We start from the raw sequence: 54,084 nt of genomic DNA, 5'->3' as shown, positions 1-54,084 counted from the left end.
CGGGCATGGTGGACACCTGCACGCGGTTCTTGAGCACCAGCGTGGAGTGATTGATGCGCGAGAAGCTCAGGCCGGCCGCTTCGTAGCTCTGGCCGGCGTTCACGCCACTGATGCCGGCGAACGCGGCCCAGGCGGCCTTGAGGTAAGCGATGTTCGGTGGCGATTGCAGCATGTCGTTCCCGCGCGATGGGGCGCGATGCGCACCCGTGATCGAGGCATGTCCGGTGTATCGGCATGCCGGTCGGAAACTTCAGTAGGCGGTTCGTTTCGCTGAACGACGGCCGCCGGGTCAGCGGCGGGTCACGCCAGCGACATTCATGCGTGTTGGAATCGCCGGGCTCGTGAAGCGATGGGGGATCCACAACCCGTGACGCAGAGGCAGCACGTCATGCCAAAGAAGAACGCTCCGCAGGCCCTGGCGGCGATCAACCATATCGTCGTGCTCATGCTGGAGAACCGCTCGTTCGACCACATGCTCGGCTATCTCTATGCCGATAGTGGCAACGTGTCGCCGACAGGACAGCCCTTCGAAGGGCTGACGGGCAAGGAGTCGAATCCGGCGGTCACCGGTGCGGCCCCGGTGTCGGTGTTCGCGATTTCGCCCGCCACCGCCAGCACCTACTACATGCCGGGCGCCGATCCCGGCGAGGGCTACGCGGCCACGAATGCCCAGCTGTTCGGCAGCAGCACGGCACCCACGCCGCCCATAGCCACCAACCAGGGCTTTGTGGGCAATTTCGACAGCACCCTGGTGTGGGAGGCCAAGGAGAAGTGGTCGATCCTGCCGGGCACCGTGGCGGCCGACATCATGGGCATGCACACGCCCCAGACCCTGCCCGTGCTCTCGGCGCTGGCACGCGGCTTTGCCGTGTGCGATCACTGGTTCGGTTCCGTGCCCACCGAAACCCTGCCCAATCGGGCCTTCGTGCACGCAGGGACATCCCTGGGGCATATGGACGACAGCACCAAGTCGTTCGCCGCTGCGACCATTTACGCAGCCCTGGGCAAACAGGGCGTGTCATGGATGATCTACGGTTATACGAGCGATCCGCTCACCCGCATGACTTTTCCGGACCTGGTCAGCGAGCCCGACACCAACTTCGGTCTTTTCGCGGATTTCCAGGCGGCCGCGGCCAATGGCACGCTCGCGTCCTACAGTTTTCTTGAGCCCAGCTGGGGCTCCAGCGGCAACAGCCAGCACCCCAACTATGACGTGGCCCTGGGCGAGCAGTTGATCCATGACGTCTACACGGCACTGCGCAGCAGCCCGGCATGGAACGAGACCCTGCTGATCGTGACCTACGACGAGCATGGTGGCTGTTACGACCACGTGGCGCCGCCCACCGATGCGGTACCGCCCGATGCCAGCGCCGGCGAGTTCGGTTTCGACTTCAAGCGTTTCGGGCCGCGTGTGCCGACGTTGCTGATCTCGCCATGGATTCCCGCCGGGACCGTGCTGCGCGTCCCGGCATCGTCGATGCCGTTCGATCACACCTCGATCCTGCGCACCGCGGAGGCGCGCTGGGGCGTGCCGAACCTGACCGCGCGCGACGCCGTGGCCCCCGACGTGAGCGCGGCGCTCAGCCTCGCGGCACCGCGCACCGACGATCCGCTGTCGGGCGTCTCGCCGCCGCTTTCGCAGGGGACCAATCCCGCCGCCGGCCGACCTTCCCATCTGCAGCAGGTGTACGCCGAGCTGGTGGCTGCGTTGCCGGTACCGGATGCGCATGGCGACACGGCGCACACCATGCCCAGCCTGCACACCGAGGCCGATTACGACCGCTACATCCAGGCCCGCCTGGCGGCGTGGAAGGCGTCCCGTCCGGCCGGCTAGTCATCGCAGCCTCTTGCGGGGCGCTTCGGCGTCCGAGCGTCCGGGCTGCCAAAGCGTGACCTCTGTCCTACGCGATGGCGTCTTGATGCTTGCTATAACTGACGCGACAGCGTTTTGGCGACATGGCTCCGGTGGCACGGAGCCGCGTTCGTGACGGGGTGCCGGCCAACCGGCCGCGCCGGGACTTGGCATGACTATCTGGGGAGAGAAGGGCATGACCCGATTGACGATCCGGCCGCTGCTGGCGGCCTGCCTGTTGGCGACGATGGGCAGCGCTTTGGCAGTGGACGATTCAAGCCACGGCAACGGCATGCTGGGGTTCTCCCAGGATGGTGCGGCGGCGCAGCAAAGCCTGGAGCAGCGCTTCGACGCGTTGCTCGATCCGGCGGACCAGCGCGAATGGCTCAAGCAGATGTCCTCGCTGCCCAACCAGGTGGGTTCGCCGCACGACAAGGCCAACGCCGAATTCATGCTGGCGAAGTTCAAGGAATGGGGGTGGGATGCCCATATCGAGACCTTCAACGTGCTGTATCCCACGCCGAAGAAGGTGGCGCTGGAGCTGAAGGGACCGAAGCCGTACACGGCCAAGCTGAGAGAGCCGGCCGTGGCAGGCGACGCCACTTCGGGCATTCGCGAAAATGCCTTGCCGCCCTACAACGTCTACGGTGGCGACGGTGACGTCACCGCGCCGCTGGTGTACGTCAACTACGGCATGCCGGACGACTACAAGGAACTGGCGCGCCGCGGTATCGACGTCCGCGGCAAGATCGTCATCACCCGTTACGGCGGCGGCTGGCGCGGCCTCAAGCCCAAGCTCGCGCAGGAACACGGCGCCGTGGGCTGCCTGATCTATTCCGATCCGCATGACGACGGCTATGCCCACGGCGACACCTATCCGGAAGGCGGCTGGCGCCCGGAGGACGGGGTGCAGCGTGGTTCGGTGGCCGACATGCAGCAGTATCCCGGCGATCCGCTGACCCCGGGCTATGGTTCGACGGCGAACGCCAAGCGCCTCGCGCTCAAGGACGCCAAGACCATCCTGAAGATTCCGGTGCTGCCGATTTCCTATGCGGACGCCACGCCGCTGCTGAAGTCGCTGACGGGCCCGGTAGCGCCCTCGAACTGGCGCGGCTCGCTGGCGCTGACTTATCACATGGGTCCGAGCAGCGCGCCGGCGCATATCACGGTGCTGTCCGACTGGGGGCAGAAGCCAGTCTATGACGTGATCGCGGTGCTCAAGGGCTCGACCGAGCCCGACCAGTGGATCGTGCGCGGCAATCACCACGATGGCTGGGTGTTCGGTGCATGGGATCCGCTCTCGGGCAATGCGGCGCTGCTGGCCGAGGCGAAGGCCATCGGCGCCCTCTACAAGCAGGGCTGGCGCCCGCAGCGCACGCTGGTTTATGCGAGCTGGGATGGCGAGGAGCCCGGCCTGCTCGGTTCCACCGAATGGGCGGAGACGCACGCCGACGAGCTCAAGCAGAAAGCCGTGCTCTATCTCAACTCGGACACCAATGGCCGTGGCTTCCTGCGTGCCGAGGGCAGCCATTCGCTGCAGCATCTGGTGAACCAGTCCGCCGAGAGCGTCACCGATCCCGAGACGAAGGTGAGCGTGCGTGAGCGCATGCGGGCGCGCCTGCTGGTGGATGCCAGCGGGAAGGACGCCAAGCCCGAGGTGAAGGAAGAGGCGAAGCTGGCAGCCACGGGCGGTGACGTGCCGATCGGGGCGCTGGGCTCGGGTTCCGACTACAGCGCGTTCCTGGAGCACCTGGGCATTGCCTCGCTCGACCTGGGCTTCGGCGGTGAAGACGACAGCGGCGGTGTCTACCACTCGCAGTACGACTCCTTCGACCACTACGTGCGCTTCGGCGATCCTACGTTCGAATACGGCGTGGCGCTGTCCAAGGTCGCGGGTCACGTGATGCTGCGCATGGCCGATGCCAACGTGCTGCCGCTGCGCTTCAGCGATTTCAGCGACACCATGGACCGCTACGTCGACCAGCTGCACAAGCTGGTCGACAACACCCGCAAGGACACCGAGCAGCAGCACAAGCTGCTGGACGGCAAGGCGTTCGCGCTGGCGTCCGATCCGACGCGGCCGGTGGGTTCGCCGGCACGCGATTCGGATGTGCCGGAGATCAGGCTCGCGCCGCTGGACGAGGCAGCGAAGAAACTCAAGGCAAGCGCGCAGGCCTATGACACGGCCTACAACGAGCGCGTCGCGGCCGGGTTGAAGCTCGCACCGTCACAGCAGCAGGAGCTGAACGCCCTGATCGGCCGGATGGAACAGTCGCTCACCGACAGCTCCGGCTTGCCTGAGCGTCCCTGGTTCAAGCACATGATCTACGCGCCGGGCATGTTGACCGGCTACGAAGTGAAGACCGTGCCGGGCGTGCGCGAGGCGCTGGAAGCACGTCGCTGGGACGAGGCGAACCGCTACGCGGTCGCTACCGCAAAGACGCTCGATGGCTATCGCGAGCAACTCGACAAGCTGACCGCGATGCTGAAAAAGTCGTCGTGATTTAGCGCGACGGAAGAAGCCGTCATTCCGGTGCATCCGGGATGGCGGCTTCTTCGTTGGTAGCTTCCGTCAGGTAGCCGAGCTTCCGATGCTTCGGAAGCTGCTTGATTTCCCATTCGGCGCGCGATGCCTGCGAGCGATTGTCATAGGCGCGCGAACCAAGCAGGCGCAGTGGCGGATGTGAGCGCGTGTAGCGCGCCCCACGACCCGACGCATGGGCGGCATAGCGCGCATCGAGATCGTTGGTGATGCCGGCGTAGTACGACCCATCCTGGCATTCGATCAGGTAGAGCCACCAGGTGGGTTGCGCGGTTGAAGCCATGGCTATGCGAGTTGCGAGGCACGGTCGGTAGGCGGCAGTGTGCCGCCTCGATTCCGCGCCGACAATCCGGCTCGCCGCGCTATGCCTGGGCGACAGGCAGCTTGATCCTCGCGACAAACCCGATGATCCAGCCAAACAACAACATGGCGGCCAGATTGGCGATGAAGCTGAATACGCTGAAGTGCGGCGTGCTGTTCAGCGCGGAAAGCGGGACGACCACATAGTTCATCACCGCGAACACGGCCGCGCCGTAGGCAATACCCCATGCCGTCCATGTACGCGGGCTAGTGACGCGCTTGCGCAGCGCAAGCACGAAAATCGCCGCGATGACGATGGACATGCCCCATTGCAGCAGCAGGCCGAGTGCCGCGTTGGCGGGACCTCCGGCGAGCGAGGTCTTGCCGAGCAGGCCACCTGCGACGTACTTGAGGATGACGATGGGGCTGTAGCCGCTGATCAGCGATGCTGCACCGATGTCCACGGTGCCAGCGATGAGGCCGCCCCAGAGGGTGGCGGCGAGGGCGGGATGACGCGTGCTGGGCATGACCGTCTCCATGGGCACTGGCTTCCTGCGGGGCGCAGGAAGTCTCCTGGCGGGGCTACTCTAATGAGTCGCCCGACCCATGGCGATATGACTTTTATCCGGGCCCGCCTATGGTTGAGGGCGCGTCGCGACTTCGGTGGAAGCGCAGGGGAGGGCCTGCCCCGTTATGATCGACCGCATGCTGTTTTCCGATCCCGACACGGGGCCCGCCGAAACCCTGGTGGCCGAATTGCGCGACTATCCCGAGTGGCATCGGGGACGCGAGCGCTATGGCGTGTGGATCCTGCCCGTCGTCCAGCCCGAGCTGCTCGACTATGTGGCCTATGCGCGGGAAAGCCTGGCGGATCTCCTGCATCCGTCGCCGCATCGCCAGCCGCACATGACGGTCTTCGTCTGCGGATTTCATCAGGCACGCAAGCGAGCCGATGACGACTTTTCACGGAACCTGTTGCGAAGACAGCTGCTGCAGTTGAGCGGTCATGCGGGACGGCGGATGACCTTGCCGCTGGCGAGGCTCGACAGTTTCGCCAGTGCGGCCTTCATACCCGTCGATGACAGGGACGGCCGGATCGCCCGCTGGCGAGCCTTGCTGGGAGACATCAGCGACGAAGTGCGGCAGTCGACGTACGTACCGCATATCACCCTGGGCCTGTATCGCCGGAAGGTGGACGCGCATACGATCAGGCAGCGACTCGCTGCACTTGCGATACCACCGGCAAGCCTGGAAGCGAGCGAGCTGCAGTACGTCACTTACGCCGCGCGCGACCAGCTGGGCCCGTTGCGAGTCCACCGGCGGTGGCTCTTGAGCGGGAGCGACATCACCGTCCCTGCATAAAATGAAGCGCGGCACGATGGCGTGCCGCGCTTCGCGTCCATGGGTAGGGCTTTCTTAGTCGGCGGGCTTCGATGCGGACGAAGCACTTGCCGGCGCATGTCCCTTGCGGCCCTTGTCGGTCTTGGCAGGACCACCCGTGTGGCCGCCGGGGTTGCGATACATCTGGTCGGCGATCTGCTTCTGCTCGGGCGACAACACGTCATAGAGATCGCTGAAGGACGAGGCCAGCTTCTTCATGTTATCCGCGTGCGTCTCGGTGATGTCGGCATACGACTTCATAGCGTCCGGTGCCTTCATCGTCGACAGCTTTTGCGCACGATCGCGGAAGGCCTGGTCGGCCTTGCGTGCGTTGTCGCGCATGGTCTGCGCAAAGTCATCCCACTGCTTGGACTGCTGGTCGGTAATCTTCAGCTGTGCATGCAGGTCGGCAATACGGCGTTCGACGGCGTCGGCATGCTTTTGCGAGTGGTCCCGGGTCGCCGGCGGCGTGGATGTCGGCAATGGCGTCGGAGGATTCTGCTGCGCCAGGGCCGGACCGGTGGCCAGCGCGAAGGCAATCAACGCCGGCAATGTCACGCTGCGAACTGACGTTCTCATGGGTAACTCCTTCTTCGATCAAACGCGTTTGCTGCTTAGTGCCCGTCATCCTCGTAATAGACGACACCTGGCGGTGGCGGAGGAGGCGGCGAGGTGTACACCACGGTGGGCGGTGGCTGTGGCGCCGTGGAGTTGACGATGACTGCGCCTGCGGCAACGCCGAGCAGTGCACCGGCCACGATGGCGCCGGTGTCGTCGTGATCGTGGTGGTACTCGTGATAGTCGCGGTCGCCGTGTCCGTGGTGGTCGTGCTCGTAATGCGGCGGTGGCGGCTCGTGATCGTGGCGGTAGTGATCCTGTGCCAGCGCTTGCAACGGCAGTGTCAGCCACACAGCGGCCAGCAAGGGCGGTGCGATCCAATGGCGAAGCTTTGTGATGTGATGGACTTTCATCGACATGCCCTCCGGCAGCGCGATGGTATGGCGCAACCGAAGCGTAGATCGGCAAAAGTGCATGGCCGCCCAACGATGCGACCTGTCGGTTCATCGCTTGGGCGGGCGTTTGCTTATGTCAGCGTAATGTGAGCGTGGTACGGGCGCTTCATGTTTCGCTCAGGCGCGGCCGCCCCTTTGGCGGGGCGGCGCGCAGGTTTCAGTGTGCTGCGATGAAATCGATTCTTTCGAGCCCTTGTCGCTTCGCACTGGCGATGGCGCCAGCAACGATCTGATAAGACGCACCATCTGCAGGGTCGACCAGGAGGCTGGGTGGTAGCGGGCTATGCGCGGCGACCGCCAATTGCGCGTCCAGCATCGCCGGGTTGACCGGGGCGTCGTTCCAGTACATCGAACCATCCGCATGGATGGACAGGTGCACCGTTGGCGGTGTTTCCGTCTGGGTCTTTCCTGGTTGTGGCAGGTCGAGCTTCAGCTTATGGGTGAGCACGGGCGAGGTGATCATCATGATCACCAGCAACACCAGCAGGACATCCACCAGTGGAGTGACGTTGATCTGTGCAAGGGGAACAGCCGAAACACGTGCAGAGAAAGCCATGGTTCTTCCTCCTGACGGCGTGATGTGGCATCGATGTAGGGCGCCGTGCGTGGGGACGCCTCGGCGGCTCCAGCATAGAACTACTTTGCGGACGGGCGGTAGTACCGACGGGCCGCGTGGGAACGGCGGTCCGTTGCGGTAACCTGTGCGGGTTTCCCCGATGTGTCGCTCATGAATTCCCGTCGTTCGTCACCCCATGTGGTACAGCCCGATCTGCTGGGAGGCGGCGCGGTGCCTGCGCAGATCCACCGCCTGTTCTTCGCCCTGATGCCGGAGGCGAGCGTGCGCGCACGCATCGAGTCCGCGGCTGCCGGCGTCGCCGCTTCGCAACATCTACGGGCACGCATGATCCGTCCGGCCCGCTACCACGCAACGCTGCATTTCCTCGGCGATCACCCCATGCTGCGGGAAGACATCGCTCGCGCGGCCATCGATGCTGCAGGCAAGGTGCAGGCCGCGCCGTTCGACCTGGTGCTGGACAGCGCATCCGGTTTTCACGGACGCGAACCGCCGTGCGTGTTGCGTTGCACGCAGATACCCCCGGCGCTGCAGGCGCTGTGGGAGGACCTGCGCGATGCAATGTTCCGCGCCGGCCTGGGTGCCCATCTCTCGCGCAGCTTCACCCCGCACGTCACCTTTGCCTACAGTCGTGGTGCGCTGCCGCAGCCCACGCCAGTGGAACCCATCACCTGGCGGGTGGATGGGTTCAGCTTGCTGCACAGCGTGGTGGGTGGCGGGGACTACGAGGTGCTGGACGCGTGGCGTTTCCCATCCACGTGAGTACGGACGTCTGACAGGCCGTGCCGCGAGGCAGGAAATCTTCGGCCTGATGGCCCCACGGCATCGGTAAAAGGACATACTCACGGCTCCTTCCGACGCTGGTAAGAAGCTCCATGTTCAAACCCTTGCTTGCCTCCCTGTTGACCTTCTCCGCCGCCATGCCGGCCGCTGCCGCCACGCTGGACCAGAACCAGGCCCAGGCGCGCGACATCTTCAGCCACCTCATCGCGTTCAAGACCGAAATCGGGCAGGGGCAGGTGCCGGTGATGGCGAAGTACCTCGCCGACCAGTTCCGCGCGGCAGGTTTCCCGGATTCGGACATCCATATCATTCCTCACGGCGAGACGGTCGCGATGGTGGTGCGCTATCGCGGCGACGGTAGCGGCGGCAAGCCGATCGGGCTGATGGCGCACATGGACGTGGTGACGGCCAAGCCGGAAGACTGGCAGCGCGATCCGTTCAAGCTGATCGAGGAGAACGGTTACTTCTACGGACGCGGCACCGAGGACATCAAGAGCGGCGTGACCGTGCTGGCGGCGAACTTCATCCGCCTGAAGAAGGAAGGTTTCGTGCCCACGCGCGATCTCGTCATCATCTACACCGGTGACGAGGAAACCTCGCAGGACACCATGGAAGACCTGGTCAAGAATCATCGCGACCTGGTCGATGTGGAATACGCGCTCAACACCGACGCCGGTGGCGGCGAGCTGAGCGAGTCGGGCAAGCCGCTGGTCTTCGGCGTGCAGACGGCCGAAAAGGCCTATGCCAGTTTCGAACTGACCACCCACAACCCCGGTGGCCACAGCTCCTTGCCGCGCAAGGACAACGCGATCTACGAACTGGCCGACGCGCTGAAGAAGGTGGAGGCCTACCAGTTCCCCGTGATGTGGAACGACACCACGATCGCCTCGTTCAAGGCGCTGGGCGCCACCACGCAGGGCAAGGTGGGCGAGGCCATGCTGGCCTTTGCCAAGAATCCGCATGACGAAGCCGCAGCCGCGGTACTGGCCGACGAGCCGTCCGAAGTGGGCAAGACGCGTACGACCTGCGTTGCCACCTTGTTGCGCGGCGGCCATGCGGACAATGCCTTGCCGCAATCGGCCACCGCCACCATCAACTGCCGCGTGTTCCCGGGCGTGGCCATCGACACCGTGGGCAAGGCGCTGCAGGACCAGGTGGGGCCGAAGGTCGACGTCAAGCTGGTCGGCAAGGCCATCGCCAGCGACGCCTCGCCGCTTCGGCCCGACGTGATGGCGGCCGTCACCAAGGCCGTGCATTCGATCCGTCCGGGCGTGGCGATCACGCCGATCCAGGAGTCGGGAGCGACCGATGGCCTGTATTTCCGCGCCGTGGGCATTCCCACCTATGGTGTCAACGGCATGTTCATGAAGAACAGCGACGAGTTCGCGCACGGCCTCAACGAGCGCGTGCCGGTCAAGGGTTTCTACGATGACCTGGCCTACTGGCACGTGCTGCTCACCACCGTCGGGGGCAAGCCCACCGCGAAGTGACGCACGGTATGCCGAAATTCCTGGTGCGGTTTGTCCCGTGGGGGCGCAGAATGGCGCCCCCACACCTCACTACGGAGTTCGTCATGCGTCCGACCGTTTTAGCCGTGCTGGTTGCCCTCGCTTTACCTGTCGCCTCCGCGGTGGCCGCGCCGCCGGCGAAGTCGAATGTTCCCGCCTACGTCACCGCGGCCATCAACGATCCCGCTCGCAAGAACGATGTCGGCGATGACGATCGCCGCAGGCTCGCCGACCTGATGACCTTCACCGAGTTGAAGCCGGGGCAGTCGGTGGTGGACCTGATTCCGGGCAGCGGTTACTTCACGCGCGTGTTCAGCGGCATCGTCGGGCCCAGCGGCAAGGTCTTCGCGGTGTGGCCGAATGAATACGGCATGGAGGCGAAGTCCGACGTGCAGGCGTCCAAGGCGCTCGTGGCCGATCCGCACTACGCCAATGTCGGCGTGCTGATGGTGGCCGCCAAGGAGTTCAAGACGCCGCAGCCGGTGGACGTCGTGTTCACTTCGCAGAACTATCACGACTACCCCGACAAGTTCATGGGCAACGTCGATCCGACCGTGTTCGACAAGCAGGTGTTCGACTCGCTGAAGCCGGGCGGCCTGTTCGTGGTGATCGACCACGTGGCCGAAGCGGGCTCGGGCATGCGTGACACCGACACGCTGCATCGCATCGATCCGGCCATCGTGAAGAAGCAGGTCGAATCGGTCGGCTTCAAGTTCGACGGCGAGAGCGATGTGCTGCGCAATCCGGCCGATCCGCATAACATCAAGGTCTTCGACAAGTCGATCCGTGGTCACACCGACCAGTTCGTCTACCGTTTCCGCAAGCCTGGCTAAAGCTTTGACTGATCCACAACGTTCGAACGCGAAGGAGGGCGCTACGGCGCCCTCCAACGATCCGCCTCCCACGCGCCCGCAACGTCCCGACGACGAAGACTGCTGCGGCCAGGGCTGCGTGCCCTGCATCTTCGACCTCTACGACGAGGCGATGGGCCGCTACCGCGAAGAATTGGCCGCGTGGAAGGAACGCCATCCCGGCGAGTCTCCTGAGTAACCCAACGCGCAAGCCATCTCCCCTCTGTAGGAGCGCACCCAGTGCGCGATCGCCGCATCGATACTGCGGGCGTGAAACAACCTCTGTCGGAGCGCACCCTGTGCGCGACTGTCCCGCGATGATGTACCTCGACGCTTGGTTTTCGCCTTTGTTCGCTACAAGCCAGCGCTCACTGCCCGCGTCGCGCACAGGGTGCGCTCCCACAGTGATGAGCCTCTGTGTTTTACGGCGCAGGCGCCGGCATGAACTTGAACGACGGCGTCTCCACGAACTGCCCTGACACTTCCCCCGAATACACCTGACCGTTGGCCATCGTGAGCTTTTTCACCGGAGCACCCGGCTTGAGGTCGAGCTTGTGCAGGTCGACCCAGAACGTATTGGGCCGTGTCGCTGAATCGAAGTAGTAGACGAGATTCTTCTGGTCCGCCACGGTATGCCAGATCGTCGATGAGAGATTCGGTTGATCGGGCGTACTTATGCCGAGTGGCACGCTCACGGCGCGCTGCACACTCATCACTTCGGCCACCGCCTGATAGGCGTACGACTGGTTGGGCACGCCCGCGATGTAATTCGTGTCGAGTTGTTTCGGTACGGCGTCGAGCAGGAATGACGCGCGTGCGAAGCGATCAGCGGCGCGGTTGGTGCCGGGCAGGAATTTGAGCCCGCCAATGCTCTCCCAGTATTCGTACAGCGCCAGCTGCTTGTCGTAGATCGGCGAGTTGGTCATCACCTTGTACTGGTGGCCGTGGTGGATGACGAGCTTGCCGTTGATGTACTCGAAGATGGCCGAATCGCCGCTCGCATCGGAGATCGACATATGGATGGTGAGCGGCTTGCCGTTGGGCAAGGGCGGGGCAATGATCTGGAATGGCTCCTTCGCCAGCGCCTTCACCGTCTCGTCCACGCTGGCGAAGTTGTCCAGGATGTACTGGCCCCACAGGCTGATGGCCATGTGTGGGCGCTTGCGGTCAGGCGCGCCGTAGTCGGTTTCGGCCAGGTACAGCGCGTTCATTACCAGGCCTTTCTCGTTGATGCCGTCGACGCTGCCGATGTCGTAGCCGGCGGTGATCACACTGCCGTAGCGCGACGTCCAGGCCGGCGAGTTTGTCCCCGCATTGCCGTCGCGCTTGATGCCCGCGGGGAAGATCCAGAGATTCGAGCCCATGTCCTCGGACCAGTCCATGTTGCGGCCGGTGATCACCGTGTTGTCGGCGCCGACATAGAGGGTGCGGGTGCAGGAGAGGACGGGAAAGGCGAGGACCGTCGTGGCAAGTCCTGCGGCGAAGGCCAGGAGATGACGGCGCATGCGTTGCCCCTGCGAGGAAAGTGGCAGCAAGAAAGCATGGCGGCGATGAAGGCACTGTGTTGCGTGGCGACTTGCTTCCGCGGCAGGGTGGCATCAACGGTGCGGTTAGCTACGTCGCATGAATGCCGCGGTTGCGCACTGGGTGCGCTCCTGCAGAGGGCGCTTTACACTGCGGGCCTCGTTCGACCGGATGTTCCGATGCACTCCCGTTTGCTCGTCCTGCTCGGCGGCCTGTTGCTGCTGGCCTCGGGTGCCACGTTTGCCCAGGCGCCCCACACTGTCCTGCTCGAGGACCTCACCTGGACCGAGATCCGCGACCAGGTCCAGGCAGGCAAAACCACCATCATCATTCCCATCGGCGGCACCGAGCAGAGCGGCCCTGGCATCGCCGTGGGCAAGCACAACGCGCGCGCCGCTTTCCTCTCGAAGAAGATCGCCGAGCGTCTTGGCAACGCCCTGGTGGCTCCGGTGGTGGCCTACGTGCCTGAAGGCGGCGTGGCGCCGCCGAGTTCGCACATGCGCTTCCCCGGCACCATCACCGTGCCGGATGCCGTATTCGAGCAGATGCTCGAGTCGGCGGCGCAGAGCTTTGCCGTGCATGGCTTCCGCAACGTGGTGTTCCTGGGTGACCACGGCGGCTACCAGAAGGACCTCGACCGCGTGGCCGCCAAGCTCAACAAGGCATGGGCCGGCAAGGCCAGGGCGATCGTGCCGCCGGAGTACTACGCCAGCTCGTCCGAGGGTTATGCCCAGCAGCTGCGCCAGCGCGGCTACCGCGACGACGAGATCGGCACGCATGCCGGCCTCGCCGATACCTCGCTGCAGCTGGCGGTGGCGCCGCAGATGGTGCGGTTGGACCAGCTCCAGCACGGCCCCAGGCTTGGGCAGGCCGACGGCGTGTACGGCGGCGACCCGCGCCGTTCCTCGGCCGATCTCGGTCAATTAGGCATCGATGCTATCGTGTTACACACCGTTGACGCCCTTAAGAAAGATACTCAAGGGCACTGACGCCGCCCCTCAGGGCGATTCCTCCCAACCCCACTCATAAGCTGTCCGCACATGGCCATCGCCCACTCCCTGCGTTCCCTTCGCCTGTCCCGGGTTCTCCCGTTCGCGCTCGCTGCTGCGTGCGTGGGCGGCAACGCCCTGGCGGCTTCGTCCGTCACCACGGTTGCCGGCATGCCGCCGGTGGTCAACCCCGCCAACATGTACAGCGAGTCGGGCCTCGGCCACGTGAGCCCTGAGGTCGCCAAGGACCTTCCGCGCATCTACGTGCCCAACCTGCGCTCCAACGACGTCTACGTGATCGATCCGGCCACCTACAAGGTGGTGGACAAGTTCAAGGTGGGCGAGGGTCCGCAGCACGTCGTGCCGTCGTGGGACATGCGCACGCTGTGGGCGACCAACAACGCCGAGCGCAAGAACGATGGCAGCCTCACCCCGATCGATCCGCGCACCGGCAAGCCGGGCAAGGCGGTCGCGGTGGACGATCCGTACAACATGTACTTCACGCCGGACGGCAAGGAAGCGATCGTGGTGGCCGAGGCGCATGCGCGCCTGGATTTCCGCGATGCGCACACCATGGCGCTGCACTCGAGCCTGTCGGCACCGGAGTGCAAGGGCATCAACCACGCCGAGTTCTCCATTGATGGCCGCTATGCCATCTTTACCTGCGAGTTCACCGGCAAGCTCACCAAGATCGACATGGTGAACCGCAAGGTGATTGGCTACCTCGACCTGTCCAAGAAGGGCATGCCGCAGGACATCCGCGCCTCCGCTGACGGCAAGACCTTCTACGTGGCCGACATGATGGCCGACGGCGTCTACCTGATCGACGGCGATGCCTTCAAGCAGGTCGGCTTCATCAAGACCGGCGTGGGCACGCATGGCCTGTACCCGAGCCGCGACGGCAGCAAGCTCTACGTTGCCAACCGTGGCTCCAACAAGATCCACGGGCCCAAGCACGGTAAGGGCAGCGTCTCGGTGATCGACTTCAAGACGCAGAAGGTGGTGGCGAACTGGCCGATCCCCGGCGGCGGCAGCCCGGATATGGGCAACGTCAGCGCGGACGGCAAGACGCTGTGGCTGTCGGGTCGCTTCGACGACGTGGTGTATGCGATCGACACCACCAGCGGCGCGGTGCGCTTCATCAAGGTTGGCCAGGAGCCGCACGGCCTGACCGTGTGGCCGCAGCCGGGTCGCTACTCGCTGGGCCACACCGGCATCGTGCGCTGAGTTTTTCCCCGGCGCGGTGAAACGCAAACGCCTGCCCCGAAAAGGGCAGGCGTTTTTCTTTCTGCCGCTAGCGATGTTGTCATCTGCCTGTTATCGCCTTTTCCCGATGCAATTGTTAAATTGTGACCTGGTGCACATTTTCGACATGGATCAGGGGACGGTACATGAGGGGAAAGGAGTGGGTCGGACGATGGATGTGTCGTGTTTTCAAGCACAAATGGGAGCGTCCGGCGCCTGGCCGCCGCGAATGCGGACGCTGCGGTCGCATCGAACAGCGCTCCTGGCGCCTTAACTGAGGCGGCGGCTGGCAATCGCAGCCATCGTCCCCACATGAAGGGCTTCCACGCCGAGGAGGCCGCATGATTCCCTTTTCCGTACTCGATCTGGCGCCAGTGACCGAAGGTAGCGACGCCACGCAGGCGTTCGCCAACACCCTGGACCTGGCGCGTCGTGCCGAGCGATGGGGCTATACGAGGTACTGGCTGGCCGAGCATCACAACATGCCCGGCATTGCCAGCGCGGCGACCGCGGTGCTGATCGGCCATGTGGCCGGCGGCACCTCGACCATCCGCGTCGGCGCCGGCGGCATCATGCTGCCGAACCATGCACCCCTTCAGGTGGCCGAACAGTTCGGCACGCTGGCGTCGCTCTACCCGGGTCGCATCGACCTCGGGCTGGGGCGGGCGCCCGGCACCGATCATCCGACGGCCCGCGCATTGCGTCGCTACTTCGACAGTGCAGAAGCGTTTCCGCAGGACGTGGCGGAACTGCTGGCGTATTTCGAACCGGCCACACCGGAGCAACCGGTGCGGGCGGTTCCTGGCGCTGGCATCGAGGTGCCGGTGTGGCTGCTTGGGTCCAGCCTGTTCAGTGCGCGGCTGGCGGCGGCGATGGGTCTGCCGTTCGCGTTTGCCTCGCACTTCGCGCCGGATGCGATGGACGAGGCGCTGGCGCTGTATCGCCGCGATTTCCGGCCCTCGGCACGCCTGCAGGCACCGTACGCGATGCTCGGCATCAACGTGGTGGCGGCCGGCAGCGATGCCGAAGCGCGACGCCTGTTCACCACGCAGCAGCAGAGCTTCATCAATCTTCGTCGTGGCCGGCCCGGGCTGATTCCCCCGCCGATCGACGACATCGAAACCTACTGGACGCCCACCGAGAAGTTCGGCGTGGAGCGTGCGCTGGCGTGTGCCGTGGTGGGTGATGCGACCACCGTGAAGGAAGGGCTCGAAGCCTTCGTGGCGCGCCATCGTCCCGACGAGTTGATGATTACCGCCAACGTGTTCGAGCACGAGGCGCGTTGTCATTCCTTCGAAGTGGCGGCGAAGCTGATGCAGGGGCTGGAAGCCCTGTAGGAGCGCACCCAGTGCGCGATCGCAGCGTTATGTCGTCACCGCTTCGTAGGCTTTTCGCGCACTGGGTGCGCTCCTACAGGTGAAAGCGTAGCGCGCATCAGAGCTCGGCAAAGTTGCGCTGCAGATCCTGCCGGCAACGCGCGAGCAGCTGGGCAGGGAACTGGGTGATGCTGTCGTCGGTGTAGTCGGCTTCGCCATCCATCAGGCCCTGCTCGGCGAGTTGCTGGCACATCGCCAGGCGTTGTGCGGCGTGCAGTACGCGACTCATGGGCTGCGCCATCGCCTCTGGCGTTGCTTCGGCATGCTCCATCAGGGCATCGAGGACCACGGACGGCAGATCCCAATGCCGGGAGGCGTGCACGCTGAGGCGGGCGGCGATGCGGGCGCAACCGGCGATGAAGGAAGGCGAGCAGGCGGGCAGGGGTTGGCCCAGTTCCTTTTCCAGTAGGCGCGCAATCGCGCCCAGGCCGGTGTAGCCGACCAGGCCGGCGAGCTGTGCCTCGAACGGATCGCACTGTCCCTTGCTGAGGAACACCGCCGCATGCGCGCAGCGTTCCGCGTGGTCCCACAAGCGCTGGCCAACCACCTGGCCATTGGTACCGGCGCTCGCCATCAGGATCGGTTTCATCACGTAGACCGACACCACATGGCGCAGGCCTACCTGGCCGAGCAACACCACCGCGTGCTGCAGGCTGCCCACCGGGTGTGCCGTGCGGTAAGCCACGCTGCCGGTAACGCGCATGACTTCGCCGACCAGCACCGGGTCGCGGCGTATCAGGTTGGCCAGCTGGGCACCGTTGAGGTTGTCGCTCTTCATTGCGCGCATCAATTGCGGCAGCACCGTGGGCATGCGCGGCAGGCTGCGCACATCGAAACGGTCGTTATCGCAAAGCTCACCCAGGCGTTGCAGCACGGACTGCTCGCGGGCCGGGTTGGCGACGCCGCCCGGATTCACGGGCAGGTTCAGGATGAACCGATGGAAGCGGTCCTCGATTTCTCCGCCGGTGACCGTGCCGTGGGCGGAGGATTCGTCAAGGAGCGGCGATGCATCGCGGTTGGGCGCAGCCGGGCGCGCCGCCGATGCTGCAGGCGTGCGCGCACGTGCAAAAAACCGCCACCAGTAACCCATCATCGTCCCTCGCACTCCCACGCCTCGCGCCCCCGCTCCGCTTCTGTATCGGCACGAAAACGGAAACATGTAGCGTGGATGGAAGATCCTGCGACGGGCTACTCAGCCGGGGTGGTTTTCCCGCGGGCGACGGATCCAGTCGACGGCACCCTGGCCGGCGAGGCGGCCACTGGCGAAGCTGGCGGTAAGCAGGTAACCGCCGGTGGGCGCCTCCCAGTCCAGCATCTCGCCGGCGCAGAACACGCCGGGCAGGGCGGTGAGCATCAACTGCTCGTCGAGCGCTTCCAGGCGCACGCCGCCGCCGCTGCTGATGGCTTCCTCGATCGGTCGAGCGTGCTTCAGCGTCAGCGGAAGGCGCTTGATGGTCCGGGCCAGGGTTTCGGCGTCATGGAACTGGTCGCGATCCAGCACTTCGTGCAGCAGCGCGGCCTTCACCCCGGCGAGGCCGGTCTGGCGGCGCAGGTGCTCGCTCATCGAACGGCTGCCGCGTGGCTTGGCCAGGTCGTTGCGCAGGCGCTCCAGCGTGCGGTCGGGAGAAAGATCCAGCGCGATGCCGGTCGATCCGTTCGCCGCCAAGGCGTCACGCAGCATTCCGGAGAACGCGTAGATCAGGCTGCCTTCGATGCCGGTGGCGGTGATGACGCATTCGCCCTGGCGCGCGTGCCCGTTGTCTTGCGCGTCGTGAAAATGGATCGCCACCGGTTTCAGCGGCGCACCCGCGAAACGGCTGGCGAGATGCTCGCTCCAGCCAATATCGAAGCCGCAGTTGGACGGCACCAGGGGCGAAACGCCCACGCCTCTCGCGGCGAGCCACGGCTGCCACGCGCCATCGGACCCGAGCTGCGGCCAGCTGCCGCCGCCCAGGGCCAGCACCACGGCATCCGCGCGGATCGCGCGTTCGCCCTCCGGCGTATGCATGCGCAGCGAGCCATCCTCGTGCCAACCCAGCCAGCGATGGTGGACGTGGAAGCGAACGCCACTGTCACGCAGGCGATGCACCCAGCCGCGCAGCAGCGGCGCCGCCTTCAGGTCGCTGGGAAACACGCGGCCGGAGGTACCGACAAAGGTTTCCACGCCCAGTCCACGCGCCCACTCTCGCAGCGCGTCGGCGTCGAACGTGTCCAGCCATCGGCCGACTTCCTTCGCCCGTGCACCGTAGCGCTGCACGAAATCAGGCTTGGGCTCGCCATGGGTCAGGTTCATGCCGCCCTTGCCGGCGATGAGGAACTTGCGCCCGACGGATCCCTTCGCCTCATAGACATCCACGTCCAGCCCGGCCGCCCGCGCGGTCTCGGCCGCCATCAGTCCGGCGGGGCCGCCACCGATGATGGCGATACTGGCTTGGGCGCGTGGAGCAGAAGGCATGGCAGGCGTCAGTTCGGCAGCGCGGCCGTCATGCGCGACTGCGGTTCGACCGACACGCTGGTGGTCTCGCTCATGATCTGCAGCTGGCCGTCCTGGATCAGGCACTGCAGGCGCATGCCGCGTTCGGACATGGCGGCCAGCTGGTCCACCGTTTCAGCCGGGATGTCCAGCACGGTGAGGTTGCGGTTGCGTCCGAGCGAGCCGGCGATCTTGTCCCACCAGATGTCGGCGCCGCGGCCGCTGTAGTTGATCACCACCACTTGCTGGGCCCGGCCGCAGGCCTTGCGGATGCGCGCCTCGTCGGGCTGGCCCAGCTCGATCCACTGCTCGATCTCGCCGGTGTATGCCTTGCGCCACAGGGCAGGCTCGTCGTCGTCGCTCAGGCCCTTGCCGAACTCCAGGCGCTCGTCCGCGTACAGGGCGAAGGCCAGCAGACGCACCATCAGGCGCTCGGCCGTTTCGGAAGGATGGCGCGCTACGGTCAGTGCATGGGTGGCGTAGTAATGCCGGTCCATGTCGCTGACCTGCAGCTCGGCCTTGTAGATGGTGGCGTTGAGGGCCATGGGGGTGCCTGCGGAAGGTAACCACCCATTGTACTTGGCCGGCGCCATCCGTCGCCCAGGGTCGCTACGGGGCGGAGTCAGGTGCGGGGCAGCAGATCCAGCAGGGGTTTGACCAGGTCCATCGGCAGCGGGAAGACGATGGTGGAGGCCTTGCCGCTGTTGGACATGTCCGACATCGTCTGCATATAGCGCAGTTGCAGGGCCTGCGGCTGCTGGGCGAGCAGGGCCGCGGCATCGCGCAGCTTCTCCGCAGCCTGCAATTCGCCTTCGGCGTGGATCACCTTGGCACGGCGCTCGCGTTCGGCCTCGGCCTGGCGGGCGATCGCGCGCACCATCGTCTCGTTGAGGTCCACGTCCTTGATCTCCACGTTGCTGACCTTGATGCCCCAGGGGTCGGTGGCTTCGTCGAGGATCTGCTGCAGGCTATGGTTGATCGAGTCGCGCTGCGAAAGGATGTCGTCCAGATCGTGCTGGCCCAGCACCGAGCGCAATCGCGTCTGCGCGAGCTGGCTGGTGGCCTGGAAGAAATCGGACACCTGCAGTATCGCCTTGTCCGGTTCCACCACGCGGAAGTACACCACGGCATTGACGCGCACCGAGACGTTGTCGCGCGAGATGACGTCCTGCGGTGGCACGTCCATCACGGTCACGCGCAGGTCCACGCGCATCATCCGTTGCACCACCGGAATCAGGATGACCAGTCCCGGACCTTTCGTGCCGGTATAGCGACCGAGTGTCAGCACGACGCCGCGCTGGTATTCCGGCAGCACCTTGATCGACAGGAACAGCAGCGCCACCACCCACACCACGATCACGCCGATGAAACCGAACATACGTAACTCCTCCATGGTATCCACCTAGGCTTGGACCACCCTCAGCAGCAGGCCGTCGCGACCGATGACCCGCACGCGCGCACCCGCCGGCAAGGCGGATTCGCAGCGCACGCGCCACTGCTCGCCGCCGACGCGTGCCCAGGCTTCGCCACCGGCATTCACCGCCTGCATCAGTTCGCCGGTGACCTGCTGCATCTGCGTGTCGCCATGGAACAGCCGCGTTCGCCGCGAGCGCCTGACCAATCGCAGCAACAGCACCAGCAGCACCGTGGCCGAGAAGGCGATGCCCCCGATCACGCCGAGGTTGACCGCGTAACCCGGCACGCCGGTACTGAACAGCATGATCGAGCCGAGCACGAAGGCGATCACGCCACCGATGCCGATCGCGCCCACCGAGGGGGCAAGCGCCTCGGCCACGATCAGCCCGACGCCCAGCACCATCAAGGCGAGGCCTGCATAGTTCACCGGCAGCAGCTGCAGCGCATACAGGCCGACCAGCAGGCAGATCGCGCCGGCAATGCCCGGCAGCAGTACGCCCGGATGGAACGCCTCGAGCACCAGTCCATACATGCCGGCCAGCAGCAACAGATAGGCGATGGTGGGATGGGTCACGATGTCGAGCAGGTGGGTGCGCCAGTTGGGTGCGTAGTCGCGGATGGGCAGCCCGGCGCTGTGCAGCACGATCTCGTTGCCGGCCACGCGCACGTGCCGTCCGTCGGCACGCGCAAGCAGGGCAGGGACATCGCCCACGACCAGGTCGATCACATGTTTCTGCATCGCTTCGTCGGCGGTAAGCGTGGCTGCACCGCGAACGGCCTCCTCCGCCCAGTCCGCATTGCGCCCGTTGAGCTGCGCGAGCGAGCGGATCGACGCGATGGCGTCATTGAGGACCTTGTTGGTTTCCGCATCCGGTGACGGTTTGGCCGCCGTGCCCGATGAGGCCGGCTCGTTGCCGAGGGGGAGCGGACTGGCACCGCCCAGGGGCACGGGTGTCGCCGCGCCCAGGTGCGTGGCCGGCGCCATCGCCGCGATCTGGCAGGCATAAAGAATGTAGGTTCCGGCAGAGGCCGCTCGCGCGCCACCCGGCGCTACGTAACCCAGTACGGGCTGACGGGCCGCGAGAATGCTGGCGATGATCTGGCGCATCGAATCGGACAAGCCGCCCGGCGTGTCCATCTGCAGCACGATCACCGATGCGCCGTCGCGATCCGCACGCTGCAGGCTGTCGTCGACGTACTCGGCGGCCGCAGGGCCAATCGGACCGGTGAGTTCGATGCGCGCGGCAAACGCCCCCGCACGCATCGGCGCATCGGCAGCCTGTCCGGCCGCCGCCATGATGGCCAGCGCCAGCATCCAACGGGTCGACGACGTCGTAAGCCATCGCGTCACGCAGCGCCTCCTCAAAGGTGGCGACTTCAGAGTGCGCCCGAGGATGTTTCGCCGGTGTGAGATGGATTGAAAGGTGCCGGGTCCCCGCTTGCCATGGAGGCGGCAGGAGAGCGGCGAAGGGGGTCAGCTGAAAACCGGTCGACCCTGCGTGTCGAGCAGGCCGTGTTCCACCAGCCATTGGCGGGCGTTGTCGGCGTCCTGTTCGAACCACGCCCGGGTCGAGCCGAGCCGGAACGAATAGCCCCAGGCATCCATGTCGGTCATCAGGCGCAGGCGTCCCACGCCGGGCAGTTCGTCGGCGAGCACGATCTGCAGGTAACAGGTGGCGTCTTCCTCGGCGATCGAATCGGTGGCGTCGGTATGCACGAAGGCGCGACGCTCGGCGGGCAGCACGATCAGGTGCCCGGCTTCGTGCAACAGCGAATGGACCGGCGTGTCGCCACGCGCGTACACCGTGGTACCGATGATGCCGGCTTCGTCGTCACCCCAGAAGCTGCCGGGAATGGCCGTGCCGGATTCAACGCGCAGCAGCTGCAGGCCGTAACGGGCCAGCAGCATGGCGGGCACGTCGAAGCCGATGGCATCGAGGCGCATCACGCTGGCTTCGTCAGGCAACGGGGTGGATTCGGAAAGCATGGACAATCGTTCCGCCCTTGGGCGGTGATGAAGCAGGCGAACCGAGGCACGGGACTGGCCCGTGCCTCGATGGCATCAGCCGGCGGGCTTGGCCTGCACGTGTTCTGGCAGCGCCACGGAAAGCTCGAGGATCTCGTGTCCGCTGTCGCGCTCGACGTTGATGTTGATGGCTTCGAGGTCGACGTGGACGTATTTCTTGATCACTTCGAGCAGCTCGTTGCGCAGCAACGGCAGGTAGTCGGGTGCGCCACGGGTGGAGCGCTCCTGAGCCACGATGATGCGAAGACGCTCCTTGGCGACGGCAGCGGTGGGCTCCGGCTTGCGCTTCAGGAAATCAAGAATACCCATCGCGATCAGCCTCCGAATACGCGCTGGAAGAAGCCCTTCTTGGGCGCGTCGAGGAAGCGCATGGCACGTTCCTCACCGAGGATGCGAGCGACGGTGTCGCTGTAGGCCTGGCCGGCAAAAGAGTTCTCGTCGAGGATGACGGGCACGCCGGCGTTGGACGCGGCGAGCACGTTTTCCGACTCCGGGATCACGCCGACGACATTGATGCCGAGGATGTCCTCGACGTCCTTGACGCTGAGCATCTCGCCCACGGCCACGCGGGCCGGGTTGTAGCGCGTCAGCAGCAGGTGCTGACGGATCGCGCCATCACCACGTTCGGCGCGGCGCGTCTTGCTGGAGAGCAGGCCCAGGATGCGGTCGGAGTCGCGCACCGAGGACACTTCCGGGTTCACCACCACCACGGCGTGGTCGGCGAAGTACATCGCCAGGTGCGCACCCTTTTCGATGCCGGCCGGCGAATCGCACACGACGTAGTCGAAGCCTTCCTTGCCCAGCTCCTCGAGCACCTTTTCCACGCCTTCCTGGGTGAGGGCGTCCTTGTCGCGCGTCTGGCTGGCGGCCAGCACGTACAGGTTTTCGTAGCGCTTGTCCTTGATGAGGGACTGCTTGAGCGTGGCCTCGCCGTGGACGACATTGACGAAGTCGTACACCACGCGGCGTTCGCAGCCCATGATCAGGTCGAGGTTACGCAGGCCGACGTCAAAATCGATCACCGCGACTTTCTTGCCGGCCATGGCAAGGCCCGTGGCAAGCGAGGCACTGGTGGTGGTCTTGCCTACGCCACCTTTGCCCGAAGTGACAACGATAATCTCAGCAGTCAAGGCTCATCTCCGCAAAATGCTTTGTTGTAGTAATTAGGGGCTGTCGTCAAAGCTTGGCGATCAGCAATTTTTCCCCTTCGAGCCAGCATCGCACAGACTGGCCTTCCAGGTCCTTCGGAATTTGTTCAAACACGCGGTAGTGGCCGGCGATGGCCACCAGCTCCGCGCGGAAGTCGGAAATATAGATGCGCGCCTTCTCATCGCCCTGTGCGCCAGCCATCGCACGGCCGCGCAGGCCGCCGTAGATGTGGATGTTGCCGTCGGCGATCACTTCGGCGCCATTGGCCACGGCACCGGTCACCACCAGGTCGCGGTCGCGCGCATACACCTGCTGGCCCGAGCGCACGGTGCCGTCGTATTGCTGGGCACCGAGACCGGCCACCGGCTCGGCTTCGCTGCGGACCGGTTCGGCCCGGCGCGGCGGCTCGGCAACGGGTGCCGGGGCGGGCGCTGCCGGCGGTGCCGGCGGGGCGATGCTGCCGCCGTCGGCCGGCTCGTAAGCCGCCCGGAATTTGGCGATCAGCGGCAGCCCCATGCGGACCGCCAGGGCTTCCACTTCGCTGGTGCCATAGGCCAGGCCTACCGGGATCATGCCGGCGCTGCGCACGGCCTCCAGCAGGGCGTCGACCGTGCCGTCGTCGGGCAGGTTCAGCAGGTGGCTGAGGTCCAGCACCACGGCGGCGCGGGCAAACAGTTGCGGCGCGGAGCGCACGCGGCGTTCGAGTTCATCGCAGAGGGCGGCGGCATCGGCACGGCGCACGCGCACGTTGGCGATGCCGACCTGGCCAAAGCGCAGGTCACAGGCTTCTTGAGTATCCATTCGTGCATTCATGGGCGCCGCTCTCCAGCGAGGCGGCGCCGGGTCGTATCAGGGTGGAAGGGACGCTCGCGCTCGGCGAGCCAGGGCACGTCGGGCAGGCCGTCGTGGTCCAGGTAGGTTTCGCGCACGAAGGCGTAACTGGGCAGGTCCTTGGCCAGCAGGCTGACCTGCGGACCTTCCTCGCCCATGCGCTGCTGGCCCACTTCCTGGAAGCCGTAGGTGCCATGGAACAGCACCACCACGTCGTCGCGCGGCTCCAGGAACACCTCGCAGGTGAGCAGGGGCACGCGCACCTCGGCATAGCTGGTCACGTCGCAATAGAAGATGCGACCCAGGCCATGACGGCGGTAGGCGTTGGCGATGACGATGCGGTCGATGTAGGCGAACTGCGGGTAGCGTTCCGAAAACCAGTGGTAGTTCGGGCTGTCGTAGTCGCTGCCATCGCGCAGGGCGATCAGGAAGCCGGCCAGGTGGCCGTCGATCTCGGCCACGCGGAAATAATCCGCGTGGTCATAGAAGAAGCGCAGTTGAGTCGCGTCAAGGGCGAGGATGGTGCGGCCGGCGGCGTTGTTGAGCGCCAGTACGGCATCCAGGTCGTGCTCTCGCACGTCGCGGATGGCAAGGGCCATTCGTTGCTCCGCTGTGTGTGGTTCGAGGACAAGACCGTTTGCATCGGCCCCGCGTATCGGCCGGCATTATGACATGCGTACGGCGGCCGCACATAACACGGCGCACCATGTAAAACCTTCGTAAAGCGCAAGCGGCCGTGCCTTTCGGCAGGGGTAGGGGAGTGACTTCTCACGCATTGCACCACGCCTCGGGCCAGCCGATGATGCGCCTATGGCATGGTCCAACATCAATCATATCCGGCTGCTGCGGTACGCCGGCCTCACCACGTACCTGTGCGTCGCGCTGCCGCTTTTGCCGGGCAGCTGGAGCCTGGCCCAGGTCAGCTCCTGGTGGAGCAACCCGAACATCACGGGCTGGGTCCTTTCCTACCTGATCTTCGGCCTGACCTATCTGTTGCTGACGCGCCGATCGAGCATGACGCGCCAGGTCGGCTACCCCTCGCTGCCGCAGCTGCTGGGCCTGGTGGTGCTGACCGGCTCGGCGGTCGCCATGGGCTGGTTCAGCCAGAGCGGCCTGTCGGCCATGTTGATGCTGGTGATCGCGGTGGTGCTGCCGTGGCAGTTGCCCGTGGGCGCCGGGCTGGTGTGGATGCTGCTGCAGAATCTGATGCTGATCCCGATCATCGCTAGCTACATGGGCTGGACCATCGTGACGGCGTTCCTGCAGGTCTGCATGTACATGGGCATATCGGCGCTGGTGTTCTTCACCTCGATGATCGCGAGCCTGCAGGCGGAGGAGCGCGAGATCCAGCGCCGCCTCAACTCCGAACTGCGCGCCACCCGTGCGCTGCTGGCCGAGTCCACCCGTATTGCCGAACGCATGCGCATCGCGCGCGACCTGCATGACCTGGTCGGCCACCACCTCACCGCGCTCAGCCTCAACCTTGAGGTGGCCAGCCACCTGGTCAACCCGCAGGCCGCCGAGCACGTGCAGAAGGCGCAGGTGACCGCCAAGCACCTGCTGTCGGACGTGCGCGAAGTGGTGAGCGAGCTGCGCCAGGACGATGCCATCGACCTGACGCAGGCGCTGCGCAGCCTGATCGAAGGCGTGCCCGGCTTGCGCGTGCATGTCGAAACGCCGCCGCGCTTCAGCGTGGAAGACCCGCGCCGCGCCCAGGTCTTGCTGCGCTGTGCGCAGGAAATCATCACCAATGCCGCCAAGCACGCAGCGGCACGCAACCTGTGGCTGCGCTTCGATTACGTCAACGCGAACCTGCTCGAACTGTCCGCCCGCGACGATGGCCGTGGCGCGGTGAATTTCCGGCCGGGCAACGGCTTGTCGGGCATGCGCGAGCGCCTGAATGAATTCGAGGGCAGCGTGACGGTGGACCCGGCACTGGCCCAGGGCTTTGCCCTGACGGTGCGCCTGCCGCTGGGCGAGGCCCCGGAGCTGGCGCATACGCCGTCACGGTTTGAGCCGCCCGCGTTGGGCATGGTTTAGGGCGGACAACTTCCCGTCTCGCCATGTGGTCGTGTCAATATTGTGCTGTTTGGATAGCAGCATCGTTTCCCGTAGGCCGCGGGCATCGCACGCAGGCCACAACCGCTCCGAGGATTCGCGATGATTTCCGTCTGTCTTGTCGATGACCAGAACCTGGTTCGCCAGGGTGTTCGCTCGCTGCTGGATCTGGCGGAGGACATCCGCGTGGTGGCCGAATGCGCCGATGGCGCACAGGCAGTACAGGACATTCCCCGAATCAAGCCCGATGTCGTGCTGCTCGACCTTCGCATGCCGAACATGAGCGGCCTGGAAGTGCTGCAGGCGCTGTCCGCGCGCAACGAGCTGCCGCCCACCATCATCCTGACCACTTTCGATGACGACCAGCTCGTGCTGCAGGGCCTCAAGGCCGGCGCCCGCGGCTACCTGCTCAAGGACGTGTCGCTCGAGCAACTGGTGGAAGCCGTGCGCACGGTGGCCGCCGGCGGTTCGCTGGTGGCACCCATGGTCACCCAGCGCCTGCTGGCCGGCGTCGGCCGCATGCAGAACCAGTTCACCAGCCTGGAACAGCCGGACCCGCTGACCGAGCGCGAGACCGAAATCCTGCGCCTGCTGTCCGGCGGTTACAGCAACAAGGAGATCGCCAACTCCTTGAAGGTGGCCGAGGGAACCGTGAAGAACCACGTTTCCAACATCCTTTCCAAGCTGGGCGTGCGCGACCGCACCCGCGCGGTTTTGAAGGCGCTGGAACTGGGCATCGTCTGACCGCGCGCCCGTCGAGGGCGAGGGTTTCATGGCAGGGGCTGGGCACCGCGCCCTACAAGCCCCTGGCACTGCTGAAATCTCACGCCTCTGCGAAATGACGGCTGCGCAGGCGCTTCGACCGTTGTATCCGTCAGGTCTTACGCTACGCCGCCAGACCTTGTCCCACGGCCATTCGCAGGCGTCTGGAAGGCCATCTCACTGCCGGATGGCGTTCCTGCGCGCGAGCAAGTAGTATCGGTGGCTTCGGCGCTGGCCGACCCCCTGTCACGATGCGATTCTTCGGGAATTTCCCGTGGCTGGCCGGTCTCCAGCGGCCCGACTGCCCTAATGCCGTATACAGAGAGACGTGCGGAGAACCCCGGAATGATGCGTGTTCTTGAATTTATTGTTGCCCTGATCATCGTTGCCGTCGTGGCGGTGGTCGTGGGTGTGGTCATGCCTGGCAGCGGCCATGTGGAAAGGTCGTTGGTCATCGGCAAGGACATGCGTCAGGTTTATGACGTGTTGAGCAACTTCCGTCGCTTCCCGGAATACACGGTGCAGCGCGAGTACGACCGCAACATCAAGTTTGACTTCTCCGGCAAGGCCTATGGCCCGGGTGCCGAAGTGTCCTGGGCGAGCCAGGACGAGAAGGTCGGCAACGGCAAGCTGACCATCGCCTCGGCCGATCCGACCTTCGACAAGATCGACTCGCAGGCCCACAAGGCTTCCATCGTCTGGAACCTGGACAACGACTGGCGCGGCAACGACAAGCACTTCACGCTCGACCTCGAGCGTCAGGGCAGCCGTGGCCAGCTGACCAAGGTGACCTGGTCGTATGACGTCGCCTATGGCTTCAACCTGATCAACCGCTACGCCAATCTCTACATTCATGGCGATCCGGATGCCTTCATCCAGTTCACCGTGAACAACCTGCAGAACGTGCTGGCCGGCGTGCAGAACGTCGACTACACCAAGCTGATCCCGTACATCGAGCAGACCCAGCCGACGCCGGTGCTGCTGGTGTCGACCTCGATCGAGCGCAAGGGTGGCCTCGAGGCCCTCAATGACGCGACCGACAAGGCTGTCGGCGAGATCCAGGCTGCCGCCAAGAAGCTGGGCGTGACCACCACCGGTCCGCGCATCATCTACACCACCAACTACGGCGACCAGACCTACACGTTCGACGTGGCCATGCCGATCAGCGCGACCAGCCTGAACGTCGGTGGCCAGACCGTGGAACTCGCTGCCGCCAAGGCGCCCGACCTGACCACGGCCGCCAGTGCCAGCACCAGCGGCGACGCTGCTGCCGCCGCCCCGGCTGACAACACCCCGGGTGGCCATGACCGCTTCGGTCGCCTGATCGTCGACAACGACGTGCGCGCGCTCCTTGCCTTCGGTGGCCCGGCCCTCAAGGCCGTGTGGAACGGTACCGCCGCCGGCGTGCCGCAGACCCGCGACCTGATGAAGGCCTATGCCCAGACCCACGGCTACAAGTTCGACGAAGTGGTGAACCGCTTCTACGACATCGAAGCCAAGCCGGAAGTGAAGCAGGGTGACCAGGTCACGCAGTACGCCGAATTCGACGTGTACCTGCCGCTGAGCTGGGCTCCGGACCAGACCCCGGAACAGGAAGCCGGCATCAAGCCGCCGTCGCTGGACGAGGGTACCGACCAGGCTCCGGCTTCGTCGGGCACCGCTGCCGCCCCGGCCGAAGCTGCCAGCGCGGGCAAGTAAGCCGCCCCAGCCGCAAGCATCGAAAAGGCCCTTCCTCGTGGAGGGCCTTTTCATTTTCGGCCTGCGCATCGACCGGTAACGGCGAACTTTTCGGTTACATTGCGGGTCGACTCGCTGATTCACGAGGGCCATGCGCATGTCGCGCAGCCCGCCTCCTGCCTCGAGCGGACATGATCGAAACCGAACAGCTCACCCGGCGCTACGGCGCCCTGACCGCCGTGGATTCGCTGAGCTTCCGTGCCGAACCGGGACAGGTGCTTGGGCTTCTCGGGCCCAATGGTGCCGGCAAGACCACGGTCATGCGCATGATCGCCGGCTTCCTCGCGCCCAGCTCGGGCACGGCTCGCGTCTGCGGCCATGACGTGCGCAAGGAGCCGCTGAAGGCCAAGCGCGCGCTCGGCTATCTGCCGGAGGGCGCGCCGAGCTACGGCGAGCTGACCGTGCGCGAATTCCTCACCTTCATCATCCGCATGCGCGGCCTGCAGCGTGACGAAGGCTATCGCCGCTTCGAGCGCGTGGTTGGCGGGCTGCAGCTGGAAGGCGTGCTCGACCAGTGCATCGACACGCTGTCCAAGGGACTGCGTCGCCGTGTGGGCCTGGCCCAGGCGATCGTGCACAACCCGCAGGTGCTGATGCTGGACGAGCCCACCGACGGTCTCGATCCCAACCAGAAGCATGCCGTGCGCCAGCTCATCGATGCGATGGCGCGCGAGCGCACCATCCTGATCTCCACGCACCTGCTTGAGGAAGTGCACGCCCTGTGCAACCGCGTGGTGATCATCGCCAACGGGCGCCTGCTGGCCGATGCCACGCCGGCGGAGCTGGAGGCGCGCTCGCGGTATCACGGCGCCGTGTCGTTCAGTGCGCCCGGCAGTGGCGTCTCGCAGGAAATGCTGGGGCGCCTGCCGCAGGTGGCTTCCATCGAAGTGGATCCGCTCGACGGGCGCATCACGGTGTTCCCGCGTCCCGGCCAGCGCATTCTCGAAGCGGTGGAGACCCTGCTGCGCCAGCAGGGCCTGGAGGTGTCCGAGATCCAGCTCGAGCGAGGCCGCCTCGACGAGGTGTTCCGTCACATCACCACCAGCGCGGAGGGCAGGGCATGAGTCCGCTCGCAGCGGTGATGCGGCGCGAGCTGCGCAGCTATTTCGTCACGCCGGTGGCGTATGTGTTCCTGGTCATCTTCCTGGTGATGTCGGGCATCCTCACGTTCTACGCGGGCGACTTCTACGAGCGCAGGCAGGCCGACCTGCAGCCGTTCTTCGTGATGCATCCATGGCTGTACCTGGTGCTGGTGCCCGCGGTGTCGATGCGCATGTGGGCGGAAGAGGCCAAGGGCGGCACGCTGGAGCTGCTGCTCAGCCTGCCGCTTTCGCTGGGGCAGGCGATGCTGGGCAAGTTCATCGCGGCCTGGCTCTTCATCGGGCTGGCGCTGGTGCTCACGTTCCCGATCTGGCTCACCGTGAATTACCTCGGTTCGCCCGACAACGGCGTGATCCTCGCCGGCTATATCGGCAGCTGGCTGATGGCCGGCGCCTTCCTGGCCATCGGCGCCTGCCTCTCCGCGGTGACGCAGAGCCAGGTGGTGGCCTTCGTGCTGACGCTGGTGGTGTGCTTCCTGCTGATCCTGGTGGGGCAGTCGCAGGTGATGGAATTCTTCCAGGGCGCGATGCCGCGCAAGCTGGTGAACGGCCTGGCGCACCTGAGCATGCTGCGGCACTTCGAGGCGATCTCGCGCGGCGTGCTGGATGTGCGTGACCTGCTGTACTTCGTGCTGAGCATGGCGGCCTGGCTTACCGCCGGCGTGCTGGTGCTCGACCTCAAGCGGACGCCGTGACCATGACGCGACTTCATTCACGCCGTCGCGTCGTGCTGCTTGCCGCCCTGGTGCTGCTGGCCGTCGTGTTCGTCACCCTCGCGCTGGGCAGCAGCCGCTGGTTGCGCCTGGGGCGCATCGACCTCACCGCCGACAAGCTGTACACGCTGACGCCGGGCACGGCGCACATCGTGGACAACCTGCATGCGCCACTGAAGCTCACGCTGTACTTCTCCGAGCACGCGGCTCGCGATCTTCCGCAGCTGCGCAGCTACGAGCAGCGGGTGCGGGAAATGCTGCAGGAGATGGTGGCCCGTTCGCGCGGGCGCCTGCGTCTTCAGTTCGTGGACCCCGTGCCATATTCCGACGATGAAGTCAGCGCGGAAGGGTATGGCCTGACGCCGATCAACGGTGGCACCAACGGCGAGCGCGTCTTCTTCGGCCTGGTGGGCAATACCTTGCCGGGGAATGTCGACAGCGAAGCGGAAGGCGAAGAGCGCCTGCCCGGCAAGACGTTGGGGATTCCCCTGCTGGACCCGTCTCGCGAGACCTTCCTCGAGTACGACATCGCCAAGCTGCTCTATGAGCTGGACCAGCCGTCCAAGCCGCACGTCGGCCTGATCAGCAGCCTGCCGGTGGAAGGCAATCCGGTGATCGGCGAGGAACCGTGGACCGTCATGCGCCAGCTCGGCCAGCAGTTCGACGTGAAAACGCTGGATCCGGCCAAGCTGACCAGCATCGACCGCGATATCAAGGCTCTGCTGGTGATCCATCCCAAGCACCTGCCGGCGGACGCGCTGTATGCGATCGACCAGTACGTGCTGGGCGGCGGACACCTGGTGGTGTTCGTCGATCCCGTGGCGGAAATGGACAACACGCCGTTCGTGGACAGTGCCGGCAATACCGACGATCACAACTCGGATCTCCCGAAGCTCTTCGAGGCGTGGGGCGTGCAGTACGACCCGCAGAAGGTGGTGCTGGATCGCTCGCGTGCCCTGCGCATCGAACTGGCCGACTCTTCGTCCATGAGTCATCCGGCGATGCTCGGGCTCAGCCAGCAGGAGCTCAGCCACAACGACGTGATCACGGCGAGCCTGCAGCGCATCAACGTCTCCAGCGCCGGATTCTTCGATCTCTCGCCCGGTACGTCCTCGCGCCTGCAGCCGCTGATCCAGAGCACGACCGATGCCGAGATCGTATCCAGCCAGCGGGTGCGCGAATCGATCAACAATCCGGGTGGCCTGCTGGACAACTACCGGCCCGACAACAACCACTACGTGATCGCGGCCCGCGTACGTGGGCAGTTCCCGAGTGCGTTTCCGGATCGCTCCAAGGCTCCTGGCCACCTGGGCCTGTCGGGTGAAAACGCCGAGGTCATCCTCGTGGCCGATACCGATCTGCTCAGCGATCGCCTGTGGGTGTCCTACACGCAGAGCCTGCTCGGCCAGCCGCAGCTGAGTGCGCTGGCTAACAACGGCGACTTCGTCACCAACATCGCGGACAACCTCAGTGGTTCCTCCGCGCTGCTGTCCATCCATGGCCGGGTCAGCTCGCAGCGTCCGTTCACCCGCGTGCTGGCGCTGCAGAGTGCGGCGGACCAGAAATTCCTGGCCAAGAAGCAGGAGCTGCAGCGCGAGCTGGCCGTCACGCGCACCCGCCTCAACGAGCTGCAGCCCGCCAAGGCTGCGCGCGGCGACACGGCGAGTGCCGAGCAGCGGTCGGAGATCGAACAGTTCCTGCGGCGCCAGCTGGCGATCAACAAGGAGCTGCGCGACGTGCAGCACCAGTTCAACGCCGAGATCGATGCGCTGGGCCTGCGCCTGAAGTTCATCAATATCGTGCTGGTGCCGTCGCTGGTGACGCTGTTCGGCCTGGTCTATGGCTGGCGACGTTCGCGCCGGAGCCGTCGTCGGGTGGGCGGGCTATGATGTACGGTCGCCGTTGAAGCCCGGTATCGTTCGATGATGGCAAGCCTGATCAAGTGGATCGTGCCCTGGGAGTTCTCCTGGGTATTCCTGCTGACCTTCGTGGCCTGCTGCGTGCTGTACGTGCGTGGCTGCCGCGGCCTTCCGGTGAGCATCGGTCGCCGCCTGGCGTTCTGGCTGGGCATGGTGATGATCTATGTCTCGCTGCACACCTACCTGGATTTTTTCTTCGAGCATGAGTTCTTCATGCATCGCATCCAGCAGGTGTTGCTGCATCACCTGGCGCCGCTGCTGATCATCTCCTCCTATCCGGGATCGGTGCTGCGCAAGGGCTTGCCGTTGTCATGGCGCATACGCCTGCTGCGCCCGGTGCTGCGGTCCTGGCCCTGGCGCGTGTTCAATGCGGTGTTCCTCAACCCGGCGATCGCGACGATTCTCTTCGTCGCCTTCATCCTGGTCTGGCTGATCCCGTCGATGCAGACGCTGGCCATGCTGGACTGGCGCATCTATCGCTTCATGAACTGGTCGATGCTGGTCAGCGGGTTCAGCTACTGGTGGCTGGTGCTGGACCACCGGCCGCGACCGCCGGGACGCATGACGCCGGGACTGCGCGTGCTGTCACCGGGCATCACGATGACCCCGCAGATCCTCGCCGGCGCCATCGTCACGTTTTCCAAGGCCGACCTGTATCCGATCTTCGAGATATGCGGGCGTGCCTTCACCTTCAACGTGCTTACCGCGCAGCTTGTCGGTGGCGTGATCATGTGGGTGCCGGCGGCGATCATCGAATCCATCGGCGGCCTGCTGGCGATGCGCCAGTGGTTGCGGTTGTCGCGCAGCGGGCGCATTCGGCGGAAGCCTTGGCCACGGCGCCCGGCAAGGGCGTCCGGAAATCCCGTGTCGACGACGGCGCGCTGACTCATCAGGCGCTGCGGTCGCGCACTGGGTGCGCTCCTGCAAAGGGATTTCAGTGTGAGTGGGTGTCGCCGGCGTCCGTGGCGTTCGCCGGGCGCGTGACGAAATCCGTATCTAGTGCGCTGCCATCGGCGAAGTGCAGGGTGAGCTTCACGGCGTCCCCCACCTGCACCGGCGGATTCGCCTTGCTCATCATCAGGTGATAGCCACCCGGCGCGAGTTCGGCCTTGCCGTGCGCGGGGATGACCAGGTTGTCCACCATGGCCATGCGGCTCACGCCGCCTTCGGAGCTGCTCTTGTGCAGCATCACGCTGCCGTAGCGGGTGCTGCTCGCACTGCGTAGCGTGGCCGGCTGGTCGCCGGTATTTTCCAGCGTGACGTAGGCGCCCGCCGGAAGATCGCCCGGAAGGAGGCGGATCCACGCCTGGCTGGTACGAACGTGCTCGGCTTCGCCGGCATGCGCCGCGGTGGCCAGTAGCAGGCCGGCCGCCAACAAGGGCAGGGCGCGCGCAGTGCCAATGATCATGTCGGATTCCCCAGGCTCAACATCAGGTGCAGGTCGTGGACGAGGTCGTCCTGCGGATTGGCCGGTGTGGCCAGCAGGCGTGCCTTGCCATCGCGATCGAACACGTAGATCGCCGAGCTGTGGCTCACTTCGTATTGTCCATCGCCCTTGTCGGGCTCGCGCGTGAAAGCGGAGCGGTAACGCTTGCTCAATGCCTCGATCTCGCGCGGCGTGCCGGAAAGGCCTACCGCACGCGGATCAAAGGCATTCACATAGGCATGCATGATGTCGGGTGTGTCGCGCGCCGGATCCACGCTTACGAACAGGATCCGTGCGCCGTCGGCCAACGGACCGAGGCGCTGCATCACCACGTGCAGTTGGGCGAGTGTCAGTGGGCAGACATCCGGGCAATGCGTGTAGCCGAAATACAGCAGCACGACCTTGCCGCGGTAGTCCTGGCCGGTAACTGCCTTGCCCTGGTCGTCGACCAGGTGAAAGTCCAGGTCCGGCATGTGCCCGGAGACATTGGTGAGTCGCCACTCGATCGAATCGCCGCGGTTGCAGGCGCCCAGCAACAAGGCGCCGAACACCAGTGCGAACAGCAGCGTCAGGCGGCCAGCGCGTCGAAGTGTCATGCGAAGATGGAAGGGAATCATCCCGCCAGCATACGACACTGGCTGCCTTGCTGTTGAAGGAAGCGTTCCCCATGCGACACCCATCTCTTGCCACTGGCGTGCTCCTGGGCCTGGCCGGCGCGAGCGCCGTCATGCTCGGTGCTTTTGGCGCACATGCCCTGCGCGATGTGCTTGATGCCAGAGGCAGCGAGTTGTGGCACACGGCGGTGAGCTACCACTTCTGGCATGCGCTGGCACTGGTGCTGACCGTGTTTGCCGTGCCGGGGCGAGCACGGCGTATCGCGATGGCGGCGTTTCCCCTGGGCATCGTGGTATTCAGCGGCAGCCTGTATGCGCTGGCATTGGGAGCGCCGCGCTGGTTCGGCGCCATCACGCCGCTGGGCGGCGTGGCGTTCATCGTCGGCTGGCTGGCATTGGGCATCGCGATCGCCCCGCTGGGGATGCGAGCCTCGCGTTGAGCGTTGTCAGGCGCGATCCACTCGCGCCGCATAACAGCCGGGGCGCGCCATGTGGATGTGCAGGTATGCCGCCTGCTCGTCGGCGAACAAGCGCTCGATCAGGGGCTCCAGTGCCGTTCCCTGGACCACATCGGCATCGCACAGCATGCCGCGCTCGTCGAAGCTGCGCACGGACAGCAGGCGCCGGCGCAGCTGGTCCGGCACTTCATCGACTCGGTCGTACTGCTGCTCGCCCTCGCGGATGTAGATCGCATAGCTGGAGCGGAAGGGCGTGTTCGCCGGCTGGTGTTCGTAGTGGAGAAGAATCAGCGACTGGCCTGCCTCGGCATCCGTGAGGCTGATGCGGCAGGGGTAGCCGTGCGGCTGGTCCGCCACCACGCGCAGGGCGCGCCGTGCGGCGAGTGCTTCGTCGGACAGGGAAAACAGTTCGTTGAATGGTTCGGCAGGCAGGCCGGTAATGCGGAAGTGCATGGCAGAGCTCCGTGAGGCGACGCATGCAGCTTGCCGCTCTCGACATGCAGCAACCATCCGGTTCTTGCGGTGCTCAGTCGACGCGAAACACGTTCACGGACTCGCATTCCGGGCAGCGGTAGCTCTGCAGTTCGGCACGTTCCTTCTTCGCCCACTCGCGCGCCTCCGGCGGAACCGCGTCATGGGGCTCCATCTCGACCTTTTCGCCCGCCTCGGCGCACGCATCGCAAAGGACCGGGCCATCGGGTAAGGGTGCGTAAGTATTTGCCATGGACGTTCTCCGCCGAGTCACTCGCCTGGCGAGTGAGGAGAAGCTAGCGCCGCCCGTGTGCAAGGCGTGTTGAATCGCCGCGAAAGCGGGGCGCGAGTTCAGTCGGAGTCGTCGTCGACCACGGGCTCTGAACTGTCTTTCCTCAGGCGTCCCTGCTTGCGCAGCGCCTCGCGCAACACGAACTCGATCTGCGCATTGACGCTGCGCAGATCGTCGTCGGCCCAGCGCTGCATGGCTTCGAGCACGGCAGCGCTGATGCGGAGTGGAAAAGCCTTTTTGTCAGCCGCCATAGAGCGTGCCGGCGTTCACCACCGGTTGCGTGGAGCGGTCGCCGCAGAGCACCACGAGCAGGTTGCTGACCATGGCGGCCTTGCGCTCCTCGTCCAGCTCCACCACGCCTTGCTGGCGCAGCTTGTCCAGCGCCATGGCGACCATGCCTACCGCACCTTCCACGATGCGTTCGCGCGCCGCCACGATCGCGTTGGCCTGCTGGCGCTGCAGCATGGCCTGGGCGATTTCCTGGGCGTAGGCAAGGTGGCTGATGCGGGACTCGACCACGCGCACGCCGGCCTTGTCCAGGCGGGCCTGGATTTCGCCGCGCAGGTGGTTGTTGATCACGTCGCCATGGCTGCGCAGCGAAGGCTTGCCATCGTCGTGCGCGTCGTAGGGGTAGTTCTGCGCCATCTGGCGCAGCGCCGACTCGCTCTGGATGGTGACGAAGTTTTCATAGTCGTCCACGCAGAACACGGCTTCGGCGGTATCGATCACCTGCCATACCACCACGGCGGCGATCTCGATCGGGTTGCCGTCGCTGTCGTTGACCTTGAGCTTGCCGCTCTCGAAGTTGCGCACGCGCAGCGAGACGCGCCGGCGGCTGCAGAACGGGTTGGTCCAGCGCAGGCCCTCGGCGCGCACCGTGCCGGCGTACTTGCCGAACAGCTGCAGGACCTGGCCTTCGTTGGGCGCGACCTGGAAGAAGCCCTTGGCAGAGAGCAGCAGCAGCGCAATGAGCAACACACCCACCGGGCCCAGGAAGCTCCCGACGCCGTGGGCTGTCTCCATCCACGATCCGACGGCTCCCAAGCCCATCAGGAAGCAAAGAAAGACCATCGGTATGCCGGCAACTGAAAAACCCTGACGTTCGTTCATGGCGGTTCCTCCCTAGTTGGGAGGATTTGATATCAAAGTGATATCTTTCCGCAAGTGCCCTGCTCAGCGTCCATTGCCGGCACTTGCCGGTGGCTCGCTGACGCTCGGTGGAGGCAGGTTGCCCGCCAGTTCGGCGGTGGGGGTGATTTCCTCGATGCGCATCTGGCCGAACAGGTTGGCGACGTTGAAGAAATGCCAGGGGTCGCCATCGCCGGAATCCAGGGCGATGTGGGTGCTGTCGAACTGGCGCAGGGCAGAGTCGAAGCTTTGCCAGCGGCCATTGATCCACGACTGCACCCAGGCGTGTGGCACAAACACCCGCGAGGCGCCCGAGAAGCGGTCGGCGTAGACCATGCCGGTCACCACCCGCGTCGGGATGTTCTCGGCCCGCGCCAGCGCAGCAAGCAGGACGGCGTATTCGGTGCAGTCGCCGTCCCGGGTGCGCAGCACTTCCAGCGCCGAGGCGTAGCCCACGTCCAGTCCGTGCTGGGTGATGTAGTCGCTGACGAAGCTGCGCAGGCGACGCATCTTCTGCAGATCGTCCTGTGCATCGCCGACTACGCGAGCGGCCAACTGCCGGATCTCCGGTGCGTCGGACTGCACCCAGGCGTTGGGCAGGGTGTCATCGGGGCTGGGAGGCGGCTGACCACCGGGCTGGGGATTGCCGATATCGACCATCCAGTCGCCGCGCCCGAGGCTGAGCACATGTTGCTCGTCAGTGCTTATGACCGGTTGCGGACTGCCCTCAGGGGCGTGGATGCGGTAGCGCAGGAATGTCGAGCGCAGGTAGGCCGGCAGCAGGCGTGGCGAATCCACCATGGCCGCGCGGAACATGTCCAACTTCTGCACCGGCGCCAGCGCGCATTGCTGGCTGCACGCGAGCATCTCCAGCTTGTGCCCCAGCATGTCGAGCATGCCCTTGCGGGCAAGCCCCTGGTCGTCCAGCCACAGGTCCATGATCTGCGTGCCACGCGCTGATTTCAGCACCTGGCGTTGGTGGTTGAGGACCATCGTGCCTTCGGGCAGTGTCACTTTCTCATCGCCGATGACCATCATCTCCACCCGTGCCACTGCCTGGCTGGCGGGGTCGAACATGTCCATCGAGTAGGTCTGGCCCGGATGATTGGCGGCCTTGATCAGGGCGAGCCGCTGTCCCTCGCTGAGCATCGCGCCCGGTGGCCAGACCAGCAGGGTTTGCCTGGCATCGTTGCCCACGGTGGTGGTCACGGCGAAGTCGCCGCTTGCCTGCCGCGTGCCTTCCACGACGGTGCTGGCGGCGGAAAGCGTGCTTCGCGCATAGAAACCCAACGGCTCGCCGGATGTGCTTTCCACGCTGCGGGTCAGCACACCGAGCGGAATACCGCTGCCGCTGCGATTGAGTTCGATCACCAGGTCCTGCGTGGTGGTGACGACATCGCCGGTGCGTTGGTGTTCGATCTCCAGGTGGCCAATCTTGCGGCCACCCAGCAACACGGTCATCCAGGTGGTGTCGGGAGACACAGCAGTCTCGGCCCGGGCGATGAGTCCAGGCGCGGGGCACAGCGACAACACCAGCAAAAGCATGGCAGTCCGATTGCGCATGATCGCTCCGTGGGGACGGTGGCAATGACAGTCAATGCCGGTTCGAGGCGTTCGTCAATGGGGCTTTCGACATGTCCTGCCCGCCGGGCGCGCGGCGCCTGCCCCCGGCCCTTACAATGCGCATTTGCCGCTCCAGGGAGAGACCGATGAAGCCGTTTGGCACGCCTTATTCCGAACATGCCCTGCGCGTGCTGCTGCTGGGTTCCGGCGAGCTCGGCAAGGAGGTGGCGATCGAACTGCAGCGCTACGCCGTGGAGGTGATCGCGGTGGACCGCTACGCCCATGCACCGGCCATGCAGGTGGCGCATCGCAGCCACGTGATCGACATGCTCGATGGTGCCGCGCTGCGCCAGCTGATCGAGCAGGAAAAACCCGACCTGGTGGTGCCGGAAATCGAGGCCATCCATACGCCCACCCTGGTGGAGCTGGAAAAGGGCGGCCTGCGGGTGATTCCCACCGCGCGTGCCGCGTGGCTCACCATGGATCGCGAAGGCATCCGGCGCCTCGCCGCCGAAGAACTCAAACTGCCGACATCGCCTTATCGCTTTTGCGATACGGAGGCGGAGTATCGCGACGCCGTGGCCGCCATCGGCCTGCCGTTCGTCATCAAGCCCGTGATGAGTTCCTCGGGCAAGGGGCAGAGCGTCGTGCGCCGCGAGGACGAGCTGCAGGCGGCCTGGGACTATGCGCAGTCCGGTGGACGCGCGGGCAAGGGGCGGGTCATCGTCGAAGGCTTCGTGGATTTCGATTACGAGATCACCCTGCTCACGGTGCGTCACAGCGACGGCGTGAGCTTCTGCGCCCCCATCGGGCACCGCCAGGAAGATGGCGACTATCGAGAATCGTGGCAGCCCCAGCCGATGAGTGCGGCTGCGCAGGCGGAGGCCGAGCGTCAGGCGGCGGCGATCACCGGTGCGCTCGGTGGCTGGGGTGTGTTCGGCGTGGAGTTCTTCGTCAAGGGCGATCACGTGATCTTCTCGGAAGTGAGCCCGCGTCCGCACGACACCGGTCTGGTCACGCTGATTTCACAGGACCTGTCCGAGTTCGCGTTGCACGCGCGCGCCATTCTCGGGTTGCCCATTCCCTCCATTCGCCAGCTTGGTCCGTCGGCGTCGTGCGCGGTGCTGGTGGAAGGCGAGGGCGGTGGGCCGCGCTATTTCAACGTGGCTGATGCGCTTACCGAGCAGGACACGCAACTGCGCATCTTCGGCAAGCCGACGGTGAAGGGGCGGCGGCGCATGGCCGTCACGCTGGCGCGCGATGAAGACATCGAGGCAGCCAAGGCCAAGGCGATTGCCGCGGCCAGGAAGTTGCGCGTGGAGCTCTGAGGCTTCCCTTCCTCGCCTGTTTGGGGCGAGGATCGAGGTGCAGCGGGTGCTCGTGAAGGACGTCGACGACACCCGCTCCCCCGAATGGCCACCGCGAGGTGGCGCACCTGCTCCCGATGGAGTGGGCACAACGATGACAACCGGAGACAGCGATGGAACCGTCTGGATTTGCGCATTGGCTGGTAGTGATGGTGGAAACGTTCGCCGCGCTGTTCCTGCTGCTGCTGGCGCTGGTGGTCGTCGTCGTGATGGTCGTGTGGTTCGTCGACCGCAACCAGACCAGCAACTCGGTGCTGCGCAACTTTCCCGTTATCGGTCACTTCCGCTACTGGTTCCTGCATCTCGGCGAATTCTTCCGGCAGTACCTGTATTCCAGTGATCGCGAGGAACTGCCGTTCAATCGCGCACAACGCACATGGGTGTATCGCGCGGCGAAGAACGTGGACAACACCAACGCGTTCGGCTCCACCCGCGACCTGCGCGGCGAAGGCGTGCCGTTCTTTGTCAATGCGCCGTTCCCCGCGCTGGGCGAAAGGCATCTCGAGCCGCGTCCGGTAACGCTTGGGCCGTACTCGCGCGAGCCTTACCAGCACGCCGCGTTCTTCAATATCTCCGCGATGAGTTTTGGCGCGCTGTCGGCGCCGGCCGTGCGCGCGCTGTCGCGCGGTGCTGCCAAGGCCGGCATCTGGATGGATACCGGCGAGGGCGGCCTGGCGCCGTATCACCTGGAAGGCGGCTGCGACATCATCTTCGAGATCGGCACCGCCAAGTACGGCGTACGCACGCCCGATGGCAAGCTCGATGACGAAAAGCTGCTGGCGATCTGTGCGCACAAGCAGGTGAAGATGGTGAGCATCAAGCTCGGCCAGGGCGCCAAGCCAGGCATGGGCGGCCTGCTGCCGGCGGCCAAGGTGACACCGGAGATCGCGGCGATTCGCGGCATTCCGGTGGGGCAGGACTCGCAGAGTCCCAATCGCCATCTCGACATCGGCAATGTGACGGAGCTGATGGATGCGATCCGCCACATTCGCGACCTCACCGGCAAGCCGGTCGGTTTCAAGGCGGTGTTCGGCGGCATCGACTGGATTGCCGAGCTGTGCGACGAGGTGCACAAGCGCGGCATCGAGAGCGCGCCGGACTTCATCATCGTCGATGGTTCGGAAGGCGGCACGGGCGCGGCGCCGCAGACCCTGATGGAAGGCGTGGGCCTGCCGTTGCACGAGGCCTTGCCGATGCTGGTCGACATGCTGGTCGTGAAGGGCCTGCGCGATCGCATCAAGGTGATCTGTTCGGGCAAGTGCATCACCGCGTACGACGTGGCGTGGGCGTTGTCGATGGGCGCGGACTTCGTCAATTCCGCGCGCGGCTTCATGCTGGCGCTCGGCTGCATCCAGTCGCTGCAATGCAATCGCAATACGTGTCCGACCGGCATCACCACGCAGAATCCGAAATTGCAGCGTGGCCTGGTCGTCACCGACAAGAGCGAGCGCGTGGCCCACTACGCCACCAACGTGATGCACGAGGTGGGCATCATCGCGCACAGCTGCGGCGTGGAAGAACCGCGGCAACTCGACCGCACGCATTGCCGCGTGGTGGGTGACGATGGCATCTCCGTGCCGCTGGTGAAGCTGCATCCGTATCCGGTCATACCGCAGGCCGCAGCCAACTCCTGAACAGCCGCAGCCGATTGATCCTGGTCACCCGTCCATCACGAGATGGGCGGCATCTTGGGTGGGTCCCCGCGAAACCGTACCGAGTCGCATGACGTGACCGGGCGGCCGCGTTCCATGACCTCCAGGAGATCGCTCATGGCCCCCAAGACGATGAAGGCCGCCGTCGCGCACCGTTTCGGTGAACCGCTGCGCATCGAGGAAGTACCCGTGCCCACGCCAGGGCGCGGCGAGGTGTTGGTAAAGATCGTCAGCAGCGGCGTCTGCCACACCGACGTGCATGCAGTGGACGGCGATTGGCCGGTGAAGCCGCAACCGCCTTTCATTCCCGGCCATGAGGGCGTAGGCGTGGTGGTGGCGCTCGGTGATGGCGTGGACAACCTGAAGATTGGCGACGCGGTGGGTATCGCCTGGCTGCATGACGCGTGCGGGCATTGCGAATACTGCATCACCGGCTGGGAAACGCTGTGCGAGACGCAGCACGACAGCGGTTACAGCGTGAACGGCAGCTTCGCCGAGTACGCCATTGGTCATGCCGCCTACGTGGCGCGTCTGCCGAAGGATGTGGACTTCGCCGCGATGGCGCCGATTCTCTGCGCCGGCGTGACCACGTACAAAGGCATTCGCGAAACCGAGGCGCGTCCTGGCGAATGGATTGCCATCTCCGGTATCGGTGGTCTCGGGCATCTGGCCATCCAGTACGCCACGGCGATGGGCCTGAATGTCGTCGCGGTGGATGTGGCCGAAGAGAAGCTCGACCTGGCGCGCAAGCTGGGTGCCTCGGCAGCGGTCGATGCGCGCAGCCCGAATGCGGTGGAAGCAGTGCTGGACGCCACCGGCGGTGGTGCGCATGGCGTGCTGGTGACGGCGGTGTCGCCGCCGGCGTTCTCGCAGGCGCTTGGTTTCACGCGGCGTCGCGGCACGATGAGTCTGGTCGGCCTGCCGCCGGGCGACTTCGCCACGCCGATCTTCGATGTCGTGCTCAAGCGCCTCACCATCCGCGGCTCGATCGTGGGTACGCGCAAGGACCTGGCCGAAGCCGTCGCGTTCGCCACCGAAGGCAAGGTCGTGGCGACGATCGAGCGGAAGAAGCTGGATGACGTGAACGACGTACTGCAGGGCCTGCGCGAAGGCCATATCCAGGGTCGCGTGGTGCTGGATATCGGCACGCCGTAAACCCGTTCGCCTCATGTAGGAGCGCACCCAGTGCGCGATCGGCGCGACATTCACCCTCGTCCGTGCGCGATGGCGAAGGCCGAACACCGGGATGATGACGTGGCGCTGCGGTCGCGCACTGGGTGCGCTCCTACACAGTGGTTTTTTGTGCCGGGGGCTTAGCCCTCCGGCATCTCCACCCAGCCTTCGCTGGTGCGGATCTGCAGCGGACGGAAGCGCCGCTTGTAGTCCATCTTCGGGTGACCGGCGATCCAGAAACCCAGGTACACCCACGGCAGGCCACGGCGCCGGGCCAGGGATATCTGCTGCAGGATGGCGTAGGTACCCAGGCCACGAGCCGTTTCATCCGGGTCGTAGAAGGTATAGACCGCTGACAGGCCTTGTACGCAGACGTCGGTGACCGCGACGCCCAACAAGCGGGAGCCGTTGCGGAACTCCAGGAACAGCGTGGGGCTCCACGGCGCGGTCAGGAACCGACGGAAATCGCTGGCATCCGCCTCATCCATCCCGCCACCGGGATGTCGCTGGCGCAGGTAGCGCTCGTACAGCGCATGCCGTTCGGCGTTGTAGCCGGCCATCGATTCGATGACGTGCAAGTCCTTGTTGCGCCGGAGGCAGCGCCGCTGCGAACGGTCCGGCATGAAATTCGCGACGTCGATACGGCAGGGCGTGCAGGCCCGGCAGTTGCTGCAATAGGGGTAGTACAGGTGGCCACCGGCGCGACGGAAGCCACGTTCCAGCGCCGGACCGTACAACTGGTCCAGCTGCGGCGCGGCCGGATCGATCACGAGATTCTGTGCCGTGCGCTCGGCAAAGTAGCCGCAGGTGTGCGGCAAGGTCTGGAAGAGGCGGACACGATCGGAGCGCATGGACTGATTCTATGTCCGGTCCGCCCTGTCATGTGAGTAGGGAAATGCCTACTGATGGCGTCGGATTGAGCGTTTTGGGCTGTCGGTTCAGCCTGGGGCTGGTCAGATCACGCCCATATAACGAAGCATCAGGATTACGAAAGCGCCCGCCACCGCCAGCATGACGATGCGACGGGCGCGGGTCGCGACGCTCTGGCGGCGTGTCTCCACCGTGGGTTTGCGGGCCAGCGCCAGTTCCTCGCCGTGGCGGATCACCGGCTCGATGCCCAGCTCCTTCAGCAGAGCGCGGGCCCGGGTGTAGTCGTCCGCACGGGTCACCCACACCTGGGCCCAGTTGTCCCGGTTTTCGCTGCGCTGGGAATAGCTGAAGCGCTGGTAGGTGGGGCGGTTGTAGTTCGAGCGATTCTCGACGGTGCATTCGATCCCCTGCTCGGTGAGCAGCGCAGCGACGCGATCGATGTTGTCCTGGCGGGGGGAGGTATAGAGCTGACGCATGGAGAAAACCCTGGTTCACCACCCGGGCGGCCGGGTGGTCGGCGGGCGGAATGCGCCCGTTCCTGATTTTACTACGGAGCCTTCCGGCCTCAGCCGCGCAGGCGGATCAGGCCTTCCTGGGCAGTGGAAGCCACCAGGCGGCCGTCGCGGGTGAAGATCTGGCCGCGGGCCAGCCCGCGGGCGCCCTGCGCCGTCGGGCTGTCGAAGGAATAGAGCAGCCATTCGTCCACGCGGAACGGGCGGTGGAACCACAGGGCGTGGTCCAGGCTCGCCATCTGCACGTTGTGCGTGTAGTACGAAATGCCGTGGGGCAGGGTGGCCGTGCCGATCAGGTTGAAGTCCGAGGCGTAAGCCAGCAGCGATCGGTGCAGGTCCGGCGAATCGCCCACCGGCGCCGTCAGGCGGAACCAGATGTGCTGGAACGGCGGACGCTTGACCGGATGCAGCTTGTCCTGCGGCCACACGTGGCGGAACTCGAACGGCGCATCCACGCCCAGCCAGCGCTGCAACTTCTCGGGCAGCTTGGCCAACCGCTCGGGTGGCAGCGCCTGCATCGGCTCGATGTCCTCCGGCCCGGGGACTTCGGGCATGGACGATTGGTGTTCAAAGCCGGTTTCCGGCACCTGGAACGAAATCGAGCCGTTCAGGATGGGCTGGCCGTGCTGGATCGCCACCACGCGGCGCGACGAGAACGTGCCGCCGTCGCGCGTGCGCTCCACGCTGTAGACGATGGGGGCGTTGATGTCGCCGGCGCGCAGGAAATACGCGTGCAGCGAGTGCGCTTCGCGCTGTGCATCGACCGTGCGCTGCGCAGCCGACAGGGCCTGGCCCAGCACCTGCCCGCCGAACACGAAGTGCGTGCCGATGTCACGGCTCTGGCCGCGGAACAGGTTGTCCTCCAGCCGCTCGAGTTCGAGCAGGTCGACCAGTTCACCGACGTTGGTTTCCGTCATGGGGCACTCGGGGGCGAAAGTTAGCGGGCGATTATAGCCGGGGCGTCAGTGCCCGGCTTCCGCGCGTTCCAGGCCGCTGGCTTCCAGCACCTCCGGCCAGGGGAACAGCGGGCCCGGGTCCAGCTTGCGCGACACCTCGATCGAGGGATCGTCGGAGGCGGGCAGGCGGGCGGTGTCCAGGTCTTCATGACCGGCGATCTGGCGCAGGTTGGGATGCTCCTCGCGCAGCTCGGCCAGCAGGGCAAGCAGGGCCTCGAGCTGGTCGGCCGTATAGGGCTCGGTCATGGTCTGGTTCCGGGAGTCCCACCAGTGGGGGTACCGGCCGAGGTTCACCAGCTCGATGCCGATGGAGTCGGGGTTATGCCCCCGTACGTGGTTCGCCACCCGGGTGGTGGGGACATAGCAGTAAATGCTGCCATCCCGGTCGATGTAGTAGTGGCCGCTGGCGCCCGTGCCTCGGTCCTCGTACAGCACGCGCTCGCCGTATTCGCGGGCCATGGCCAGATCGGGCAGCTCGGTGCAGTGGATCACCACCCGTTCCACCGCCTCGGCCGGGCGCTCGGGCAGCAGGTGGGCATAGGGCAGGGGCTGGTCGATGACGGTCAGGGACATGGCCCCAGTCTAATGGCGCGGAACCGCGCCTGTTACGATGTGAGGCTTGATGCAGTGTTGGAGACCGCGATGGGCGGCCAGATCATTCTTTCGCATGGCTCGGACTCGGGCCCGGATGCGACCAAGGTCAGCGTGCTGGCCGCTTTCGCGGAAACCCTCGGCTGGGCTACCCAGCGGCCCGACTATCGCGAGGACGACGTGCGCGGCTATGCGGGCTCGATTGATCCGCGCCTGGCGCGCCTGACTGCCGCCATCGACGCGCTGGACCAGCCGCCGGTCCTGGTGGGGTCGAGCATGGGCTCGTTCGTGTCGGGCCTCGCCTCGCTGCAGCGGCCGGTGGCCGGACTGTTCCTGCTGGCCACGCCCAGTGAAATCCCTGGTTACCGCCAGGCATTCGACCTGCGCGCCGACGTGCCCACCGTGCTCTATCACGGCTGGCAGGATGACATCTGTCCCCCGGAGGGCGTGCTGGCCTTTGCACAGCGCAAGCGGCTGCCCCTGGTGGTGGTCAATGACGATCATCGACTGGGTGCCAGCGTGGATCACATCGTCGGACAGTTCCGCCTGTTCCTCGAACAACTGGCAGTGACGGCATGAGCGCGTTCTTCGCCACTTGCCCGAAGGGCCTGGAATACCTGCTGCGCGACGAACTGGTCGCGCTGGGCGCGGAAGACGTGCGCGAGGCGCTGGCCGGCGTGCATTTCGCCGGCACGCTCGCCACGGCTTATCGCGCCTGCCTGTGGTCGCGCCTCGCCAGCCGCGTGCTGCTGCCACTGGCCGAATTCGACGCCGCGACCGATGACGCGCTCTACGCCGGCGTGCAGGCGATCGACTGGTCGAAGCACCTGGCTTCCCACGCCACCCTGGCGGTGGATGCCAATTCGGCCCAGAGCAAACTCACCCACAGCCAGTTCATCGCCCAGCGCGTGAAGGACGCAGTGGTCGACCAGTTCCGCCAGCGCGATGGTTCGCGTCCCGGCGTGGACACCGATGAGCCCGACGTACGCATCAATCTGCGCCTGCGCCGCGACCGCGCCACGTTGTCGCTGGACCTGGCCGGGTCACCCTTGCACCGCCGCGGATGGCGCGAGCTGCAAGGCGAAGCGCCGCTAAAGGAAAACCTGGCTGCTGCCATGCTTTTGCGCGCGCGTTGGCCGGAAGTCTATGCCGAGGGTGGCGCACTGCTGGACCCGATGTGCGGTTCCGGCACCTTGCTGATCGAAGGCGCCTGGATGGCCGCCGATGTGGCGCCGGGCCTGCACCGCGAGTACTACGGCTTTCTCGGCTGGCAGCAGCATGACATTGCCGTCTGGCGCGAGCTGCTCGAGGAGGCGCGACAGCGCGCCGAGACGGGTCTGCGTGGCCTGCGCAGCTGCTTCTTCGGTAGCGACGCCGACCCGCGCATGGTGCAGACGGCCAAGCGCAACGCGCAGGAAGCAGGCGTGTCCGGCTTCCTCACTCTGGACAAGCACGACGCCACGCACGTGTCGCCTCCGCCGGGCTACACCCGCGGCCTGGTGATCACCAACCCGCCGTATGGCGAACGCCTGGGCGACCGCGCCGAGATGCCCCGCCTGTACCGGGCGCTGGGTGAAACCCTGCGCGAACGCTTTGCCGGTTGGCGCGCTGCCGTGCTGGCGGGCGATGCTGAGCTTGGCCACGCCATCCCCCTGCGCGCCGAGAAGAAGTACGCCCTGTACAACGGCGCCCTGGAGACTGTGCTGCTGGTGTTCGAGCTGCACGCTCGCAGCGAAACCCCGCGCGAGGTGAAGCCGCTTTCCGAAGGCGCGCAGATGTTGCGCAACCGCCTCGAGAAAAACCTGCGGCACCTGCGCAAGCGGCTGGAGCGCGAAGGCATTTCCTGCTGGCGCGCCTACGACCAGGATCTTCCCGAATACGCCGCGGCCATCGATGTCTACGGGCCAGCGGAAGGCGAGCCCTGGCTGCATATCCAGGAGTACCGCGCTCCCGCCGAGATACCGGCGGAGACCGCGCGGCACCGGCTGCGCGAAATCGTGCGCGTTGCCGGCGAAGTGCTGGGCGTGCCGCGCGACCGCATCGCACTGAAGACCCGTGAGCGCGGCAAGGGTGGTTCCAAGTACGGCCAGTTCGACCAGCGCGGCGAGTTCATCGAAGTGGCCGAGGGTGACCTGCGCTTCCTGGTCAACTTGACCGACTACCTCGATACCGGCCTGTTCATCGACCATCGCCTGGTGCGCGGCAAGATCCGTGAACTGGCCCGGGGAAGGCGCTTCCTGAACCTGTTCGCCTACACCGCCACGGCCAGCGTCTACGCGGCGGACGGCGAAGCGAAGGACACCACCAGCGTGGACCTCTCGGCGACCTACCTGGACTGGGCGTCGCGCAACCTGGCACTCAACGGTTTCACCGGGACGAAACACCGGCTGATGCAGGCCGACGCCATGAGCTTCCTGCAGCGGGACCGCGAGCGTTACGGGCTGATTTACGTCGATCCGCCGACGTTCTCCAATTCCAAGCGCGCGGACGACTTCGACGTCCAGCGCGACCACGTGAAGCTGCTGCTGGCGTGCGCCGAGCGACTCACGGCAGAGGGCGTGATCGTGTTCTCCAACAATTTCCGTCGCTTCAAGCTGGATCGTGAAGCGTTGGCTGAACGGTTCAGCATCGAGGATTGGAGCGCGCCCAGCATCCCGTTCGACTTCACTCGCCGGGCCGATATCCACGGTTGCTGGATCCTGCGCCTGCACGCCCAGGAATCGCCCTGGGGCGGCACTGTGAACCACGTCAGGAATCAAGGAAAACGCTGAACAAACGGAGTAGGTTTGCTCAGTGCCGATTCAGCGCAAAAGTCTGAGCATTAACACCGGCAAAGAGCGATAGAGGGCAAAGTAGAATCCCTCTGTCGGAATCAAGCCTCCCTTGGGAGACAAACTCATGAACACTAAGATTTCCACCATCAAGCGCGTTGCTCTGGCGACTGCCATGCTGATCGGCTGCGTCGCCGTCGCACCGGCATTCGCGGGTAGCCATGTGAGCTTGAACGTGGGTATCGGTCTGCCAGTGGTGGGCCCGGCTTATTACGCGCCGGCTCCCGCTGTGGTCTACGCTCCGCCTCCGCCGGTGTATTACGCCCCGGCTCCGGTCGTCTATGGTCCGCCGGCTCCGGTGTATTACGGTCCTGCGGTGGGTGCCACCGTGGTGGTGGGTCACCCGGGTTACTACCATCACGGCGGTGGTTACTACTACCGTGGCGGCTATCGTCACTACGGCCACTGATCGACCGACCGTATCCATGCATGAACGAAGAAGCCCGGCGAAAGCCGGGCTTCTTCGTTTAGGACCTTCTTACGGCTGGGTGCCGTGTTTGCTTGCCTTGCGGCCCAGTGCATCGAACTGGGCCTTGTCGATCTTGGCGATCGACTGGACGCCGCAGGGTGGCTGATCGCGGGAGGCCAGGGTTTCGCCCGCCTCGCCGCACATGGCGCCCATGCCGGCCGCCAGATTGGCGCGGTTGGGACGGAAGCTCAGGTTTTGGCCGATGCCCAGGTACGGACACTTCGCCTGCAGCTTGATCAGGTAGCGATCCGGGCCTGTACGAGCGATAACCGTGGTGTTGTCGACCACATACCACTCGTTGACCCGATCAGGTCGCAGGCATTCATTTACGGGTCGCAAGGGCGTATAGGCTGGGGCCTTGCCCTGGTCGGCAGCCGTCGCCGGCAGGGCCGTAGCGGCCAGGAGGCCTGCGAGTAGAAGAAAAGTAGGAGTCTTCATACGTCACCTCGCGTCTGGGAGAGACACCTGTGTCTAACGCATTCGCTGCGCTGCCGCATACACCATTGTCAGCCAATCGCCATCATCGCATCACACGATGTGAACGGTTTGTCCGGCATGGTTCCCTCATGCCCCGGCACGATGCCAGATACCTTGAAGCACCGACAGCGCAAAGCCGTCACGCGGGCGGTGTCTTCGCATCGCGGAGGCGCCGATGACGCTCGCGTCATCGGCCGTGCAAGCCGAGGCGTTGGTGCTGCGATTCAAGCGAATCCGCTCCCGCAGCATGGCGTTGTGTGCACCGTTGAGTCCCGAGGACATGATGGTGCAGTCCATGCCGGAGGCCAGTCCCGCCAAGTGGCACCTCGCGCACACCACGTGGTTTTTCGAACGCTTCGTGCTCGAGCGCGATCCTGGCTATCGGTCGCTCCATTCGGAGTGGCACTACCTGCTCAACTCCTATTACCAGACGGTCGGGCCGATGCATGCGCGCCCGCGGCGTGGACTGCTGTCGCGGCCGGCCGTCACGGAGATCTTCGACTACCGCGAGCGCATCGATGATGCGGTGAGCGAGCGCCTGCTCGCGGGCGTCGATGCAACGACGCTTGCCATCATCGAGCTGGGCCTGGAACACGAGCAGCAGCACCAGGAGCTTCTGCTCACCGACATCAAGCACGCCTTTGCCTCCAATCCGCTGTTGCCTGCCTATGCGGCAAAGCCGGCGCCGGCGAGCCAGTGCGCACCGGTTTCGCTGGAATTCGTCAGTGGCCGCGAGGGCGTGGTCGAGATCGGGCATAACGGAAACGGCTTCGCCTTCGACAATGAATCGCCACGACACCGCGCGCTGCTGCAGCCCCATGCGCTGGCCAATCGCCTGGTGACCAACGCGGAGTACGCCGCGTTCGTGCACGACGGCGGTTATCGCGAGCCGTCGCTGTGGTTGTCCGATGGCTGGGACACCGTGTGCCGCGAACAGTGGCAACGGCCGCTGTACTGGCAGGAAGACCTCGCCAGCGAATTCACCCTGGCGGGTGTGCGGCCGATCGATCCGGACGCACCGGTGAGTCACATCAGCTATTTCGAGGCCGACGCCTTCGCGCGCTGGGCAGGCGCACGACTGCCCACCGAGGCCGAATGGGAAAGCGCGGCAACGGCCTTGCCGGTGCAGGGCAACCTGCTCGACGGGCAGGCCTTGCACCCGCGCAGGGCAGAACCGGGCGCCGGGTTGCAGCAGATGTATGGCGACGTGTGGGAATGGACCGCGTCGCCCTATATCAACTATCCGGGCTTCCGACCGCTGGCCGGTTCGCTTGGCGAATACAACGGCAAGTTCATGTGCGGGCAATGGGTATTGCGTGGCGGCTCCTGCGCAACACCGCGCGAGCATGTCCGCGCCAGCTACCGAAACTTCTTCCCACCCCATGCGCGCTGGCAGTTCATGGGGATACGCCTGGGGCAGGATCGATGAACGTACAAGCCTTTGACCTCCGCGACGATGATCGTCGCCCGCCCGTCGACGACCTTGTCGGCATCGTGCAGCGCGGACTGCGTTCGCAGCCCAAGCGATTGCCATCCTGGTTGTTCTACGACGAACGCGGTTCGGAGTTGTTCGAGGCTATCTGCGAGCAACCGGAGTATTACCTGACGCGTTGCGAGATCGAGCTGATGGCGATCCACGCCGGCGAGATGGCGGACGTGGTGGGGCCGGAGGTGCGGCTGGTCGAATACGGCAGCGGCAACGCGGTGAAGACGCGCATGCTGCTGGAGCACCTGCATGCGCCGGTGGCCTACGTGCCGGTGGAGATCTCGCCCGAACCGTTGCGTCGATGCGTGCAGGAGACGTCCGAGCGTTTCCCTTCGCTTGCCGTGCAAGCGCATCCCGGCGACTTCACGCGTCCGTTGCGGCTTCCCATTCCGCCACGTGCGCCGCGACGCACGGTGTTGTATTTCCCCGGATCCACCATCGGCAATTTCGAGGCGCGCGAGGCTGCCGAGCTGCTTCGCAAGATGCGCGGCGAGATGGGTGATGGCGGCGGCATACTGATTGGCGCCGACTTGAAGAAGGACACCGCGGTCATCGAGGCGGCCTACAACGATCGCGCCGGCGTCACCGCCGAGTTCACCTTGAACATGCTGGTGCGCCTCAACCGCGAGATCGGTAGCGACTTCGATCTCGCGTCATTCCGTCACCGCGCGCACTACAACGCGATGGCGGGCCGCATCGAAACGTTCCTGGTCAGTGCGCGCGACCAGAAGGTACGCGTCGGCAAGCAGCTCGTGGGTTTTGCCGCGGACGAGGCAATGCAGGTCGAGTACAGCTGCAAGTATTCGCACGAGGACTTCGCCTCGCTGGCCGCGAAAGCCGGCCTGCAGATCGCTCACGCATGGACGGATCCGGAGTCGATGTTCGCCGTCTACTACCTCGTGCGCGCCGGCGCGCCGAAGGCCTGATCGCACGTTAGCTAACGCGATCAGGCTTCCGCTGTGGGCGTCAGGGACTGAACACCAGCACCAGGAACACCGCGAACATCGAGAGGTGCACCGCGCCTTCCAGCATGGTGGTGCGCCATCCCGAGAAGGTGAGGCTGCTCAGCACCAGGGTCGAGGCGAGCAGCACGATGCTGGCGGGCGGCAGGCCCAGCACGACGGGCTTGCCGGTGAACAGGCCAATGGCCAGCACGGCGGGCACGGTGAGTCCCACGGTCGACGCGGCGCCGCCCAGGCAAAGGTTGATGGCGCGGGTGAGTTCATCGCGGCGGATGGCGACCAGCGCCGAAATGCCCTCGGGCGTAAACACCAGCATGGCGATGATGATGCCGCCCAGTGCATGCGGCGCGCCGGTGGCCGCGATGCCGTAGTCGAGTACCTTGGCCAGGCTCTTGGACAGGATCACGATCGGCAGGATGTTGATCAGCAGCAGCACGACGTGGAACAGCATCTCGCCCTTGCGCGGCTTGCGTGGCGGCGGCGGTGGCTGTTCCGGCTCGTTGGCATCGGAATCGGAGCGCGGTGCGATGAAGTAGCCCTTGTAGCGACCGGTCTGGAGCCACAGGAAAAGGCCGTACAGCGCGATGGTGAGGATGGAGAAGGCGATGGCCTGCACCGAGGTCAGCGTGCCGTCCGAAGTGGACGCCGTGAAGTTGGGCAGCACCAGCGCGATGGTCGCGAGCGGGATGATCACCGCGAGATAGGCCGACGCGCCGTGCAGGTTGAACGCCTGCTCGTGATGCCGGATGCCGCCGATCAGCAGGCCCAGTCCCACGACGCCGTTCAACACGATCATCAGCACCGCGAACATGGTGTCGCGTGCCAGCGTGGCGGTATCACCCGCGCCCAGCATCACTGCGGAAATCAGCACCACCTCGATGATCACGATGGACAGCGTGAGCACCAGCGTGCCCACCGGCTCGCCCAGTAGCCCAGCCAATTCCTCCGCCTCGTGCACGACGCCGAAGGCGACCCAGACGATCACGAAGAACAACCATGCAAACAGCGACAGGCCGATTTCATGCCGGCTGAGGTGGGCCATCCAGTCCGATCCGAAGATCAGGAACAGGCTGACCGTCACCCAGGCGATGGCAGGGCGGATAAGCATCCTGGGGTTGAAGATCGGCAGTCCTGCCGCCGTGGGTTGTGCTTCGTGCGTCATACGATCTCCAGCTCAGGAAACAGGGAGCAGCGTGCCGCCCCAATCGCTCGGGTCCACGTCAGCGATCGATTGCGAGAATACCCAGCGATGGCCGCCGATGTCTTCGACGGCATACTGGCGCTCGCCATACGGATAGTCCGTGGGAGGCCTGACGATCTTCGCGCCGCATGCAAGCGCCTGTGCATGATGTCGGTCCACATCAGGCACCTGGACCATGACGGCGTGCGCCATGTCCGCGGTATGCAGTGCCTCATCGCGCTCGGTCACGACCATCGATGCTCCCGCGTAGACGAGTTGCACGCGGTGATCGCCGATGCGCAGGCGCTCCTGGAAACCAAAGGTACGACACAGCCACTGGGCCGCTTCCGCGATATCGTCATAGGCCAGCTCGGGTACGAAGACGCCGGGTGGCTTGGAGCGGTTGCGGATCATGGGGACGCACCCCTCGCGATTCGGTGCGCGCAGATTGCGGCGCGGGATGTTGTCAGTCGGTGATTTCCAGGCCCTTGATCAATCGCTTGGCCAGGCGGGGCTGCCGCAATTCATCAAGCCACCAGGCCAGGGCACGCCCCTCCTGGTCACCGCGCCAGGCCACATACAGCGTGTTGGGCTCGCGCGGGTCGGCCATCTGCTTCTCCACCAGCTCGCCGCGCTTGAGCAGGCCGGCAACCCGATGACGAGGCAGCCAGCCCACGCCGAGGTTCTGCCGCTGCGCAATGATCTTGGCGCGCATGCTGGGTACCGCCAACGTCGCCTGGCCGCCGGTCACGCCATAGGCGCGGCCAGCCGAGCTGCGGGAAGAATCGGCCACCACCACGCTGCGCTGCCGCGCCACGGTTTCGCGCTCCAGCGGTTCGGTGGCTTTTGCCAGGACGTTGCGGGGCGATATGGCGAACACCCATTCCATGACGCCCAGCTCGAACCAGCGCAACTTGGGAATCGCGGGAGGCTCGTTGGTGGCGCCCACGATGATGTCGGCGCGACCGTCGCGCAGCGCTTCCCACGTGCCGCCGAGCACCTCGCTGGTCAGGCGCAGGGTGACGCCGGATTGCAGCGCGTCGAAGCTGCGGATGACGGGCGCCAGGATGTCGAACTCGAGGATTTCGTCGGTGACGATCCACAGCCGGTCTTCCCAGCCGCTGGCGATCTGTTTCACGCGGCGGTTCAGTCGCGACACGTCCTGCATCAGGCGTGCGGCTTCGAGTGCAAGCAATTGGCCGGCAGGCGTGAGCTGCAGCCGGTAGCGGCGGCGGTCGAACAGCAGCGCATCGAACCGAGCCTCGAGCTGCCGCGCGGCATGCGACACGGTGGAAGGTGCCTTGCCCAGGCGAACGGCGGCACGCGAGAGGCTGCCGCTCTCGCGGATGGCTTCGAGCAAAGCCAGTTCGTCCTCGGACAACATGTTCGGCCCCTTCGAACGAGTCCTGGCGATGGTACGGCAAGCACCGTGTTACCGGTGAGTGTGTCGCCTAAGACCCGCTACCCCGCGAGAGCGGGGATCAC

General features: G+C 65.4%; 58 protein-coding genes (1 of these 58 cut by a window edge). 26 read left to right on the top strand and 32 right to left on the bottom strand.

Translation table 11 applies throughout. From position 1 onward, the window contains the following. Positions 1-172 carry the beginning of a hypothetical protein gene (locus tag EPB08_RS08425; protein WP_130618596.1) on the bottom strand. The gene continues 449 nt to the left of window position 1, outside the view, so the window shows 172 of its 621 coding nt (coding positions 1-172); its start codon is at positions 170-172; its stop codon lies beyond the left edge, outside the window. 216 nt (positions 173-388) lie between these two features. On the opposite strand from EPB08_RS08425, the gene EPB08_RS08420 reads away from it, so the two are divergent. Then, positions 389-1,834, top strand: a complete 1,446-nt coding sequence (locus EPB08_RS08420) for an alkaline phosphatase family protein (RefSeq protein WP_130618595.1) — start codon at positions 389-391, stop codon at positions 1,832-1,834. Positions 1,835-2,048: 214 nt separating this feature from the next. Then, positions 2,049-4,355, top strand: coding sequence for a transferrin receptor-like dimerization domain-containing protein (locus EPB08_RS08415; protein ID WP_130618594.1), 2,307 nt, complete (start codon positions 2,049-2,051; stop codon positions 4,353-4,355). 22 nt (positions 4,356-4,377) lie between these two features. On the opposite strand, the gene EPB08_RS08410 is transcribed toward EPB08_RS08415, so the two are convergent. Both EPB08_RS08410 and EPB08_RS08405 read right to left on the bottom strand, forming a co-directional pair. Continuing rightward, positions 4,378-4,677: a GIY-YIG nuclease family protein gene (locus EPB08_RS08410; protein ID WP_130618593.1), complete on the bottom strand. Its 300-nt coding sequence runs from the start codon at positions 4,675-4,677 to the stop codon at positions 4,378-4,380. A 79-nt stretch (positions 4,678-4,756) separates the two neighbouring features. Next, positions 4,757-5,221 carry a hypothetical protein gene (locus EPB08_RS08405; protein ID WP_130618592.1) on the bottom strand — a complete coding sequence of 155 codons (465 nt, stop codon included), beginning with the start codon at positions 5,219-5,221 and terminating at the stop codon, positions 4,757-4,759. Positions 5,222-5,399: 178 nt separating this feature from the next. Between EPB08_RS08405 and EPB08_RS08400 the strand changes: the two genes are divergently transcribed. Continuing rightward, a complete protein-coding gene (locus tag EPB08_RS08400) occupies positions 5,400-6,056 on the top strand; it encodes a 2'-5' RNA ligase family protein (RefSeq protein ID WP_165418440.1) in 657 nt (218 codons plus the stop codon). 54 nt (positions 6,057-6,110) lie between these two features. Here EPB08_RS08400 and EPB08_RS08395 read toward each other — a convergent pair whose 3' ends face one another. The 3 genes from EPB08_RS08395 to EPB08_RS08385 all read right to left on the bottom strand — a co-directional run bounded on the left by EPB08_RS08395 (position 6,111) and on the right by EPB08_RS08385 (position 7,643). After that, entirely contained in the window at positions 6,111-6,653 is a 543-nt protein-coding gene (locus EPB08_RS08395; protein WP_130618590.1) for a Spy/CpxP family protein refolding chaperone, read from the bottom strand. 35 nt (positions 6,654-6,688) lie between these two features. Further along, positions 6,689-7,045 (bottom strand): hypothetical protein, encoded by a 357-nt coding sequence (locus EPB08_RS08390; RefSeq protein WP_130618589.1) that lies wholly within the window; start codon positions 7,043-7,045, stop codon positions 6,689-6,691. A gap of 199 nt (positions 7,046-7,244) precedes the next feature. Continuing rightward, the gene (locus EPB08_RS08385; RefSeq protein WP_130618588.1) at positions 7,245-7,643 is read right to left on the bottom strand and encodes an ExbD/TolR family protein; all 399 of its coding nucleotides are present in this window, start codon (positions 7,641-7,643) and stop codon (positions 7,245-7,247) included. A gap of 171 nt (positions 7,644-7,814) precedes the next feature. On the opposite strand from EPB08_RS08385, the gene thpR reads away from it, so the two are divergent. The 4 genes from thpR to EPB08_RS08365 all read left to right on the top strand — a co-directional run bounded on the left by thpR (position 7,815) and on the right by EPB08_RS08365 (position 11,002). Beyond that, positions 7,815-8,423 carry an RNA 2',3'-cyclic phosphodiesterase gene (gene thpR / locus EPB08_RS08380; RefSeq protein ID WP_130618587.1) on the top strand — a complete coding sequence of 203 codons (609 nt, stop codon included), beginning with the start codon at positions 7,815-7,817 and terminating at the stop codon, positions 8,421-8,423. Between the two features lie 113 nt (positions 8,424-8,536). After that, positions 8,537-9,934, top strand: a complete 1,398-nt coding sequence (locus tag EPB08_RS08375; RefSeq protein WP_130618586.1) for a M20/M25/M40 family metallo-hydrolase — start codon at positions 8,537-8,539, stop codon at positions 9,932-9,934. 83 nt (positions 9,935-10,017) lie between these two features. Next, positions 10,018-10,785, top strand: a complete 768-nt coding sequence (locus EPB08_RS08370) for a class I SAM-dependent methyltransferase (RefSeq protein ID WP_130618585.1) — start codon at positions 10,018-10,020, stop codon at positions 10,783-10,785. A 4-nt stretch (positions 10,786-10,789) separates the two neighbouring features. After that, positions 10,790-11,002 (top strand): oxidoreductase-like domain-containing protein, encoded by a 213-nt coding sequence (locus EPB08_RS08365; protein WP_130618584.1) that lies wholly within the window; start codon positions 10,790-10,792, stop codon positions 11,000-11,002. A gap of 223 nt (positions 11,003-11,225) precedes the next feature. On the opposite strand, the gene EPB08_RS08360 is transcribed toward EPB08_RS08365, so the two are convergent. Then, positions 11,226-12,308: a linear amide C-N hydrolase gene (locus EPB08_RS08360; RefSeq protein WP_130618583.1), complete on the bottom strand. Its 1,083-nt coding sequence runs from the start codon at positions 12,306-12,308 to the stop codon at positions 11,226-11,228. Positions 12,309-12,506: 198 nt separating this feature from the next. Here EPB08_RS08360 and EPB08_RS08355 point away from each other — a divergent pair, with 198 nt between their 5' ends. The 3 genes from EPB08_RS08355 to EPB08_RS08345 all read left to right on the top strand — a co-directional run bounded on the left by EPB08_RS08355 (position 12,507) and on the right by EPB08_RS08345 (position 15,898). Beyond that, positions 12,507-13,316, top strand: coding sequence for a creatininase family protein (locus tag EPB08_RS08355; RefSeq protein WP_130618582.1), 810 nt, complete (start codon positions 12,507-12,509; stop codon positions 13,314-13,316). 51 nt (positions 13,317-13,367) lie between these two features. Continuing rightward, positions 13,368-14,543 carry a YVTN family beta-propeller repeat protein gene (locus EPB08_RS08350; RefSeq protein WP_130618581.1) on the top strand — a complete coding sequence of 392 codons (1,176 nt, stop codon included), beginning with the start codon at positions 13,368-13,370 and terminating at the stop codon, positions 14,541-14,543. Positions 14,544-14,902: 359 nt separating this feature from the next. Further along, a complete protein-coding gene (locus EPB08_RS08345; protein WP_130618580.1) occupies positions 14,903-15,898 on the top strand; it encodes an LLM class flavin-dependent oxidoreductase in 996 nt (331 codons plus the stop codon). Between the two features lie 97 nt (positions 15,899-15,995). On the opposite strand, the gene EPB08_RS08340 is transcribed toward EPB08_RS08345, so the two are convergent. The 10 genes from EPB08_RS08340 to EPB08_RS08295 all read right to left on the bottom strand — a co-directional run bounded on the left by EPB08_RS08340 (position 15,996) and on the right by EPB08_RS08295 (position 24,431). Next, a complete protein-coding gene (locus EPB08_RS08340) occupies positions 15,996-17,030 on the bottom strand; it encodes an HDOD domain-containing protein (RefSeq protein WP_229238257.1) in 1,035 nt (344 codons plus the stop codon). A 99-nt stretch (positions 17,031-17,129) separates the two neighbouring features. Continuing rightward, entirely contained in the window at positions 17,130-18,392 is a 1,263-nt protein-coding gene (locus EPB08_RS08335) for a TIGR03862 family flavoprotein (protein WP_130618579.1), read from the bottom strand. Between the two features lie 8 nt (positions 18,393-18,400). Beyond that, a complete protein-coding gene (locus EPB08_RS08330) occupies positions 18,401-18,955 on the bottom strand; it encodes a YaeQ family protein (RefSeq protein WP_130618578.1) in 555 nt (184 codons plus the stop codon). A 77-nt stretch (positions 18,956-19,032) separates the two neighbouring features. Then, positions 19,033-19,788, bottom strand: coding sequence for a slipin family protein (locus EPB08_RS08325; RefSeq protein WP_130618667.1), 756 nt, complete (start codon positions 19,786-19,788; stop codon positions 19,033-19,035). Between the two features lie 24 nt (positions 19,789-19,812). Further along, the gene (locus EPB08_RS08320) at positions 19,813-21,177 is read right to left on the bottom strand and encodes an NfeD family protein (RefSeq protein ID WP_324615204.1); all 1,365 of its coding nucleotides are present in this window, start codon (positions 21,175-21,177) and stop codon (positions 19,813-19,815) included. Positions 21,178-21,300: 123 nt separating this feature from the next. Beyond that, positions 21,301-21,813, bottom strand: coding sequence for a hypothetical protein (locus tag EPB08_RS08315; RefSeq protein ID WP_130618577.1), 513 nt, complete (start codon positions 21,811-21,813; stop codon positions 21,301-21,303). 75 nt (positions 21,814-21,888) lie between these two features. Beyond that, positions 21,889-22,161: a cell division topological specificity factor MinE gene (gene minE, locus EPB08_RS08310; RefSeq protein ID WP_130618576.1), complete on the bottom strand. Its 273-nt coding sequence runs from the start codon at positions 22,159-22,161 to the stop codon at positions 21,889-21,891. A 5-nt stretch (positions 22,162-22,166) separates the two neighbouring features. Beyond that, on the bottom strand, positions 22,167-22,982 hold the full coding sequence (gene minD / locus EPB08_RS08305; RefSeq protein ID WP_130618575.1) for a septum site-determining protein MinD: 816 nt from the start codon (positions 22,980-22,982) through the stop codon (positions 22,167-22,169). A 46-nt stretch (positions 22,983-23,028) separates the two neighbouring features. Beyond that, on the bottom strand, positions 23,029-23,814 hold the full coding sequence (gene minC, locus EPB08_RS08300; RefSeq protein WP_130618574.1) for a septum site-determining protein MinC: 786 nt from the start codon (positions 23,812-23,814) through the stop codon (positions 23,029-23,031). Further along, positions 23,811-24,431, bottom strand: coding sequence for a GNAT family N-acetyltransferase (locus EPB08_RS08295; protein ID WP_130618573.1), 621 nt, complete (start codon positions 24,429-24,431; stop codon positions 23,811-23,813). Before EPB08_RS08295 ends, minC begins: the two co-directional genes overlap by 4 nt. Positions 24,432-24,642: 211 nt before the next feature. On the opposite strand from EPB08_RS08295, the gene EPB08_RS08290 reads away from it, so the two are divergent. From EPB08_RS08290 to EPB08_RS08260, 7 genes are all read left to right on the top strand, one after another. After that, the gene (locus EPB08_RS08290) at positions 24,643-25,872 is read left to right on the top strand and encodes a sensor histidine kinase (protein ID WP_130618572.1); all 1,230 of its coding nucleotides are present in this window, start codon (positions 24,643-24,645) and stop codon (positions 25,870-25,872) included. A 120-nt stretch (positions 25,873-25,992) separates the two neighbouring features. Continuing rightward, positions 25,993-26,634, top strand: coding sequence for a response regulator (locus EPB08_RS08285; protein WP_026635939.1), 642 nt, complete (start codon positions 25,993-25,995; stop codon positions 26,632-26,634). Positions 26,635-26,997: 363 nt separating this feature from the next. Then, positions 26,998-28,350 (top strand): SRPBCC family protein, encoded by a 1,353-nt coding sequence (locus EPB08_RS08280; protein ID WP_130618571.1) that lies wholly within the window; start codon positions 26,998-27,000, stop codon positions 28,348-28,350. Positions 28,351-28,520: 170 nt separating this feature from the next. Then, complete coding sequence (locus EPB08_RS08275) at positions 28,521-29,453, top strand: ABC transporter ATP-binding protein (protein WP_130618570.1); 933 nt, start codon at positions 28,521-28,523, stop codon at positions 29,451-29,453. After that, on the top strand, positions 29,450-30,184 hold the full coding sequence (locus EPB08_RS08270) for an ABC transporter permease subunit (protein WP_130618569.1): 735 nt from the start codon (positions 29,450-29,452) through the stop codon (positions 30,182-30,184). Before EPB08_RS08275 ends, EPB08_RS08270 begins: the two co-directional genes overlap by 4 nt. A 2-nt stretch (positions 30,185-30,186) precedes the next feature. After that, entirely contained in the window at positions 30,187-32,091 is a 1,905-nt protein-coding gene (locus tag EPB08_RS08265) for a GldG family protein (RefSeq protein ID WP_130618568.1), read from the top strand. 33 nt (positions 32,092-32,124) lie between these two features. After that, complete coding sequence (locus EPB08_RS08260) at positions 32,125-33,006, top strand: cytochrome c oxidase assembly protein (RefSeq protein ID WP_130618567.1); 882 nt, start codon at positions 32,125-32,127, stop codon at positions 33,004-33,006. A 49-nt stretch (positions 33,007-33,055) separates the two neighbouring features. Here the strand turns inward: EPB08_RS08260 and EPB08_RS08255 are convergent, their stop codons facing one another. Together EPB08_RS08255 and EPB08_RS08250 are read right to left on the bottom strand one after the other, a co-directional pair. Continuing rightward, positions 33,056-33,529: a copper chaperone PCu(A)C gene (locus EPB08_RS08255; RefSeq protein ID WP_130618566.1), complete on the bottom strand. Its 474-nt coding sequence runs from the start codon at positions 33,527-33,529 to the stop codon at positions 33,056-33,058. Further along, entirely contained in the window at positions 33,526-34,143 is a 618-nt protein-coding gene (locus tag EPB08_RS08250) for an SCO family protein (protein WP_130618565.1), read from the bottom strand. The genes EPB08_RS08255 and EPB08_RS08250 overlap by 4 nt, the downstream gene beginning before the upstream one ends. 71 nt (positions 34,144-34,214) lie before the next feature. Between EPB08_RS08250 and EPB08_RS08245 the strand changes: the two genes are divergently transcribed. After that, positions 34,215-34,601 carry a DUF423 domain-containing protein gene (locus EPB08_RS08245; RefSeq protein WP_130618564.1) on the top strand — a complete coding sequence of 129 codons (387 nt, stop codon included), beginning with the start codon at positions 34,215-34,217 and terminating at the stop codon, positions 34,599-34,601. A gap of 6 nt (positions 34,602-34,607) precedes the next feature. Here EPB08_RS08245 and EPB08_RS08240 read toward each other — a convergent pair whose 3' ends face one another. The 5 genes from EPB08_RS08240 to EPB08_RS08220 all read right to left on the bottom strand — a co-directional run bounded on the left by EPB08_RS08240 (position 34,608) and on the right by EPB08_RS08220 (position 38,073). After that, on the bottom strand, positions 34,608-35,072 hold the full coding sequence (locus EPB08_RS08240) for a DUF1203 domain-containing protein (protein ID WP_130618563.1): 465 nt from the start codon (positions 35,070-35,072) through the stop codon (positions 34,608-34,610). Positions 35,073-35,145: 73 nt separating this feature from the next. Beyond that, positions 35,146-35,343, bottom strand: coding sequence for a hypothetical protein (locus tag EPB08_RS08235; protein ID WP_130618562.1), 198 nt, complete (start codon positions 35,341-35,343; stop codon positions 35,146-35,148). Positions 35,344-35,441: 98 nt separating this feature from the next. Continuing rightward, positions 35,442-35,633 carry a type II toxin-antitoxin system antitoxin gene (locus EPB08_RS08230; protein WP_130618561.1) on the bottom strand — a complete coding sequence of 64 codons (192 nt, stop codon included), beginning with the start codon at positions 35,631-35,633 and terminating at the stop codon, positions 35,442-35,444. Then, positions 35,623-36,492 (bottom strand): SPFH domain-containing protein, encoded by an 870-nt coding sequence (locus EPB08_RS08225; RefSeq protein WP_130618560.1) that lies wholly within the window; start codon positions 36,490-36,492, stop codon positions 35,623-35,625. The genes EPB08_RS08230 and EPB08_RS08225 overlap by 11 nt, the downstream gene beginning before the upstream one ends. Before the next feature lie 63 nt (positions 36,493-36,555). Beyond that, positions 36,556-38,073: a transglutaminase-like domain-containing protein gene (locus EPB08_RS08220; RefSeq protein WP_130618559.1), complete on the bottom strand. Its 1,518-nt coding sequence runs from the start codon at positions 38,071-38,073 to the stop codon at positions 36,556-36,558. Between the two features lie 146 nt (positions 38,074-38,219). On the opposite strand from EPB08_RS08220, the gene purT reads away from it, so the two are divergent. The 3 genes from purT (at position 38,220) to adhP (ending at position 42,247) form a co-directional block, all read left to right on the top strand. Then, positions 38,220-39,401: a formate-dependent phosphoribosylglycinamide formyltransferase gene (gene purT / locus EPB08_RS08215; RefSeq protein ID WP_130618558.1), complete on the top strand. Its 1,182-nt coding sequence runs from the start codon at positions 38,220-38,222 to the stop codon at positions 39,399-39,401. 152 nt (positions 39,402-39,553) lie between these two features. Further along, a complete protein-coding gene (locus EPB08_RS08210) occupies positions 39,554-41,074 on the top strand; it encodes an FMN-binding glutamate synthase family protein (RefSeq protein WP_130618557.1) in 1,521 nt (506 codons plus the stop codon). A 135-nt stretch (positions 41,075-41,209) separates the two neighbouring features. Further along, positions 41,210-42,247, top strand: coding sequence for an alcohol dehydrogenase AdhP (adhP, locus tag EPB08_RS08205; protein WP_130618556.1), 1,038 nt, complete (start codon positions 41,210-41,212; stop codon positions 42,245-42,247). A gap of 158 nt (positions 42,248-42,405) precedes the next feature. Here adhP and EPB08_RS08200 read toward each other — a convergent pair whose 3' ends face one another. From EPB08_RS08200 to EPB08_RS08185, 4 genes are all read right to left on the bottom strand, one after another. Further along, positions 42,406-43,116: an arginyltransferase gene (locus EPB08_RS08200; protein ID WP_130618555.1), complete on the bottom strand. Its 711-nt coding sequence runs from the start codon at positions 43,114-43,116 to the stop codon at positions 42,406-42,408. A gap of 102 nt (positions 43,117-43,218) precedes the next feature. Then, complete coding sequence (locus EPB08_RS08195) at positions 43,219-43,611, bottom strand: putative signal transducing protein (RefSeq protein WP_130618554.1); 393 nt, start codon at positions 43,609-43,611, stop codon at positions 43,219-43,221. An 89-nt stretch (positions 43,612-43,700) separates the two neighbouring features. Beyond that, a complete protein-coding gene (gene tesB, locus EPB08_RS08190; protein WP_130618553.1) occupies positions 43,701-44,564 on the bottom strand; it encodes an acyl-CoA thioesterase II in 864 nt (287 codons plus the stop codon). 45 nt (positions 44,565-44,609) lie between these two features. Continuing rightward, the gene (locus EPB08_RS08185) at positions 44,610-45,176 is read right to left on the bottom strand and encodes an N-acetylmuramoyl-L-alanine amidase (RefSeq protein ID WP_130618552.1); all 567 of its coding nucleotides are present in this window, start codon (positions 45,174-45,176) and stop codon (positions 44,610-44,612) included. A gap of 69 nt (positions 45,177-45,245) precedes the next feature. Between EPB08_RS08185 and EPB08_RS08180 the strand changes: the two genes are divergently transcribed. The 3 genes from EPB08_RS08180 to EPB08_RS08170 all read left to right on the top strand — a co-directional run bounded on the left by EPB08_RS08180 (position 45,246) and on the right by EPB08_RS08170 (position 48,434). Continuing rightward, entirely contained in the window at positions 45,246-45,773 is a 528-nt protein-coding gene (locus EPB08_RS08180; protein ID WP_130618551.1) for an alpha/beta hydrolase, read from the top strand. Then, positions 45,770-47,965: a bifunctional 23S rRNA (guanine(2069)-N(7))-methyltransferase RlmK/23S rRNA (guanine(2445)-N(2))-methyltransferase RlmL gene (rlmKL, locus tag EPB08_RS08175; RefSeq protein WP_130618550.1), complete on the top strand. Its 2,196-nt coding sequence runs from the start codon at positions 45,770-45,772 to the stop codon at positions 47,963-47,965. Before EPB08_RS08180 ends, rlmKL begins: the two co-directional genes overlap by 4 nt. A gap of 127 nt (positions 47,966-48,092) precedes the next feature. Continuing rightward, entirely contained in the window at positions 48,093-48,434 is a 342-nt protein-coding gene (locus tag EPB08_RS08170) for a hypothetical protein (RefSeq protein ID WP_205746308.1), read from the top strand. A 69-nt stretch (positions 48,435-48,503) separates the two neighbouring features. On the opposite strand, the gene EPB08_RS08165 is transcribed toward EPB08_RS08170, so the two are convergent. Beyond that, complete coding sequence (locus EPB08_RS08165; protein WP_205746307.1) at positions 48,504-48,932, bottom strand: DUF6491 family protein; 429 nt, start codon at positions 48,930-48,932, stop codon at positions 48,504-48,506. Between the two features lie 214 nt (positions 48,933-49,146). Between EPB08_RS08165 and egtB the strand changes: the two genes are divergently transcribed. Both egtB and egtD read left to right on the top strand, forming a co-directional pair. Further along, positions 49,147-50,400 (top strand): ergothioneine biosynthesis protein EgtB, encoded by a 1,254-nt coding sequence (gene egtB, locus EPB08_RS08160; RefSeq protein WP_130618549.1) that lies wholly within the window; start codon positions 49,147-49,149, stop codon positions 50,398-50,400. Beyond that, positions 50,397-51,383 (top strand): L-histidine N(alpha)-methyltransferase, encoded by a 987-nt coding sequence (gene egtD / locus EPB08_RS08155; RefSeq protein ID WP_130618548.1) that lies wholly within the window; start codon positions 50,397-50,399, stop codon positions 51,381-51,383. The genes egtB and egtD overlap by 4 nt, the downstream gene beginning before the upstream one ends. Positions 51,384-51,423: 40 nt before the next feature. Here egtD and EPB08_RS08150 read toward each other — a convergent pair whose 3' ends face one another. From EPB08_RS08150 to EPB08_RS08140, 3 genes are read right to left on the bottom strand one after another with little or no spacing between them, the layout of a single operon-like run. Next, positions 51,424-52,581 (bottom strand): calcium:cation antiporter, encoded by a 1,158-nt coding sequence (locus tag EPB08_RS08150; protein ID WP_130618547.1) that lies wholly within the window; start codon positions 52,579-52,581, stop codon positions 51,424-51,426. Positions 52,582-52,593: 12 nt separating this feature from the next. Then, positions 52,594-53,013 carry a VOC family protein gene (locus EPB08_RS08145; protein WP_130618546.1) on the bottom strand — a complete coding sequence of 140 codons (420 nt, stop codon included), beginning with the start codon at positions 53,011-53,013 and terminating at the stop codon, positions 52,594-52,596. Positions 53,014-53,065: 52 nt separating this feature from the next. Continuing rightward, the gene (locus EPB08_RS08140; RefSeq protein WP_130618545.1) at positions 53,066-53,983 is read right to left on the bottom strand and encodes a LysR family transcriptional regulator; all 918 of its coding nucleotides are present in this window, start codon (positions 53,981-53,983) and stop codon (positions 53,066-53,068) included. Positions 53,984-54,084 lie beyond the last annotated feature (101 nt).

This window comes from Dyella amyloliquefaciens (assembly GCF_004296575.1).
Lineage (GTDB): Bacteria > Pseudomonadota > Gammaproteobacteria > Xanthomonadales > Rhodanobacteraceae > Dyella > Dyella amyloliquefaciens.
The sequence above is the reverse complement of the archived record's forward strand: the minus strand, read 5'-3'. Positions and strand labels throughout refer to the sequence as shown.

Excerpts from the sequence above, each read along its gene's own strand:
- EPB08_RS08420 (WP_130618595.1), top strand. The coding sequence starts at position 389 with ATGCCAAAGAAGAACGCTCCGCAGGCCCTGGCGGCGATCAACCATATC.
- EPB08_RS08415 (WP_130618594.1), top strand. The coding sequence starts at position 2,049 with ATGACCCGATTGACGATCCGGCCGCTGCTGGCGGCCTGCCTGTTGGCG.
- EPB08_RS08410 (WP_130618593.1), bottom strand. The coding sequence starts at position 4,677 with ATGGCTTCAACCGCGCAACCCACCTGGTGGCTCTACCTGATCGAATGC.
- EPB08_RS08405 (WP_130618592.1), bottom strand. The coding sequence starts at position 5,221 with ATGCCCAGCACGCGTCATCCCGCCCTCGCCGCCACCCTCTGGGGCGGC.
- EPB08_RS08400 (WP_165418440.1), top strand. The coding sequence starts at position 5,400 with ATGCTGTTTTCCGATCCCGACACGGGGCCCGCCGAAACCCTGGTGGCC.
- EPB08_RS08395 (WP_130618590.1), bottom strand. The coding sequence starts at position 6,653 with ATGAGAACGTCAGTTCGCAGCGTGACATTGCCGGCGTTGATTGCCTTC.
- EPB08_RS08390 (WP_130618589.1), bottom strand. The coding sequence starts at position 7,045 with ATGAAAGTCCATCACATCACAAAGCTTCGCCATTGGATCGCACCGCCC.
- EPB08_RS08385 (WP_130618588.1), bottom strand. The coding sequence starts at position 7,643 with ATGGCTTTCTCTGCACGTGTTTCGGCTGTTCCCCTTGCACAGATCAAC.
- thpR (WP_130618587.1), top strand. The coding sequence starts at position 7,815 with ATGAATTCCCGTCGTTCGTCACCCCATGTGGTACAGCCCGATCTGCTG.
- EPB08_RS08375 (WP_130618586.1), top strand. The coding sequence starts at position 8,537 with ATGTTCAAACCCTTGCTTGCCTCCCTGTTGACCTTCTCCGCCGCCATG.
- EPB08_RS08370 (WP_130618585.1), top strand. The coding sequence starts at position 10,018 with ATGCGTCCGACCGTTTTAGCCGTGCTGGTTGCCCTCGCTTTACCTGTC.
- EPB08_RS08360 (WP_130618583.1), bottom strand. The coding sequence starts at position 12,308 with ATGCGCCGTCATCTCCTGGCCTTCGCCGCAGGACTTGCCACGACGGTC.
- EPB08_RS08355 (WP_130618582.1), top strand. The coding sequence starts at position 12,507 with ATGCACTCCCGTTTGCTCGTCCTGCTCGGCGGCCTGTTGCTGCTGGCC.
- EPB08_RS08350 (WP_130618581.1), top strand. The coding sequence starts at position 13,368 with ATGGCCATCGCCCACTCCCTGCGTTCCCTTCGCCTGTCCCGGGTTCTC.
- EPB08_RS08345 (WP_130618580.1), top strand. The coding sequence starts at position 14,903 with ATGATTCCCTTTTCCGTACTCGATCTGGCGCCAGTGACCGAAGGTAGC.
- EPB08_RS08340 (WP_229238257.1), bottom strand. The coding sequence starts at position 17,030 with ATGATGGGTTACTGGTGGCGGTTTTTTGCACGTGCGCGCACGCCTGCA.
- EPB08_RS08335 (WP_130618579.1), bottom strand. The coding sequence starts at position 18,392 with ATGCCTTCTGCTCCACGCGCCCAAGCCAGTATCGCCATCATCGGTGGC.
- EPB08_RS08330 (WP_130618578.1), bottom strand. The coding sequence starts at position 18,955 with ATGGCCCTCAACGCCACCATCTACAAGGCCGAGCTGCAGGTCAGCGAC.
- EPB08_RS08325 (WP_130618667.1), bottom strand. The coding sequence starts at position 19,788 with ATGTTCGGTTTCATCGGCGTGATCGTGGTGTGGGTGGTGGCGCTGCTG.
- EPB08_RS08315 (WP_130618577.1), bottom strand. The coding sequence starts at position 21,813 with ATGCTTTCCGAATCCACCCCGTTGCCTGACGAAGCCAGCGTGATGCGC.
- minE (WP_130618576.1), bottom strand. The coding sequence starts at position 22,161 with ATGGGTATTCTTGATTTCCTGAAGCGCAAGCCGGAGCCCACCGCTGCC.
- minC (WP_130618574.1), bottom strand. The coding sequence starts at position 23,814 with ATGAATGCACGAATGGATACTCAAGAAGCCTGTGACCTGCGCTTTGGC.
- EPB08_RS08295 (WP_130618573.1), bottom strand. The coding sequence starts at position 24,431 with ATGGCCCTTGCCATCCGCGACGTGCGAGAGCACGACCTGGATGCCGTA.
- EPB08_RS08290 (WP_130618572.1), top strand. The coding sequence starts at position 24,643 with ATGGCATGGTCCAACATCAATCATATCCGGCTGCTGCGGTACGCCGGC.
- EPB08_RS08285 (WP_026635939.1), top strand. The coding sequence starts at position 25,993 with ATGATTTCCGTCTGTCTTGTCGATGACCAGAACCTGGTTCGCCAGGGT.
- EPB08_RS08280 (WP_130618571.1), top strand. The coding sequence starts at position 26,998 with ATGATGCGTGTTCTTGAATTTATTGTTGCCCTGATCATCGTTGCCGTC.
- EPB08_RS08275 (WP_130618570.1), top strand. The coding sequence starts at position 28,521 with ATGATCGAAACCGAACAGCTCACCCGGCGCTACGGCGCCCTGACCGCC.
- EPB08_RS08270 (WP_130618569.1), top strand. The coding sequence starts at position 29,450 with ATGAGTCCGCTCGCAGCGGTGATGCGGCGCGAGCTGCGCAGCTATTTC.
- EPB08_RS08265 (WP_130618568.1), top strand. The coding sequence starts at position 30,187 with ATGACGCGACTTCATTCACGCCGTCGCGTCGTGCTGCTTGCCGCCCTG.
- EPB08_RS08260 (WP_130618567.1), top strand. The coding sequence starts at position 32,125 with ATGATGGCAAGCCTGATCAAGTGGATCGTGCCCTGGGAGTTCTCCTGG.
- EPB08_RS08255 (WP_130618566.1), bottom strand. The coding sequence starts at position 33,529 with ATGATCATTGGCACTGCGCGCGCCCTGCCCTTGTTGGCGGCCGGCCTG.
- EPB08_RS08250 (WP_130618565.1), bottom strand. The coding sequence starts at position 34,143 with ATGACACTTCGACGCGCTGGCCGCCTGACGCTGCTGTTCGCACTGGTG.
- EPB08_RS08245 (WP_130618564.1), top strand. The coding sequence starts at position 34,215 with ATGCGACACCCATCTCTTGCCACTGGCGTGCTCCTGGGCCTGGCCGGC.
- EPB08_RS08240 (WP_130618563.1), bottom strand. The coding sequence starts at position 35,072 with ATGCACTTCCGCATTACCGGCCTGCCTGCCGAACCATTCAACGAACTG.
- EPB08_RS08235 (WP_130618562.1), bottom strand. The coding sequence starts at position 35,343 with ATGGCAAATACTTACGCACCCTTACCCGATGGCCCGGTCCTTTGCGAT.
- EPB08_RS08230 (WP_130618561.1), bottom strand. The coding sequence starts at position 35,633 with ATGGCGGCTGACAAAAAGGCTTTTCCACTCCGCATCAGCGCTGCCGTG.
- EPB08_RS08225 (WP_130618560.1), bottom strand. The coding sequence starts at position 36,492 with ATGAACGAACGTCAGGGTTTTTCAGTTGCCGGCATACCGATGGTCTTT.
- EPB08_RS08220 (WP_130618559.1), bottom strand. The coding sequence starts at position 38,073 with ATGCGCAATCGGACTGCCATGCTTTTGCTGGTGTTGTCGCTGTGCCCC.
- purT (WP_130618558.1), top strand. The coding sequence starts at position 38,220 with ATGAAGCCGTTTGGCACGCCTTATTCCGAACATGCCCTGCGCGTGCTG.
- EPB08_RS08210 (WP_130618557.1), top strand. The coding sequence starts at position 39,554 with ATGGAACCGTCTGGATTTGCGCATTGGCTGGTAGTGATGGTGGAAACG.
- adhP (WP_130618556.1), top strand. The coding sequence starts at position 41,210 with ATGGCCCCCAAGACGATGAAGGCCGCCGTCGCGCACCGTTTCGGTGAA.
- EPB08_RS08200 (WP_130618555.1), bottom strand. The coding sequence starts at position 43,116 with ATGCGCTCCGATCGTGTCCGCCTCTTCCAGACCTTGCCGCACACCTGC.
- EPB08_RS08195 (WP_130618554.1), bottom strand. The coding sequence starts at position 43,611 with ATGCGTCAGCTCTATACCTCCCCCCGCCAGGACAACATCGATCGCGTC.
- tesB (WP_130618553.1), bottom strand. The coding sequence starts at position 44,564 with ATGACGGAAACCAACGTCGGTGAACTGGTCGACCTGCTCGAACTCGAG.
- EPB08_RS08185 (WP_130618552.1), bottom strand. The coding sequence starts at position 45,176 with ATGTCCCTGACCGTCATCGACCAGCCCCTGCCCTATGCCCACCTGCTG.
- EPB08_RS08180 (WP_130618551.1), top strand. The coding sequence starts at position 45,246 with ATGGGCGGCCAGATCATTCTTTCGCATGGCTCGGACTCGGGCCCGGAT.
- rlmKL (WP_130618550.1), top strand. The coding sequence starts at position 45,770 with ATGAGCGCGTTCTTCGCCACTTGCCCGAAGGGCCTGGAATACCTGCTG.
- EPB08_RS08170 (WP_205746308.1), top strand. The coding sequence starts at position 48,093 with ATGAACACTAAGATTTCCACCATCAAGCGCGTTGCTCTGGCGACTGCC.
- EPB08_RS08165 (WP_205746307.1), bottom strand. The coding sequence starts at position 48,932 with ATGAAGACTCCTACTTTTCTTCTACTCGCAGGCCTCCTGGCCGCTACG.
- egtB (WP_130618549.1), top strand. The coding sequence starts at position 49,147 with ATGACGCTCGCGTCATCGGCCGTGCAAGCCGAGGCGTTGGTGCTGCGA.
- egtD (WP_130618548.1), top strand. The coding sequence starts at position 50,397 with ATGAACGTACAAGCCTTTGACCTCCGCGACGATGATCGTCGCCCGCCC.
- EPB08_RS08150 (WP_130618547.1), bottom strand. The coding sequence starts at position 52,581 with ATGACGCACGAAGCACAACCCACGGCGGCAGGACTGCCGATCTTCAAC.
- EPB08_RS08145 (WP_130618546.1), bottom strand. The coding sequence starts at position 53,013 with ATGATCCGCAACCGCTCCAAGCCACCCGGCGTCTTCGTACCCGAGCTG.
- EPB08_RS08140 (WP_130618545.1), bottom strand. The coding sequence starts at position 53,983 with ATGTTGTCCGAGGACGAACTGGCTTTGCTCGAAGCCATCCGCGAGAGC.